Below are 56,922 nucleotides of genomic sequence, written 5' to 3'. Positions count from 1 at the left end.
CTCATGAGACGGTCTCCCCCTGTGGGACAACAGAATACAGGTGCTCGATCAGGGCGATGAGTACCTGTTTGCTCGATTCACGCGAGCGGGCGTCACACATCAGCAGCGGGACCGCCGGGTCAAGATCGAGCGCGTCGCGCACCGCCTCGGGGGCATGTGATTCACCGAAGTCGTTGCAGGCGACCACGAATGGTGTGCCCTGGTGTTCGAGGCGGTCGATGGCGTACCAGGAGTCGGCGATGCGGCGCTGATCGACGAGCACGATCGCACCGAGCGCACCGGCGAACAACCGGTCCCAGAGGAACCAGAACCGTTGCTGCCCAGGGGCGCCGAACAGATACAGGACGTGCTCGTCGTCGATGCTGATGCGGCCGAAGTCGAAGGCGACGGTGGTGGTCGACTTGCCAGGCACGCCGCTCGCGTCGTCGACGCCGACACCCACATCGGTCATCGTCGCCTCGGTGTCGAGGGGGCGGATCTCGCTCACCGAACGGACCAATGTCGTTTTGCCGACACCGAATCCGCCGATGATGACGATTTTCAACCCGTGCCGCGCCGTGCTGTGCAGCGGCGCCCGTGACCGCTCGGGTACGTCTTCAGAGCCTGCGAAGTCCAACGAGCACCTTCTCGAGGGTGGAAAGATCCAGATTCATCGCCGCCGACAGCGGTGGCCTGATGGTGATCTTGCCCGCGGCGAGCAGATCCGACAGCACAACCGTCGCTACACCCACCGGCAGCCGCAGTTCGGCCGCGATCTCCACCACGGCGGTCGGCGCCCGGCACAGCTCGAGGATCGCGACCTGTTCAGAGGTCATGCCCGCGTTCGGCGCCGACTCGCTGACCACGAGGGTGACCAGGTCGAAGTCGTCGTCGGCGGGCATCCGGCCGCCGGTGAGGGTGTAGAACCGGTCGGGATCGTCGTCGCGGCCGAGCATTACGGCGTCCCCCGGCGCGGCTGGGCGGCGAGGTGTTCGCCGAGCTGCTCGACCAGTTCGTGCATGGTGTGCCCGACCAGGCCCGCGTCGGCGTCCTCGGCGGCGATCACCGCTAAGTGCGCGCCGAGCCCGGCCTCGACCACGAACAGGATGCCGCCGTAGAACTCGGTCATCGACTGGCGGACTCCGCCTCGCCCGTCACCGAATTCGACGGAGGCCCCGTGCGCGAGGCTTTGGAAACCGGCGGCGATCGCGGCGAGCTGGTCGGCGCGGTCGGTGTCGAGTTCCGGGGTGTGGCAGATCTTGAGTCCGTCACCCGAGAGCAGCAGGGCGTGGCGGGTGCGTGGGGTGCGGGCGAGCAGTTTCTCGAGCAACCAGCCGAGATTGGTCGCGGCGGTGGTGGTCATCGGTCCTCCTGGGGGTCTGGTGCAGAGGCGGCGCTGCCTGTGCGCGGCTCGGTGCGGGCAGAACGTTGGAAGGCGCCGAGTGCCGAGGGTTTCGCCGGCGTCACCTGGGTGGGCGCGGGCGTGGTGAGGCCTTCGGGATGGACCTGCGCGAGCGTGCTGCCGCGACGGCGCTTGGGCAACGCGGGGGTGGTCGCCGCGGGCAAGTGGGCGGCCTCACCGGCGGGTGGTGACACCTGGCGGGCGATGGCGTCGGCCCAGCCGAGGTCGCCGTTCTCGGTGTGCGGTGCCGGGCGCGGGGTCGGTGCGTCGAACTGGCCGAGGTTGGTGAGCTGGATGCCGCCGGTGTCGGCACGCTGCGCGGTGGGCGCGGCGTGGCGGCCCGTGTCGCGGCCCCGGCGTTCGGCGCGGGCGGTGAGTTCGCGCGGGACGACGACGACCACCGCCGTGCCACCGATGGCCGAGGGCCGGTACGACACGGTGAGATCGTGTTTGCGCGCGAGGTTTCCGACCACGGCGAGCCCGAGCCGGGTGCCCGAGAGGGAGGCCAGGTCGGCGCCCTTGCCCTTGTGGTCGCGTCCGCTCACGGCGGCCTCGGCGCGGCGCAGCGCCGATTCGCTCATCACCAGACCGCTGTCCTCGATGGTGATGACAACGCCCGCGGGCACTTCCGCCGCGTAGACATGCACCTCGGTGGTCGGCGGGGAGAAGTTGCAGGCGTTGTCGAGCAGTTCGGCCAGCGCGTGCATCACGCCTTCGGCGGCGTGTCCGGCGATACCGACCTCGGCCACCGCGCGCAGTCGCACACGCTGGTATCCGGCCACTCGGCCCATCGCGCCACGCAGGATCGATTCCATCGCAATGGGTTTGGCCCAGCGTCGGCCGGTGCGGGCGCCGCTGAGGACCGCGATGCTGTCGGCGAGGCGGCCGGTCTGGGCGGTGCGGTGGTCGATGTGGAGCAGGTCGGTGAGCACGCGTGGGTCGGCGTGACGGTGCTCCATCTCGCGCAGTTCGGCGAGCATGCTGGTGGTCATGGCCTGGATACGGCTGGCGGCACCGGCGAACGCCGCGAGCGCGGCGGCACCGCGACGCGAGTTCTCCTGCGCTTCCCAGGCGTAGGCGGAGCTGTGTTCCTCGGCCTTCGCGATGCGCTGCGTCGCCTCGGCGACGGTGGCCGCCAACTGCTGTTCGGCGCGCTGAGCGGCGGCGGCGGAGAGGTCGGCTTTCGCGGTTTGGCGCAGCGCGACGAAAACCGCCGGACAGGCGATCAGCGCCGTGACCAACGCCCCGACCAGCACGGGAATGCCGATGAGAGGGGGCGCGAAAACCACGGTAAGCGCGGCGATCACCACGATGACCACTGCGGCGCTCAGCACCACATACCCCGCCGGTCCCGCTGTCGTGCGGTCCCCCGTCGCGTGCGTCACCGGCCCGACTTCCGCAGTAACCACAGGCCCCCAACCACCAATCCTCGAGCCAAACATGCAGCAAGGCAGCCCGTTTCGATAACGGGGCGAGCATATCGAGCCCTCGTCCCAACTGCCACTCGAGCAGTCAGGGTTCACCGGTTGTTGACCCGGTGGTCTCTTCCCGCGCTGGTGACAGCCTCGCCGCCGTCGAGCATCACAGCACGCCCGCGCCTGCTATGGCCGCCGCCATAGCACCGTAGCCGAGGTCGTTGGGGTGCAGATGATCTCCGCTGTCGAACTGTTGCGCCAGTCTGCTCCGGTCGTCCGGCGCGGCCAGCGCACGGTCCAGATCCACCACCGCGTCGAAGGCGTTGCCGGTGCGTATCCAGGTGTTCACCTGAGCTCGCAGGTCGTCCTTGCCCGGCGAGTAGTACACCGAACCACCGAACGGCAGCAGCGTCGCGCCGATGACGCGCACGCCCGCCGCGTGGGCCGCGCCGATCAGCTCGCGATAGCCCGCGATGAGCTGGTCGGCCGAAACATCCGGGGACAAGACACCATCGGGGCCGGTGGTCCCGGCCAAGCCGATGTCGTTGATGCCGATGAGCACGATCACGGTGTCGACGCCGGGCTGTTCGAGGACGTCGCGGCGGAAGCGGAGGCGGGCACTGTCCCCGAGCACGGTCGAGTCGGTGAGCAGCCGGTTGCCGCTGATACCCGCGTTGACGACCGCGTGCGGTCCGGTGCCCGGGTGGCGGGCGAGCTGGTCCGGGTAGCGCTGGTCGGTGTCGACAGTCGAGCGGTAGCCGTCGGTGATGGAATCGCCGAAGGCGACGGTGACCTCCCGTTCCGCGCCGATCGCGTCGATGCCCGTCAGGTAGTACCAGGATCGGGAGGTCTCGGTGAAGGGCGTCGCGGTCGGTTCGGCCGCGTGGTCGCCCGCGGCACGGAAGCTGGTCGTGGCAGCTTGCGCGTGCTGGGTCGCCGGGCCGGTCGGACGGGCGAAGTAGAGCGTGACGGTGACCGCCTCCCCGGCGGCGACCGGGAGGGGGATCGGGTCGCTCGCCGCCTCGGTGCCCGGGTCGAGATCGAAGGTGGTCGAGCTGTCCATTGTCAGCGGGCGCACCGACTCCGGTACCACCGCGGCACCGCCTGCGCCGCGAGCCACCGTGGCACCCGCGACGGCCAACGGTTCGGTGCCGTAGCGATTCGACAGCCGGACCCGGACCTGCGGGCCGCCGTCCGTCACGCGGACGACCTGGCGGACGGTCACGTCGGCGAAGCCGTCGGCCGACCAGTTCTGGGTCGCCGGATGCTGGGCGGCTGCCGCCCACACGCTCGACCACTCGGGTGCCGGCTCACGCGTGCCACAGGCGACCAGCACCAGGGCGGTCACCGACGCGAGGAAGGCCACCGCCCGGCGTGTGGGATTGTTCATCCGAGCGACCAGGTCATGCCGAATTCGCCCAGTGCGTCGAGGAATTCGACCGGGCCGAACAGTTCGGCCGGTGACTGCGCGCCCGGTTTCGCGCCCGCGCCGATGCGGGTCGCTACCGCCACCGCGAGCTGGGCACTGTTGCGGTACGTATCGGGCCCACTTCCGATACCGCGCAGTGTTTTTCCGTCGCGGTGGATGTCGACCACCATCGAGTAGGGAGCCGGGGCGGAGGGTGTTTCGGGCGCGCGTTCCAGGTCGGCCTCGGTGACGGTGCCGACCATCGCGAAGATCTCCTTCGCCAGTACACCTTCCACCGAAGCGGCCGCGGTATGGCATGGGATCGTCACCACGGCCGGCTGCGGGAACTTCACCACCGCGACAGGGTCGGTGGCGCCGGGCAGGAGCAGCGTGTCCCGGCGCGGCTGGGGACCGGTGCGGAATTCACCGTCGGACCAGGAAAGACCACCACTGGTGAAGGCGTCCAGATTGCGCAGCACCGTGCGCATACTGCCACGTGAACCCTCACCACCGGGCGCGACGACATGGCTGAGCACGATCTCGTCGGCACCGCCGAGCCGTCGCGCGCCGAGGTTGGCGAGCAGGTCACCGAACACGCCCGCCTCCGTGACGGCCGTGACCAGGGTGACGCCCGCGGCCTCGGCGAGCGGCCCGTACTCGTCGAACACCTTGCGGGCGAACAGTTGTTCGCCCGCGACATCCACATAGCTCGCGCCAGCGGCGACGGCGGCGCGCAGTACGCCCTCGCCGGTTCCGGTGTAGTCGGGCAGGGTGCTGATGACCAGGTCGACCCCGGTGAAGGCGGCGAGCAGCGCGGAGTGATCGTCGGCCGCGGCGACCCGGACAGGTACGCCGAAGTCCTTCAGCCGCTGGGCGTTACGTCCCACGACGACGGTGTCGATTCCACGGCGAGCCAATTCCGCCACCGCGAAACGGCCGACGTGTCCACTTGCCCCGTACACGGCGATCTTCATGTCCTGCTCCTTGTTCATTCGGTTGATGAACTCAGCGTATGAGCAGATGTCAGGACGTGAAATCATCCAGCGTCCGCAGATGATATCCAATCGTCTTCGACGGTATTGTCATCGGTTATGGATCTGCTCAGCGATGTGCTGGCCACCGCGCGCACCGGTGACCCGGCGTCAGGGATGTTCGTGCGGCACGCGCCGTGGGGCCGCAGGTATCCGCTGATGGAAGGTGCCGGTTTCCATGTCGTCCTGCAGGGTTCGTGCTGGCTCACCAGGGCGGGGGCCGAACCCATCGCGCTCGGTACGGGGGACGCGGTGCTGATGCCGCGGGGGGTCGCGCACGGTCTGGTCGATCAGCTCACCAGCACGTTCACCGAGACCGCGGGACCCGACGACGTCCGCGTGGTCGACGGCCCCGGCGCCGCTTCCACCCTGCTGTGTGGGTCGTATCACCTCGCCGCCGATCGCACCCATCCATTGCTGGCGGAACTGCCCGAGGTGGTGCACATTCCGGCCCGGCTCGGCACGCACGCGTCGTTGCGCGCCGCCGTCGACCTGCTCGCCGCCGAACTCACCGACGCCCGCCCCGGTGCCGACGCGGCCGTCCCACCGCTGCTCGACCTGCTCCTGCTCTATCTGTTGCGCGCCTGGCTCGCCGAGAGCGCCACCCACGACACCGCACGGTGGTCGGTGGCGTTCACCGACCCCGAACTGTCGCGTGCGCTACGGGCCGTGCACGACGACCCCGGTCACAACTGGACCGTCGAATCGCTCGGCGCCCGTGCGGGTTTGAGCCGGGCCGCGTTCGCCAAACGATTCACCACCCTGCTCGGCGAACCGCCACTGGCCTATCTCACCCGCTGGCGGATGCTCACCGCCGCCCGGCTCCTGCGCGAGACCGATCACCCGTTGGCCACCATCGCCGGGCGCACCGGCTACAGCTCCGAGTACGCCTTCGGCAAAGCCTTCAAACGTGAATACGGTGTGGCCCCCGGCCGGTACCGCGCAGGGTGATCAGTCGAGCACCGCGGTCGCCTCGACCTCGACGAGCAGGTCGGGTTCGCCCAGTGCGGCCACGCCGATCAGGGTGATCGGTTTGACCGGGTCGACCCCCATTTTCGCGGCCGCGCGACTCACTCCTTCGCCCAGCAGCGGATATTTGTCGGCACTCCAGTCGACGACGTAGATCGTCAGCTTCGCGACGTCGTCGAAGGATCCGCCGATCGCGGTCATCGCGGTGCCGACATTCAGGTAGGCCTGTTCCACCTGGGCGGCGAAATCGCCCGCGCCGACCGGGTTTCCGGCGGCGTCGCGGGCCACTTGCCCGGCCAGGAAGACCAGGCGTGAGCCGGTCGCGATCGACACCTGTCGGTACACATCAGGCTTGGGCAGCCCGTCCGGATTGATCAGTTCCACGGTCATGTTCGCTCCCATCGTCGGTGCCATAACCATAACGCTGTTATGTAATGTGGCGCCATGGGTAGAACGCGAAATCCGGCGGTGCGGTCGATGCTGATCGAGCGGGCGGCGCAGATGGTCGCGGCTCGTGAACCGGTGACGCTGCGCGGGCTCGTCGCCGGGACCGAGGTGTCGACGATGGCCGTGTACACCTATTTCGACGGGATCGACGGGTTGTGGCGGGCGGTGCGGCAGGAGGGGTTCACCCGGTTGGCCGCGCGCCTCGCCCACGTCCCCGACACCGGCGATCCCGTGCGCGACCTGGCCGCGCTCGGCAGCGCCTACCTCGCCAACGCACTGGCCGAACCCGATCTGTACCGGGTGATGTTCGACGCCGGTTTCGAACTCGAGGACGCGCCGGCCGCCGATGCGACCTTGGAGCGGCTGGTGACGGCCGTGGCGAGTGCCCGCGACCTCGGCCGCTTCCGGGCCGAGGTCGACGCCCTCGAACTGGCGACGCAGAGCTGGGTGATCGGGCACGGGCTGGCCGCGCTGGTGGCGACCGGCCCGTTGCCCGCCGAGGCGCTCGACCACGGCATCCCGATGCTCACCGCCTTGTTCGTCGGAGCAGGCGACGAACCGCAGCTGTGCGCCCGTTCCGTTCGGGCGGGGTGGCGGATCAATTGAGCTGGGCGACAGCCGCTTTCGTCGCCTCGGCCAGGAGTTCGTTGGACGGTTCGGCGTCCTGCTCGGATTTCGTCGACAGGACCGCGAGTACCAGGGGCGGGCGGTTCGGGGGCCAGGCGATGGCCACGTCGAGGGCCGAACCGTAGGCGGGGCTGCCCGTTTTGTCGCCGACAGTCCAGTCGGCGGGCAGACCGGCCTTGATGCGTTTGCCGCCGGTGGTGTTGGCCTTGAGCCAGTCGGCGAGCTGGGTGCGCTCGGGCTCGGCAAGGACATCGCCGAGGACGAGGGCGCGGTAGTCGGCGGCCAGGGCGGCGGGGGTGGTGGTGTCGCGTTCGTCGCCGGGGATGGCGGTGTTGAGTTCGGTTTCCCAGCGGTCCAGGCGGGTCACGTTGTCACCGAGGGTGCGCAGGAACGCCGTGAAACCCGCCGGGCCGCCGAGCAAGCGGAGCACCAGGTTGCCCGCCGTGTTGTCGGAGAGCGTGATGGTGGCATGGCAGAGGGCCGCCACGGTCATGCCGGTGTCGACGTGCTTCTCGGTTTCGGGTGAGTACTCCACCAGGTCGGCGGCGGTGTAGTGGATGACCTGATCGAAGTAGCCGGTCGAGAGTGGATGCGCCTGCAGGAGGGCGCCACAGGCCAGGCCCTTGAAGGTGGAGGCGATGGGGAAACGTTCGTCGGCCCGGTAGGCGACGGTGGCGCCGGTTCCGGTGTCGGTGACCGAGAGACCCAGTCGCGCACTGTATTTCGATTCCAATGCGGCGTACTGGGTGGTGTCGGTGGACGCGGTGCCCGGCGCGGCCGAGGTTTCGCTCGGGGCCGCGGGTTCGGAGGAGCACGCGGTGAAGGTCAGCGTGGCGACCGCGAGTGCGGCGGCCGCGAGGCGTCTGCGGATCGGGTGCTCGGTAGCGGAGGAAATCACCGTTGCACCACACCATCGCGGGCGGGGCGCGGCCAATACCGGATGCCGTCGGCGGCGAGTCGTGATCGATATCGCCGCAGTTCACGTGCGGTATCCGAGGCGATGCGCTGGGCACTTCGTCCGGTTCGGGCGAGTCGTTGCGTGACCGCTGGTTCAATGGCCCCATGGACCTGCTGCGCCACCTCCGGTTCTTCGTCGCCGTCGCGGACGAGGGCCATTTCGGGCGGGCGGCAGCGGCACTCGACATGACCCAACCACCGCTGTCCCAGGGTTTGCGGCGCCTGGAACAGCACCTCGACATCGAGCTCGTCCACCGGACCACCCAGGGCGCCGTGCTCACCCCGGCGGGCAGGCAGTTGCTGCCGCGCGCCCGGCTGCTCGTCGACGACGCCGATCGCCTGCTCGCCGAATCGCGGCGCATCGCCCAGCTCAGCGGCACCACCCGGTTCGCGGCGACCACCGCGCTGCCGGACCGGGTGGTCACCGCCTGCGTCACCGCGTTGCGGCCCGCGGACGGGACGGTGTCGACCACGATCGGCAGCACCGTCGACCTCGTCGCCGACGTGCGCTCGGGCATCTGCGATGTCGCGGTGATCGAACACCCGGCCCTGGTCGACGGCGTCGAAGCGGGGCCCGTCGTGAAACTCCCCCGCTGGCTGGTCGTTCCCGCCGGTCACCGCACCACCACCACCGAACGCCCCACGTTCCCCATGCTCACCGGCCTGCACTTCGCCCATCCACCGCGTCCGGCCAACCCACCCGCGTACGACGCGCTCCTGGATCTCCTGCGTGAACGCGGCCTCGACACTCCGTCGCTGCCCGCTCCCGACGACCGCGCTGTGCTGGCAGCGGTAGCCGCCGGAACCAGCTTCGGTCTCACCACCACCCCACCCACTCCCACGCCGGGCGTCGCATGGTTGACATTGGCGCCGCATTCGGTTGCGTTGCGGGTCAGGGTGATTCGGCGTACTGATACGCGCGGGCAGGCGGACGTGCTGGATCGCGTGCTGTACCGGGAGCGGTTGCGGTGACGGTGCGAATCACCCGTCTGTGCGTGATGAGGTGTATGCGAGCAGGTGTTTTGTGTGCTGATCGATATGGCACGACCGGCGCACAGGCCGAGTTCACACCGGTCGAGAGGCGGAACGCGCAGATCGAGTCACCGTCGCCTCGGTCGCGAGGGGTGCGTGCGGAGCACGGCGCCGGGACGACCACGGCCGGGCGAGGCCACCGAAGCGCGGACGATCCTCGCGGCGGAAGACCGGTGCACAGAGTGCGTCGCGTGACTGTTCGGAGCGCGCGGTGAGCCGGTCGTTCGACATGCTGCGTGCGGAGCCGGGGCTCGTGGCTGCCGATCGGGCTGCCCCGACGGCCGAGGACAGGATCCGGGCGGTGTTCGCGGATGCCGGGTGCAGTGGGTGGCTGCATGCGCGGCGGTGTGACGGTTCGGCGGCGGAGATCTCGGTAGGTGGGCGGGATCGGGTGGTGATGGCGTCGGTGTACAAGTTGCTGTTGTGCGTGGCGTTCTATCGCGAAGTGGACCACGGGCGCATCGATCCGGCGGGCAGGCTCACCATCGATCCCGCCGACTGCACCCCGGGCCCGACCGGTATTGCCGCACTGCGCGATCCGATCACGCTGAGCCGTCGCGATCTGGTCGCCTCGATGATGACGGTGTCCGACAACGCGGCCGCCGACGTTCTTCTCGGTGAACTCGGGCTGGCCGCCGTCACCGACATGGCCGTCGAACTCGGCCTCACCGAAACCCGCGTCGTCGGCGGCACCGCCGATCAGCACCGAAGTCTGGTGCGCGACACCGACACCCACAGCACCGCTGAGGCGTTCGCGGCGCTGGCGGACAACGACGAGGCGTGGACGGTGTCGGCCTACGATCCCGCCTACGCCAGCGCGACCACTCCCGAGGAGATGACGCGTCTGCTGTGGCGTCTCTGGTCGGGCGGCGTGTTGTCGACGGAGAGCACGGAATTCGTACGCGCGGTCATGCGCAACCAGATCTGGCCGCACCGTGTCGCTGCCGGTTTCCCACATCGCGGTGTCGTGGTCGCGGGCAAGACCGGCACCGTCGGCATCATCCGCAACGAGGTCGCGGTCGTCGAATTCCCCGGCGAAATTCCGGTCGCCGTCGCGGTCTTCACCCGCGCCGCTCGCGCCGACCCCGCCCTCCCCGTCGTCGATGCCGCCATCGGCGAGGCCGCTCGCATCGCCGTCACCGAACTCCGCCGCCCCACCCCCTGACCCCCTCCTGGACAAACGATCACCACGCTCTGGTGGCGTTCGGCTCTCGCGTGATGCCGCCATCAGAGCGTGGTGATCTCGAAGTGACTGGGTGCGAGCCGGTTCGACGGCCTAGCATCGTCATTCGTGGGTGGAGATTCCGGCTTCGGCCGAGCGAAAATTGGTGGGATCGTGGCGGGGGCGCTCGGTTTGTTGCTGGCGGTTCTCGTCCCGCTGCTTCCCGTGCAGCAACAGCGCGCGAGCCTGGATTGGCCGCAGGACAAGTCGCTACAGGTCAGCGCACCGCTCGTGGACTACGTGCCGCTGAGCCTCGATTTACGCATCCCCTGCACCGCCCTACAAGGTCTCACCGGCGGAACCGTCCTGTCCACCGTCCCACCCCAAGCTCCCCGAGCAGGCTCCAAGGGCCTGGTCGCCCGCATCGAGGACCGCCCCGACCAGGGCCGCACGCTGTCGATGGTGTTGCGTGACCGCCTGTTGCTGAGCGTCCCCCTCACCAGCCTCCCGACCGATCCCGCAGCGCCTGGGGTTGGGGGAGCACCCTTGCCTTCGACGCCTGCCGCACCCTTGGGGGCGCCATCGGGAGCACCGTCAGGAGCGCCATCGGCAGCACCAGCGGGAGCGCCATCGGCAGCACCGCCGGCAGCACCGTCAGGAGCGCCATCGGGAGCACCCTCGGCAGCACCGTTGGGAGCGCCATCGGCAGCACCAGCGGGAGCACCTCCGGCAGCACCGTCAGGAGCACCCTCGGCAGCACCAGCGGGAGCACCTCCGGCAGCACCGTCAGGAGCACCCTCGCCAGCACCAGCGGGAGCACCCGCGAGCAGCACACCATCGGCAGTGCCTGAGAGTGGTGCGCCAGGCGCGGCAAACGGCGGCTGTGCGCTTGTCGTCTTCTCCGATGCGGGGCGCACCAGTGCCGAGATCGTCGGAGTGGCGGCGCGCGACGGCGCGGTGACGCGGACGGCTGTGCAGGGGGATGTGCGGCCGCAGGTTGTCGGTGTGTTCACCGAACTCGATCGGGGGCGGCTCGGTGATGCGCGGTTGCATGCCGAGATCGATGCGCGGTTCTCGTCGAGCCCGAGTGGGTGGAAGCTGGCGGCGATCATCGGTGCGGTGCTGTGCACGCTGGTGTCGCTGATCTGCTTGCACCGCAGTGACGTTCGGGACGGCAGGCGCACCCGCCGGCTACTTCCGATGGGCTGGTGGCGGTTCCGCGCTGTCGACGCGACCGTGGCGGGCGTGCTGGTCGTGTGGCATGTGATCGGGGCGAACAGTTCCGACGACGGGTACATCCTCACGATGGCCCGGTCCGCGCGCGAGGCCGGGTATACGGCCAACTACTACCGGTGGTTCCAGGTGGCGGAGGCGCCGTTCGGCTGGCCGTATGAGGTGCTCGCGTGGATGAGCAGGGTCAGCGAGGCAGGCGTGTGGATGCGGTTGCCCGCATTGCTCGCCGGACTCGTCTGCTGGTTGGTACTCAGCCGGGAAGTTTTGCCCCGCTTGGGCATTACCGCGAACCGCTGGGCGGTGTGGACCGGTGCACTGGTGTTCCTCTCGATCTGGCTGCCGTACAACAACGGTCTGCGTCCGGAACCCTTGATCGCCGTCGGGGTGCTGGTCACCTGGTGCTCGATGGAGCGGGCGGTGGCGACCCGGCGTCTGCTGCCTGCCGCCATCGCCGTGCTCGTCGCGGCCTTCTCGTTGGCCGCCGGTCCCACCGGATTGATCTGCACGGCAGCGCTTCTGGCCGCTTCACGTCCGGTTCTACGCACCATCGTCGCCCGCTCCGGCTCCACTCCGAGCGGATACGCGACCCTGCTCGCACCGATCGCCGCCGCCGGAACACTCGTTCTGGTTGTGGTCTTCGCCGACCAGACCTTGGCGACCGTTCTCGAAGCCACCCGCGTCCGCCAGCTCGTCGGCCCCGACATGTCCTGGTTCGAGGAACGCACCCGCTGGGACACCCTGCTGTCGGTGAACCCCGACGGTTCCCTCGCCCGCCGCTTCGGCATCCTCGCCATGCTGCTGTGCCTGATCATCGGTGTCCTCACCACCTTGCGCCACGGGCGCGTCCCCCGCACCGCCCGCGGACCGGTAACCCGCCTGCTCACAGTGGTTTTCATGGCACTACTGCTGATGATGTTCACCCCCACCAAGTGGACCCACCACTTCGGCGTGTACGCGGGCCTGGCCGCCGCCCTCGCCGCCGTCACCGCAGTCGCCCTGAGCCGCAAGATCATTCACGCCGCCTACATCCGCACCCTCTTCACCGCAGCGGTCCTGTTCCTCCTCGCGGTAAGCCTCACCGGCTCCAACGGCTGGTGGTACGTCTCCGGCTACGGCGTCCCCTGGCCCGACCGCGCCCCCACCCTCGGCAGCGTAAGCCTGTCCACCCTCGCCCTAACCGCCACCGCCGCAACCCTCCTCCTCGCGCTTTACCAGTACTACCGCGAACCCCGCCCGCGCGAGGGCGGCACCCAGACACCCGCTGGCGACCACCACAGCCAACCGCGCACCTCGGAGTGCGAGACCCGGCGAGACTCCGCCGAGCATGACAGCGCCCTTGCCGATTCCCAGCGCGACGACCATTCGCTGTCACCCGGGCATGACGGCCAGCAGACGGTGGACTATCCGCGCATATCCGAGCGCGACAACCCAGTGGTCAACAAGCATGGCGCACCACTTCTCGACGACGAGAACGACGGTGAGCCTCGAACAACGGAGACCGATAGAAGGTTGCCGTTTGCTGGGAAGTGGGCTGCGGCTGGTCGTTTCAAGGTCGCTCCGGTTGCGCCGCTGACTCTCGTAGCGGCAGCGCTGGTGCTGTTCGAGGTGGGTTCGCTTGCCTCGGCGGCGATCTCGCAATACCCCGCCTACTCGGTCGGCCTGTCCAACCTGCGTGCCCTCACCGGCAACCCCTGCGCCATGGCCGACGACGTCCTGGTCGAAACCAACACCGCCGACTCCCTGCTCACCCCGTACACCGGCACCATCGCCGACAGCCTCGCCGCCGAGAACACCGGCTTCACCCCGAACGGCGTGGGCAGCCTCGCCCCGGACCCCGGCCCCGGCCAGTCGTCCGCACCACCCTCCGGCTCCGGTCCCGGCGGCGGAGCGCCAGGTAGCGGCCCCGGCGGCGCACCGAGCGGTCCGAATGGCGGGGCAGCAGGTTCCCCACAAGGTGGACCCAGCGGTGGAGGACCTGGCGCCCCCATCGGCTCGGCACCTAGTGGCAGCGCAGGGGGCCCCGGCGCCGGCCAGAGTGGCGCCGCACCCGGCGGTCCAACTGGTGCCGCCCCCAGCGGCCAGAATGGTGCGGCGACCGGTCCAGCGCCAGGTGGTTCGGCAACCGGTGCCGGCGCAGGGCCCAGCAGCGGCGGCCCGAGTGGCAGCACGCCCGCCGGGCCGAATGGAGCCACGGCCGGTCCTCCGCAAGGAAGCCCCAGCGGAGGAGGACCCGGTGGCGGCCCCAGCGGCCCAGCACCTGGAAGTCCAGCACCCAGCAGCGCGCCTGGTGGCGGCCCAGGGCCCAGCAGCTCTGGCCCGACCGGCGCCGCACCCGGCGGACAGAATGGCGCCATCCCCGGTGGGCAGCCGAGTGGCAACGAAACACCGCGCGGGGCGAACGGCAGCCCGGCGGGCCCTCCCGGCGGGCCGAGCGATGGGCCAAGCGCTGCCGCAGGACCTGGCAATGGCGCACCAGCCGGTGTCAACGGGAGTACCGTGGCGCTTCCGTTCGGGCTTGCTCCGGAGCGGACGCCGGTGCTCGGAAGTTACGCCGTGGGTGAGCCTCGCGCCGGCAAGTTGGTCACCCAGTGGTTCCGGATGGATCTGGCAGCGGTGCAGCGTGATCCGGCTTATCGGGTGCTGATCCTCACCGTTGCCGGACGCATCGAAGGAGTGGGGCCTGATGGGGCGCCGATGCCAGGACAGCGGCTCCGCGTGGAGTTCGGTCGGGAGGCCGGGGGAACGTTCTCGCTGTTGGGCGAGGCAACCCCGCCGAGTGTGGGCGGCGCACCGGGGTGGCGGAATCTTCCAGTCTCTCTGGATGGAATTCCATTGGGCACCAACGCTGTTCGCCTCGTCACGGAGGGGGACCCCGATCCGATGCAGTGGGTGGCACTCACCCCACCACGCCTGCCGAAACTGACAACGCTGAACACGATGGTCGGCGAAGAGAACCCGGTACTCGCGGATTGGCATGTGGGACTGGCCTTCCCCTGCCAGCGCCCCTTCGATCATCGAGCAGGCGTGGCGGAGATGCCGATCTGGCGCATCCTCCCCGACAAACTCAACGCCCAGGTCTCCGAAACCTGGCAGGGCGACACCGGCGGCGGCCCCCTCGGCTGGACCGGCGTGCTCATGAAATCGCAAACCATCCCGTCCTACCTGGCCGACGACTGGACCCGCGACTGGGGCGAACTCCAACGCCTCACCCGCCTGATCACCGCACCCCCCGCCGAGATCACCATCGACACCGAACCCACCTGGGGCTGGTCGACCGCCGCACCGATCAGAACCAACTGACCGCAAACGCAACCAGCCGAAACGACAACCGCCGCTGTCCAGAAGGGCAGCGGCGGTCGGGTTGTGGGAGAAACTACTTCGGCGGTGCACCACCGGCCGGCGGCTCCGCGCCGGGAGCACCCGGGGGCGCGGCAGCGGCGGGTGGCTTGGCGCCGGCGGGCAGGGGCTTGCCGATGTGGGGTGCCATGTCCGGCATCAAACGGATCGCCACCTGCTCCCAGGTGCCCCAGTTGTGGATACCGATGTCGGGGAAGTCGTAGCTCACGTTGGTGTAACCCAGTGCGGTGAGGCGCTTTTCGAAGGAACGGGTGTTGGCGAGGGCGATCGCTTCCAGCGGCATGCCCTGGGTGATCGCGTCGATGGACGACAGATCCTGATCGGCGGGCTTGGCGCTACCGGCGGAGATGTAGAGGCGGGTGTTGTTCGCGATCAGCTTCTCGGCGAAGCCGTAGGGGTCCATCCGCCGCCACTTCTCGCTCCCCGCGGGCGCCATCGCCTCGATGTTGTACCCGCCGCTGGCGATCATGGCCGCACCGAGCGCCTCCCGCATACCGGGCATCGACATGTGCAGGTACCCCGACAGCGAGCCCGCATAGCTGAACTGCTGCGGGTAGTAGGCCGCCATCAACAGCGCCGCACTGCCACCACTGGACAGCCCGAGCACACCGTTGCGCGTGGAACTGAACCCCAACCGCGACTTCAAAGCCTCGGGCAGCGTCTTGGTGATGAAGGTTTCCCACTGGTAGGCGGTGGTTTTGCCCTGGGTGTCCTCCCAGCCGCCGATGGCCGAGCCGGAGTCGGCGCTCGGCAGCATCGACCCGTCGGGGTTCACCCCGTTGAAGCTGCTCGGCTGCTCCCAGTCGGCGTAGAAGCTGGACTGCCCGCCGACCGGCATCACCACATTGATGTTGAACTTCGCCATCTGCGCCGGGATGGAGGTGTGCTTCTCCCAGCCGTTGAGGTCGTTCTCGGCGCGTTCACCGTCGAGCAGGTACACCACCCGGTCGGTGTTGCCGTCGGCCGCGCGCACGATGCGCGTGTTGATGGTGCCCATCGACGACTCGACCGCGAAGTCGATCGCATTCGGATCGGCGTCGGCACCCGCCGGAACCGCCGTCCCGAACGGCAGCAACACTGCCGCCGTGACCCCGATCAGGGTCCGCCGGACCCGCCCGGATCGGCGCGCAGGCGCCCCTCCCCCGTTTACGCCACGCATGATCGACCTTTCGCTGACGCGGCCACGCCGCTCCCCACACGACCCGCCCCCACGGCGATGTCCTGCCGCGCAGCATAGCGCGCCCGGCTGCCACCGGCACATACCGAATTACGGTGCGACGCAGCCACCTTCACCGGCCTGGGCTTTCGGCCCGGCACCGGCGGCGTTGCGGGCGCTAGGCTGGTGGAGAAATTCGTGCCGCGACCCCGGCGGCCCCTGCAGAACGGGACCCCGTGAAGCTCGCTGTACGGCTGATGTTCGTGCTGATCCCAGCCTTGCTGCTGGCCCTGCCCTGGTGGACCCTTGTCTGGGCACCCACCGGCGGTACCGGAACGCTGTTCTGGATCGGGACCGCCGTCGTCGCGGCCCTGTTCGCCTGCCTGCCGGTGGCGATGTTCCTCGGGCACGGCCCGGCCCAATCCGACCCGGCGGTGATCGTCGGCGACGCCCTGCTCGGGGTGTCCTGGGTGTTCTTCGCCTGGTCGGTCATCGGCGTGTTCGTCCGCGGCGCGCTGACGGTGATCGGTGTCGACGACCCCGCCCGCCCGGTCGCCGCCGGGGTGGCGATCACCGCGCTCGCCCTCACCGGCTGGGGTGTGTACGAGGCGCGCCGGGTGCCGCGCGTGCGCACGGTCGACGTGGCCATCCGCGGCCTCGCCCCCGGCCTCGACGGCCTGCGGATGGTTGTCGTCACCGACACCCACTACGCCGCGCTGAACCGCGTGCGCTGGTCGGAGAAGGTGGTCGACGTGGTGAACAGCCTCGAACCCGACATCGCCTGCCACGCCGGTGATCTCGCAGACGGCTCGGTCGAGAAACGCCAGACCCAGGTCGACCCGCTCGGCAAGGTCGTCGCACCACTCGGCCGCTTCTACATCACCGGCAATCACGAGTACTTCGGCGACGCGCAGGGTTGGATCGACTACATGGCCGCCCTCGGCTGGCAGCCACTGCACAACGAACACCGCACCCTCACCCGCGACGGCGACCGCCTGGTCATCGCCGGAATCGACGACCCGACCGGGCGCGGACTCCCCGGTCACGGCCCCGATCTCCCCGCCGCCCTGACCGGCGCCGACCCCGGCCTGCCGGTGGTGCTGCTGGCCCACCAGCCCAAGCAGATCGCCGACGCCGTCGCGGCCGGGGTGGCACTGCAGATCTCCGGTCACACCCACGGCGGCCAGATCTGGCCGTTCCACTACCTGGTGCGACTGGACCAGCCGGTCGTGGCCGGACTGAGCAGGTACGCGAACAACACCCAGCTCTACACCAGCCGTGGCACCGGGTTCTGGGGCCCGCCGCTGCGGGTGTTCGCACCCAGCGAGATCACCGTCCTGGTGCTCCACCCGGAGCCCGTCTGAACCGTCAGCGGTGCGGCTGGGTGACCTCGCTCGGCAAGGGACCGCTCATCGCCACACCCGACCCGGTCCAGCTGTAGGTGATCGCCGCCGGGCCACCCTGCGGCGCCGCGAACGGTTCGTCACCGACGAGCCACTTGTAATTCACGGTCACCGAGTCGCCACTCGCCCCGGCGACATAGGTGAACGCGTAGGCCTCGGAAGTCGCTGTGCCCAGGTACTTTCCGTCGTGGAAGAACATGATGTGAATCGGTGCACCCGCCGAATTCCCACCGACGGCGCGCACCCACAGCAGTTCACCACAGCTGCCCGGCCGGTCCTCCGAGGCCTGCGAGGCGGCCCAGCCGTCACCGAGCCCGGCGAGCGCGTTGCGCACACCGCTGGAGCCCGGGTCGATGCACCGATCCGGTCCGCTGATGTCGTCGGCGGCCGGCGGCTCCGGATCCGACGGCACCGGTGAGTCGATCACCGGCGGCACCTCAGCCGACGGCCTCGCCGGCGACGGTGTGCCTGGCGACGGCGAAATGGTCTGCTCCACAGGAGGTTCCACCGGAACCGAAGAAGTGGCGGTGACCGAGGTCGTCGGGCGGGCAGTGCCCCCGTCGTCCCCGGTGCAGCCCGCGACCATCCCCGCCGCCACCGCGATCAGCGCACTCATCCGAACTGCGTTCTTCATGATTTCCTCGATTCCGAGTCCCCCGCACGCTGTCGGCGCGGACAACGACTCCATCGAGACTCTCGGCGGGCCCGTTAGGCGAAAAGTGCGAATCCCAGCCCTAGGGTGCGAAATCCACACCCTCCGCCCCACCGGCTGTGACGTGCCTTTTCGACATCCGCGCCGCGCAGTTCCCGGCGAGTGGTACCGAATGAAAGCATCGGCGCGCGATCGGTGGCACTGTTACCGTGAAACGGGGGCATTCGTACCGAAAAGGCTTGCCCCGCAAGCAGTGTGATGTGCGAGCGATGAGGAGACCTTGATGGACGACGTGGCACTGGTACTTGACCCCGCAGGCGCGGATATCCAGGGAGAATCCGCGCGGATTCGGGCACGGGGGCCGGTGACGCTCGTCGAGCTGCCGGGCGCGGTGCGGGCGTGGTCGGTCACCGACGCCGCCACGCTGAAGAAGCTGCTGGCCGACCCGCGGGTGTCCAAGTCCGCCACCAAGCACTGGCCCGCGTTCGCCGCGGGTGAGGTGCCGCCGGACTGGCCGCTGTTCCTCTGGGTGGCCGTGAACAACATGTTCACCGCCTACGGCGCCGACCACACGCGCCTGCGCAAGCTGGTCGCACCCGCCTTCACCCACCGGCGCACGGTGGCGATGCGCCCGATGATCGAGAAGATCACCGCGGGCCTGCTCGACGAACTCGCCGCCGTCCCGGCAGGCGAAGTGATCGACCTGCGCGAACGCTTCGCCTACCCGCTGCCCATCCAGGTGATCTCCGAGCTGATGGGTGTGCCGGATTCACTGCACGCGGGGCTGCGCAAGTGCGTCGACGGCATCTTCGACACCTCGCTGAGCCCGGAGGAGTCGCAGGCCAACTACATGAACATGTACGGCATCCTCGGCGAGTTGGTCGCCTACCGCCGCACCAACCCCGGCGACGACATGACCAGCCTGCTCATCACCCACCGCGACGAGGACGACGGCACCCAGCTCACCGAGCAGGAACTCGTCGACACCTTGCTGCTGGTGATCAGCGCGGGCCACGAAACCACCGTCAACCTGCTCGATCAAGCGGTGCACTCCCTGCTCACCCATCCCGATCAGCTGGCGGCGGTCGGCGACGGCAAGGCCACCTGGGCCGATGTGGTGGAGGAATCGCTGCGCTTCGAGGCGCCGGTCGCGCATCTGCCGCTGCGGTTCGCCGTCGAGGAGATCCAGCTCGAGGGCGTCACCATCGCGGCGGGCGACCCGATCCTCGCCTCCTACGCCGGGGCGAGCCGTGACCCGAACCTGCACGGCGACACCGCCGACGACTTCGATGTCACCCGGGTGAACAAGGAACACCTGGCCTTCGGCTACGGCGTGCACCGCTGCCTCGGCGCGCCGCTGGCCCGACTCGAAGCCGAGATCGCCCTACCCGCCCTGTTCGCACGCTTTCCGGGAATCCGATTGGCCGGTGCCACAGAGGAATTCGGTTCGGTGGCCAGTTTCATCTCCAACGGCCACGCGACACTGCCGGTGCGCCTGAGCTGAGGTTCCCCGCCTCCCATACCTAGATCTGTTAGGGTCATACCTAACGGTTCTAGGTATGGGAGTGCTGTGCGCATCGACAAAGACCTGGTAGCGGCTTCGGCGACGCCGCTCGTGCTCGGGATCCTCGCCGACGGCGAGTCCTACGGCTACGCCATTCTCGAGCAGGTGAACACGCTGTCCAACGGCCGCATGCAGTGGACCGACGGCATGCTCTATCCCCTGCTGCACCGGCTCGAACGGCTCGGCTACGTGTCCTCGGCCTGGCGCGTGTCCGACAGCGGCCGCCGCCGCAAGCACTACCTCATCACCGACGCGGGCCGCGCCGCCCTCGCCGAACGCCGGGCGCAGTGGACCGTCGTGGCCGAAGCACTCGACCAGGTCTGGCGCGGCCTCAATCAGCCGCCGGCCGCAGCACAGGGGTGGGCGTGATGGATGCCGAACTCGACGCCGCGGTCGACCTGTGGCGCGGTTATGTCCAACGGCACCGGGTGATCTCGGTGGCCGATGTGGACGAGATGGAAGACCATCTGCGCGAACAGGTCTCGACATTGCAGGACGCCGGTCTCAGCAGCGAGGAAGCGTTTCTCGTCGCGGTCAAGCGGATGGGCAATGTGGACTCGATCTCGCGCGAGTTCGCCCGTGAGCATTCCGACCGGTTGTGGAAACAGCTGGTGCTGATGCCCGAAGACGGTGGGCGCCAGAGCAATCGGGAGCTGATGATGGTGATCGCCATCGCGCTCGCCGCGGGCCTGGCGGTGAAGACCGGGATCACGTTCCTGCACGAGGAGACGCTCGGGCTCAATGTCAGCCTTCTCGTCCTGCCTTTCCTCACCGGGTATTTCGCCTGGAAGCGGCAGGTGAGCGCGGCTGTCGCCCTTGCCTTGACCGTGCCGTTCGTGCTGGCCGCGCTCGTATTGAATCTGTACCCGTTCGAGGACAGCGGTTCGACGGTGGTGCTGGCGGGCATCCACGCCCCGATCGCGCTGTGGCTGGTGGTCGGTCTGGCGTATGCCGGCGGTGACTGGCGCTCGGACCGTCCGCGCATGGATTTCATCCGGTTCACCGGCGAATGGTTCGTCTATCTCACGTTGCTCGCCCTCGGTGGTGGCGTGCTGATGGGTCTCACGGCCGCCGCGTTCGATGCCCTCGATTTCGATATCGAGCCGGTCATCACCCGCTGGATCATGCCGTTCGGCGCGGCCGGTGCGGTGATCGTCGCGGCGTGGCTGGTCGAGGCCAAACAGAACGTGATCGAGAACATCGCCCCCGTGCTCACCAGGGTGTTCACGCCGCTCACCATCCTGATGCTGCTCGCCCTGCTCGGCGCGTTCGCCACCACCCGCAGCTTCACCGGCATCGACCGGGACCTGCTGATCCAGATGGACCTCATCCTGGTCCTGGTGCTCGGCCTGCTGCTCTACACGATCTCGGCCCGCGACCCGCTGGCTCCACCGGCCTTCTTCGACCGGGTCCAGCTGGTCCTGGTACTGAGTGCCCTGATCGTCGACCTGATGATGCTGACGGTCATGGCCACCCGGATCGCCGAATTCGGTTCCAGCCCCAATAAAATCGTCGCGCTCGGCATGAATGTGGTGCTGCTGGTGAACCTGGCCTGGTCGGCCCACCTGAGTCTGCGATTCCTGCGCGGCCGAACCCCTTTCACCGCACTGGAACACTGGCAGACCCGTTACCTCCCGGTCTACGGCGCCTGGGCGGCGGTGGTCGTGGTCGTGATCGGGCCGCTGTTCGCCTTCGCCTGAAGGTTTTCGCAAGAAATTCGCTGGACCGGCCGTGACAGGATCGGTCTGTGCTGTTGACGATCTCCACGACCCACTCCCCGGCGACCGATCTCGGGTACCTGCTGGTCAAACACCCCGACCGGGTGCAGTCGTTCGCGACGACCGGCGGCACGGCGCATGTGTTCTACCCCCACGCCGACGCCGAACGGTGCACGGTGGCGCTGCTGCTCGAGATCGACCCCGTGGAACTGGCCAGGCCGGCGAAGGGCCAGCACAGCTCGGCGCTGGGGCGCTACGTCAACGACCGGCCGTATGTGGCATCGAGCCTGCTGTCGGTGGCGCTGGGCAAGGTGTTCCGGTCGGCGCTCAACGGCACCAGCCGGGACCGCGCCGAGCTGGCGGGCACGGCCATCCCGCTGGAGATCGAGGTGCCCGCGGTGCCGTGCCGGGGTGGGAGCGAGATCGTCGAGCAACTGTTCGCGCCGCTGGGCTGGCAGGTATCGACCACCACCGAACCGCTCGACCCGCAGTTCCCGGAGTGGGGTGACTCGCCCTACACCCGGTTGCGGCTCACCGGGACCGTGCGCCTGGCCGAGGCGCTGAACCACCTGTACGTGCTGCTGCCGGTGCTCGACGACGCCAAGCACTACTGGGTCGACGCCGACGAGGTCGACAAACTGTTGCGCGCCGGTTCCGGATGGCTCGGCGCCCACCCCGACCGCGAACTGATCGCCCGGCGTTACCTGGCCGGTCGCCACTCGCTGACCCAGTCCGCGCTCGGACGCCTGCGCGCCGCCGACGACCAGCTCGAGCCCGAAACCATCGAGGACCCGGTCGAACTCGTGGAGGCCACCGAGCGCAGGACACCGCTGGTGAAGTCGCGCCGTGACGCGGTGCTCGCCGCACTCGCCGAAACCGGCGCCACCCGCGTCCTCGACCTCGGTTGCGGGCCGGGCACTCTGCTGCTCGCACTGCACGCCGACCAGCGATTCACCGAGATCGTCGGCGCCGACGTGTCCAGCGGTGCGCTCGCCATCGCGGAGCGGCGCTTGAAGTTCCACCGCATGCCCGACCGGCAGCGGGCCAGGATCACCCTCGTCCAGTCGGCGCTGACCTACCACGACGACCGGCTGCGCGGCTTCGACGCGGCCGTGCTGATGGAGGTGATCGAACACGTCGACGAGAGCCGGTTGCCCGCCCTCGAACGCGCCGTCTTCGGGCACGCCGCGCCCAGCGCGATCATCGTGACCACGCCGAACGTCGAATACAACGTGCACTACGAAACTCTCGACGGTCACCGTCACGACGATCACCGATTCGAATGGACCCGTGCGCAATTCGCCGACTGGGCCGACCGCGTGGCCGAAACCTTCGGCTACACCGTCGATATTCGTCCCGTCGGCGAGCACGACCCGCGCTCCGGCTCCCCCACCCAGCTCGCTCTCTTCCGTAAGGCCGCCTGATGAACATCGACCTTCCCGAGCTGTCGCTCGTCGCCCTCGTCGGCATCTCCGGTTCCGGCAAGTCCACCTTCGCCCGCGAACACTTCAAGCCGACCGAGGTGCTGTCCTCGGACTTCTTCCGAGGCCTGGTCGCCGACGACGAAAACGACCAGACCGCAACGAAAGACGCCTTCGACGCGCTGGGGCACGTCGCGGGGATCCGTTTGCGTGCCGGTCGACGCGTGGTCGTCGACGCCACCAACGTGCAGAAGCATGCCCGCGCCGAGTTGGTCGCGCTGGCACGGTCTTTCGATGTCCTCCCGGTCGCGATCGTGCTCGACACACCGGAAGCCGTTGCGTGGGAACGGACTCGGACCCGCACGGACCGCACCTTCGAACGGCATGTCCTGCGGCGGCAGAGCCAGGAGCTGCGGCGATCGCTGCGGCAGCTCGGACGCGAGGGGTTCCGCAAGGTCTATGTGGTGAGCGACCCGGCCGATGTCACGATCTCCTACGAGCGGGCCTGGAACGACCGGCGCGAACTCACCGGACCGTTCGACATCATCGGCGACGTGCACGGGTGCCGCGCCGAATTGGAGTCCCTGCTCACCGAACTCGGCTGGGTACTGGTTCGCGACGAGGCCGGCCGCCCGGTCGATGCGACTCACCCGGACGGGCGCCAAGCCGTGTTCGTCGGCGATCTCGTGGATCGTGGACCGGATTCGCCGGGCGTGCTGCGGCTGGTGATGGGCATGACCGACAACGGACACGCACTGTGCGTGCCCGGCAATCACGAGCAGAAGCTGCTGCGCAAATTGCGCGGCAAGCAGGTGACGGTGTCGCACGGACTGGCCGAGACGCTCGAGCAGTTGGCGGCGGAGCCACCGGAGTTCGTCGACGAGGCGGCGCGGTGGATCGACAAGCTCGTCAGCCACCTGCGGCTCGACGGCGGGCGGCTCGTCGTCGCGCACGCGGGACTCAAGGAGGAATACCACGGACGCGCCTCCGGGCGGGTACGCGATTTCTGCCTATACGGCGAATCCACCGGGGAGACAGACGAATACGGTCTTCCAGTGCGTTATCCGTGGGCGCGCGACTATCGCGGCTCGGCGATGGTCGTGTACGGGCACGTGCCGACACCGAAGGTGGAGTGGGTCAACAACACCGTCTGCCTCGACACCGGTGCCGTCTTCGGTGGTGAGTTGACCGCGCTGCGCTACCCGGAGAAGACGTTCGTCGCGGTGCCCGCCGAGCGGATGTACTACGAACCGGTGAAACCGCTCGTCGCCGAACCGGTTCGCGACAACGAGACGCTGAATCTCGCCGATGTCACCGGGCGCAGGCACGTGCGTACCGACGACGGCACCGTCATCGTCGACGCCGAGAGTTCGGCGGCCGCGCTCGAGGTGATGAGCCGGTTCGCCATCGATCCGCGTCTGCTGCTGTGGTTGCCGCCGACCATGTCGCCGCCGTCCACGTCGTCGGTGGAGGGGTATCTCGAATACCCGACCGAGGCGTTCGCCGACTACCGGGCGGCGGGCGTGGACACGGTGGTGTGCGAGGAGAAGCACATGGGTTCGCGTGCCGTCGTGCTCGTCTGCCGCGACCAGGCCGCTGCCACAACACGTTTCGGCGTCTCCGACGGCAGCTCCGGTGCGGTCTACACCCGCACCGGCCGATCCTTCTTCAGCGACGCCGCCCTCACCGAAACACTACTCGCCCGGGTACGGGCCGCCGCCGGGACACTGTTCGACGAACTCGGCACCGACTGGCTGCTGCTCGACTGCGAACTGCTGCCGTGGTCGGCCAAGGCGGGCGGGTTGATCCGCACCCAGTACGCCGCGGCCGGTGCGGCCGCACGCTCCGCCCTCCCCCCGGCGCTGGCCGCATTGGACGCGGGCGTCGACCGCGGTCTCGACCTCACCGCCCTGCGTGATCGCACGGCCGACCGCGCCGCGAACGCCGACGACTTCATCACTGCCTACCGTCGATACTGCTGGCCCACAAACGATCTCGACGGCGTGGCACTGGCACCGTTCGCGCTGCTCGCCGCCGAAGGCACCACCTTCGCCGACCGCGACCACGGTTGGCACCTCGACATCTGCGACCGCCTGGTCGCCGCCGACCCCACCACGTTCCGGTCCACCGACCGCCGCGTGGTCGACCTGTCCGACCCGTCCGCCGAAGCCGAGGCCACCACCTGGTGGCTCGACCTCACAGGCGCGGGTGGCGAGGGAATGGTCATCAAGCCCTACGCGGGCCTGTCCACCCGCACCAAGGGCAAACTCGTCCAGCCGGGCATCAAATGCCGAGGCCGCGAATACCTCCGCATCATCTACGGCCCGGACTACACAGCCCCCGAACACCTCACCCGCCTACGAGACCGCAACCTCAACCGCAAACGCGGCCTGGCCCTCCGCGAACACAGCCTCGGACTCACCGCCCTGAACGCCCTCACCTCCGGCGAGCCGCTGTGGCGGGTCCACGAACTTGTGTTCGCGGTCCTCGCCATGGAGTCGACACCCACCGACCCCCGCCTGTAGACCCGCCGCTCGCGCCCAGCCGGCGCGGGCGGTGTCTCATCCGAGGACGGGGATGGGTTGGGCAGCAGTTCTGTGGCAGGGTCGCAGGAGCATCCGCGGAACCGCCGTGGGTGCGGCAGAACTGTTGAGAGATCAGAGAATTGACTGAGTTGGATCTGTTCCCGTTGCCCTTTCGCGCTGCCCATGTGGCGTGTGTCGCGCCTGTTCGGACGGTGCGGGAGCTCGAGATGATGGGGTTGAGTGCGAGTATCCGGGCCAAGCCGGAGTGGTATCGCAAGCGCGAGGATGCCGAGATCGTGGCGCGGTGGTCGCGGGAGGCGGCCGAGCAGGGGATGACGCAGGCTCAGATCCGTTATGTGCTCGACGAATTGGGGTATTACGCCGAGCTTCGTGATGCGGAGCGCGGGATCGAGGTGTCGGCTGTCGACGGGGTGTGGCAGTCGGACTCGGTGGTCGACGAGGATCTGCGCAAGCGGTTGGCCGAGGCGGTGCGCGTACTGGAGGAAATGCCTGCGGCGGAACTGGATTGGCATCCGGGATCCGACGGGCAGGTGCTCGATCTGGTGCATCCCTCGATGTACTGCCTGGTGCGTGGCGTGAGCCTGCCCGAGGACGCACCATGGCCCGCTCCGGAGAAGAACGCCGAGTCGGCCTCGCATTCGAAGAAGTTCCAGTGGTTGCCCACCGATGTCGAGGTCGGCGCCGAGGGTTCCGTGGCGTTCCTTTCCTACGTCAACAATGTCGACCCGGACCGTCATCAGGAGCTCGCCACCGTCCTGCCCGAGCTCTTCGGCCGGACGCTCCCGCTGCTGGAGAACGTGCTCACGGATCTGCGCGCCCCGAAACGAGTACGCATCGTCGCCGACCCGTTCGGCTGGTACGAGGACACCGAACCGCAACCCCCGGAGGACGACGACGAGGCGGCCGAGGAAGCCTACGAGGAAGCCATGGAGAAGTGGTGGGAGGAACGACGCCCCGCCATCCCCGACGCACCCGAGTTCCAGCCGCCCGAGCGGAACGACACCCACACCGTCACGCTCAGCGGCCGCCGGCTACAGGTGATCGTCAAACTCGCCAATATCCACCTCACCCCGGACAAGCCCGAATATCCCGGTGGTTCATGGCATGTCGAGGCCATGCTGAACGAACGCATCGTCGCCACCGCCATCTACTACTGGGACAGCGACAACATCACCGAAAGCCTGCTCGGCTTCCGCACCGCCATCGACGAGCCGTACTACGAGCAGAACGACCGCACCGGGGTTCGCGAAGTCTACGGCCTGGACGACGAGGACGCGCTCAACCAGGAACTGGGCTCGGTCCGTACCGTGACCGGCCGCTGCGTGGCCTTTCCGAACATCTACCAGCATCGCGTCGCCCCGTTCCGGCTCGACGATCCGACCCGAAACGGTCACCGAAAGATCGTGGCGTTCTTCCTGGTGGACCCGTCGGTCACCATCACCTCGACCGCCGACGTCCCGCCGCAGCAGCCGTGGTCACCCACCTCGACGATGACCAGGGCCCAGGCCGAGGAATTCCGTGAACAACTGATGCACGAACGCAAGTTCTTCGTCGACGAACACAACGAGGAATACTTCGAGCGGGAGTTCTACCTCTGCGAGCACTGACCTACTTCGCGTGGCGGCCGACCTCGTCGAGGTGGGTCAGGGCTTGCCGGTAGGACTCGAAAAGACTTGTCTCGCAGTACGGCACGCCGATCTCGTCGCAGAAGCTCGCGACGATCGGCTGTGCGTGCCGCAGGTTGGCGCGCGGCATCGACGGGAACAGGTGATGTTCGATCTGGTAGTTCAGGCCGCCCATCGCCAGGTCGACGAGGAAGCTGCCGCGCACATTGCGTGAGGTGAGGACCTGACGACGCAGGAAGTCGGTGTTGTCGCCCTCGGGCAGAACCTCCATGCCCTTGTGGTTGGGCGCGAACGTCGAACCCATGTACAGCCCGAACAGGCCCTGCTGCACGGCGATGAACACCAGCGCTTTACCCGGCGACAGCACCAGGAACGCCGCCGACAGCAGACCGACGAAGTGGGCGGCGAGCAGCGCACCCTCCCAGACGCGGTTCGCGATCGGCCACCGGAACACCGCGACAATGCTCTTCCAGTGCAGGCTGCCGCCTTCGAGCAGCAGCAACGGGAAGAACAGCCACCCCTGGTAGCGGAAGATGAAACGGCGCCAACCCTTGCCGGTCCGCGCCCGCTCGCCGGAGAACGCAAGCACCCCCATCGCGTCCGGGTCCATGCCCTCGGTATTGGGGTGGGCGTGATGGCGGGCGTGATTGCTGGTCCACCAGCCGATGCTCAACCCGATCGCGAGATTGCCCGCGATCAAGCCGTACAGGTAGTTGGCCTTGCGGCCCGCGAAGATCTGCTTGTGCCCGGCGTCGTGGCCGAGGAAGGCGATCTGTGAGAAGACCAGCGCGAGGAATGCCGCGACGAGCAGCGTCCACCACGAGTCCCCGATGACGAAAAACGCCACCCAACCAGCGACGAAAGCCGCCGCGGTGAGCGCACTCTTCCACCCGTAATACCGCAACCGCCGGTCCAAGAGGTTCGCCTCCCGGACACGACGCAACAGGACCGAGAACTCACTGCCACGCACGGGGACGACATCAGACGCTATAACCACCGCACAAGCATGGCGCATGGAGGCCACGGCCGGGTGAACGGGTTGCAGATCGATGGCGACCGAATTCCTCCGCGCATGCTGATGCGTCAGACGGACTCGTCGACGAGGTGGGCGTTCCACACGGCCGCGGCCTGCTCGTGAGAGTCGACACCGATGAAGAAGGCGTCGGCGATGGCGTCGTAGTCGGGTGCGTCGATTCCGCTGGTTTCGACGAACTTCAGGCGGTACACGGCGAAACCCTGCTCGGAGGTATGCGGTCGATACGGGACGGCCATCTCGATCGAGCGCCGCCGCGGTCCGTAGTCGATCGCCTCGATGACAAGCGCATCCGTCCGCCCGCTCGGCAAACGCAGGAAAGCGTCGACGACGAGCGCGGCGTGCGCCCACTCGGGCCGACCGGTTTTCCGCAACTGCTCGGCCCCCATCTACGCAGCATCGGCAACATCGTCGGCCTGGAAACGCACCAGCCCCTCGGCGCCGTCCGCACCGGCGTAACCGATCAGCGGAACCAACAACGCAGAGTCACAACGGTACGCCCTGACCGTGACATCACACTGGCGCGCGCCCAGGCGCGAACGGCACCGCAGACAACGCCGCACGACGGCCGACTATCGCCAGACCACAACCAATAAGATCTCCTCCCCGCTACCCATGACCGCCAGACGTGGCTCCGGTAGGTTCCGAGTGTCGACGATCAAACCTGAAGAAGGACGAGAAATCTTGATGCAGAAGAAAATTGGATGGAAGGCTGCCGCCGCTGGATTAGTCACGGGGGCGATGGTGATGTCCGGTGCGGGGGCGGCGACAGCGGCTCCCAGCAGCTGGGAGGTGACGATCTGTCGCGGGGTCAGCCCGAATATCGTCGACCAGCCCTACAGCGGTCAGGTCATCGGGGCGCAGCCGTACGGCGCCCCGGGCGTTCCGTACTTCACTATCCACGCGGGCGGCAGCCTGTGGGGTGGCTACACCACGACGGTCACCCTGAACTGGACGAACCTCACCACCGGTGCTTCCGGTTCGGAAACCCAAAGCGGCAACGTGGGATTCATCATCGGCAACGGCAGCACCCTCTACTTCCGTCCCCCCACCGGCACCGGCATCGTCCGCACCGACTTCACCGTGCACAACAGCGGCTTCGTCCCCCAGGTGGTCACCTGCTCGGGAACCTCGGAAATCGTCTAGGACTGGGCGGAACATCCCCGCCTCACCGTTCGGTACCAAGAACTTCCCTGCTCAACGCCCATCCAGAGTGGGCCTTCAGTAGCAACAGCAAACCCCCAGGTCCGGAGACCTGGGGTTTTACCTACGGTTGAGGACTGTGCCTGCGAGTTCGCACTGCACGGCAGCAGACGAGATCTTCGCGCGCCACCGCGACTACAGGCGTCCGCGGACTCGGTTTTCGACGCCGCAGACGTGGTCCGGGCGGCCAGATTGCATCATTGCTCATTTCGGCGGTCGGGTGCTGGGTCGGACTACAACACACAGCACGGCGTTGTGTCGGATGCGACCAAACATTTTGTGCCGCAGTAAAATTCGATGCAATTGCGGTCGCCGACGGCCGTCGCGGCCAATACAAGGGCGAACACAGCGAACGCGAAAGGCTGACCGTGCTTTTCTCGACGATCGCCATTCGTGGTTGACACCGGCGCTGAGCCCAGGGCCGATGGTGTTTCACGGCGCGGCGGAATCCCCCGGGACAGCGACGACATGGGCGATATGACCTAGCTTTGCGGGGTTGAACACCCAGTAGAGCCGGTCGATCGTCTCGTCGTCGGCCGCACCGACCGCGAGCCACGCGATGGCGACTCCGTCGCGGCTGATCACCACCGACGCGCGACCGTTGGCGTCGACCCAGTCGATGTCGACCCCCGTCCAGAAGTGTGAGGCGAACGCGGCCACGTACTTCGCCACGCGCGTGCGTCCGAATACCGGAATGCGCGAAGCATTGCGCACCGCGCCGCCGCCGTCGGAGTAGCTGGCGACATCCGTGGCGAAAAGCGCCTCGAGCTCATCGAATTCACCGGCGCGCGCGGCATTCAGGAAGGCAGCGAGCAGACGTCGCTGATGCACGGTGTCGACTGATACCTGCCGGTCGGACTCGATGGCCTGGCGTGCCCGGCTCACCAGCTTCCGGGCGGCCGGTTCCTTGATTTCGAGGACTTCGGCGATCCGGCCGTAGGGGTAGTCGAAAGCTTCCCGCAGGACGAACGCCGCCCGCTCGGTCGGCGTCATCTTCTCCAGGACCACCAGTACCGCGGTCTCCAATGCCGCGGCACGCTCCGCACCGAGCGAGGGATCAGCACCGGTGTCCACGGGCTCGGGCAGCCATGGGCCGATGTAGGTTTCCCGGCGGACCCGCGCCGTCTGCGTGGCATTGATCGCCTGCCGGGTGGTGATGGTGACGAGGAAGGCCTCCACATCACGCACCGAATCGCGGTCGGCGTAGGACTGCCATTTCACCCAGACGTCCTGGACGATGTCTTCGGCGTCGGCAACGGTGCCGAGCATTCGGTAGGCGATGCCGAACAGCCTGCCCTTGTGCGCCGAGAAATTGTCGACGGCTTTATCCAGGTCGGTACTCGCGGGTCTGCTCATCGCGCGGCCGTTCCGGCGCCACCGGCACTCGCGTGATTCATGTACCCCGCCTCGATTCGGCCACCATCTGCCACGACATTACTCGCGCCGGCCGGACGCGGTGGCGTGACATACAGCAGCCGAGCAGCACCGAACAGTGGGTGTCGAGTGCGCCCACACGACGCCTCATTCGACCAATTTGCCTTCCGTCGACACATCTCGCATGAGCCGCGCGATATCGCCGGGGACCGCGGGAATCTCTTCACGTTCGAGCTTGCCGGGACCCGACCACACCAGGTTCACCCGCAGCTCCGGATCCAGGTCGGGGTAATCGGACCGGTTGTGGCAGCCACGGGTTTCGCGGCGCTCCAGCGCGGCTTCCAGGGTGGCGCGCGCCGCGAGCACCGAGGACTTCAGATCGAAGGCGTGCGCCAGGTCCTGGAACCCGGCGGCGTCGGGGTGCACGCCGATATTCGTCATCCGCTCCTCGACTTCGTCGAGCTCGGCCAGGCCCGCCCGAATTCCGGGCTCGTCGCGCACCACGCCGGCGTGCTCGGTCATGGTGTCGCGCACGGCGCGTTGCAGGGCCCGCACGTTCTCCTGCCCGTCGACCGCCAGCAGCTCATCGATCTCGGCGCGGGCCTCGACGAGCGCGCCCCGGGAGCGACGCTGTGCTTCATGCTCGGCCGAGTACCGCGCTGCCGCCTCGCCGACGATCCGGCCGTAGACGAGCAGTTCGATCAGTGAGTTGCCGCCGAGCCGGTTGGCACCGTGCAGACCGCTCGACGCCTCGCCGATCGCGTAGAGGCCGTCGACGCCGGTGCCGTGATCTTCGGAGCGAACCCATACTCCGCCCATGGAGTAGTGCGCCGTGGGCGCGATTTCGATCGGATCGCGCGTGATGTCGAGCATCTGCAGTTCCAACATCGTCTGGTAGACGCGCGGCAGGCGCCGCATGATCGTTTCGCGAGGCAGGTGCGAAACATCTAGCCAGACAGCACCGTTCGGGGTTCCTCGCCCCTCCTTGATCTCGGTATAGGCGGCCAGCGCGACCCGGTCGCGGGTCGAGAGCTCCATGCGTTCCGCGTCGTAGCGCCGCATGAAGCGCTCTCCCGCGGCGTTGCGGAGAATGCCACCTTCTCCCCGTGCAGCTTCCGATACCAGTGTCCCAGCGGCATTCTCGGGTTCGATGAGACCGGACGGGTGGAACTGCACGAGCTCCGGGTCCCGAATCCGGCCGCCCGCGAGGACGGCGAGCCGGAACGAATCACCGGTGTTCTCGTCACGTCGGGAAGAAGTGCGACGCCAGATGCGGGTGTGCCCACCGGCGGCGAGGATCACCGCGTCGGCTCGGAACACATAGCGCTCGCCGCTGTCGAGATCGAAACCGTAGGCGCCGAAAACCACGTTGTCACGCACCAGGATTCGGGTCACATAGCAGGTATCGATGATCTGGATGCCGAGCTGCGCGGCCCGGTTCACCAGGGTTCGCTGGATCTCGAGGCCGGTGTAGTCACCGGCGAACGCGGTGCGTCGGTAGGTGTGCGCGCCGAAGAATCGCAGCGAGATCCGTCCGTCGGATTCGCGAGCGAAGGGCATGCCCCAGCGCTCGAGATCCTCGATTCCGCGCGCGGCGTTCTCGGCCACGATCCGAGCGGTATCAGGCCGCGCCAGCAGGTAGCTTTCGGTGATCGTGTCGGCCGCGTGCTGCTGCCAGCTGTCTTCGACGTCCATGGTCGACAGCGCGGCGTTGATACCGCCTGCGGCGAGGGTGGTGTGCGCGTCCGCCTTCGGCCGCTTTCCCACCACCAGGACGTCGATGCCGCGCTCGGCCAGTTCGATCGCCGCACGCAGGCCGGATCCGCCGGTGCCGACGACGAGCACCGACGTCGCGATCTGACGCTCCTCGGGTGTGAGCATTCGCTTCGTTCCCTTCCGAAGGGGACAGTTCGCGCGGGCGGGCCGATCGCCGCCCGCGCGAACAGTTCAGTTGCTGGTGAGCCACTCCGACAGCCGCGTCTGCGCCAGTTGCGCGTCGCTGCCGGGCAGCAGCTCGCGCTGCGGCACCGCCCCGAAATACCGGGCCTCGGGATCGGTGACCACCGTGCGCGCATCCGAGCGCGCGCTCAGCACGGTGCGGATCCATTCGTCGAGGGCCATGACCTCCGGGCCGCCGACCTCGATGGTGCCGTTCTTCGGCTCGCCCGCCGCGGTACGACCGACAGCCGCAGCCACATCGTCCGCGGCCATCGGCTGCATACTGGAAGCCGGCAGCCGCACCTGACCGTCGCTGGTCGCGGAATCCGCTATCCCACCGGCGAATTCGAAGAACTGCGTGGCGCGCACGATGGAATACGGCAGGCCCGATCCCTCGATCAGCTCCTCCTGCGCCACCTTCGCCCGCAGGTACCCGGAATCCGGCAGCCGTTCCGAACCCACCACCGACAGTGCGACATAATGCCCGACACCGGCCGCAGCGGCGGCCTCGAGCAGGTTCGTCGTGGAGGTCCGGAAGAACTCCAGCACGTCGTCGTCGGCGAACGACGGCGAATTGGAAACATCGATCACCACGTTCGCGTCCTGCAGTACTTCTTTGACGCCCTCACCGGTGAGCGAGTTCACGCCGGTGTTGGGTGCGGCCGGAACCGCCTGGTGGCCGTGCTCACCGAGTCGTGCGACGAGCTTGGAGCCGATCAGGCCGGTACCGCCGATGACGACGATCTTCATGCTCATTCCTTTCGTTCGGACATTGCCGCGGGGCCGGCGAGACTCCGCTACATCAAGGACAGGGCAGGCGGTGATTTTGTGACGGCGCGCGTGCCGAGGCCCTGTGACTATGCTCGGTCCTGCGGCGCGACGTATTCGAAGGTCGGCCCCGCGGTGGTGCGGCCGTCGCCGCTCGGCATCTTCATGAGAGCTTGGGCCTGGGACTTCAACGCGTACATCGTCCCCACCGCGTCCCGCATCTGCGACGGGCTGCCGTTGAAGGTGTCCTCGAGCAGATACAGCAGCAGGCAGTAGGTGTTGTTGAACTCCTCCTGCGCGAGGCGGACCGCGCTGCCCTCTGGATAGTCGGCGGTGCGGGGGTTGGGGCGCATCGGCAGCACTTTGTCGGGGTCGAACACGATCGGCTCACCGGTGGGCCCGGACTGCGGGGTGTCACCGAGTTGGAATCGCCTACCTTCCTTCAATTCCAGGAAGCGATAGAAGTGGGCGACCTCATCTCGATCGGGATGGAAGACGTCCTTCTCGCCGTCCCACACCTCGGTCCGCGCCGCGCCTTCGCCCTGCTCGACGATCTCGGCCAGCGCCGTCAGCGCCGACTTCAGGTCGTGCACGGGAACGACCTGTCCGCCACCGCTGTTGAAGTGCATCTCGTGGAGCTGGCGACCGGGGTCTCCGCAGAACACGACCTCCTCGCCGAGGGTGTCTACCAGCGTGACGAGACCGAGTTCGACGGCCGCGTAGAACTGCCCGATCGTGTGATAACCGTCGGATTCGGGTAGTGCGTCCGCCGAGGCGGGCTGTTCGATGTTCAAGAACAGTTCGAGGGCTTCGGAACCGAACGGCGCGAGCTGTATCTGTACGGATCGATCGCCGTGCGGCAGCGGATGCGGGTACGCGGGCAGCAATTCGGGCGCGTCGAGCTTGGGCTCACCGCCCACCGCATTGAGCAGATTCGCCGCCAGCGCCAGGTGCAGCATCTCCTCTACGAAGACGCTGCTGATGACCTGTGCCGCTTCGGCATTGGTGCCCGGCTCCAGCGAATACAACGCGCACATGTACGGCGGGATGGTCGCGTGCTCGAGCTCGATCGCCCACTGCAGATGGCGACGCAGATCGTCCATTGTCTCGATGGCGTGCCCCGTGCTGATGTCCATGACCGAACCTCGTCTCGACAGGTGTTCCTGTGGTGTCGACAACAAGGACAGTGCGCCCGGGGAAACTGTGACAAGAACGTATGACGCGCCGTCGACGGGCTCGGATCAAACGGACTCGTCGAGAAGGTGGGCGTTCCACACGGCCGCGGCCTGCTCATGGGAGTCGACGCCGGAGAAGAAAGCCTCCGCGATCGCGTCGTAGTCGGGATCGTCGAAACCACTGGTGCCGAGGAATTTCGCGCGGTACACGGCGAAACCTTCGGCAGTCGTGTGCGGGCGATAAGGAATGGCCATCTTTATCGACCGCCGCTGCGGGGCGTAGTCGGTCGCCTCGATGACGAGTGCATCCTGCCGCCCGGCCGGCGAGCGTAAGAAAGCGTCGACGACGAGCGCGGCATGTACCCAGCCCGGCCGCCCCGTCCGCAGTCGTTCGGCCCCCAGCCGCGCCCCGTCCGCGACATCGTCTACAAGAAACCGCTCCAACCCCTGCGACCCGTCGGCATCGACGTATCCGATCAGCGGAATCAGTAAATCCGAGTCGCTCACACTCCACACTGCGTGCGCCCCAGCAAATCCCGCATTCTTCGCGATGTCGTACACATCGAGGAGCCTAGCGGTGGGCCACAATCTCGGCTGTCGATCGTTGCCACGGCCGCACCTACCCACTCGCGCGGAACGACAAAAGGCCCGGCTGAAAAGCCGGACCTTTTGTTTCGGGTGGAGCTAAGGGGACTCGAACCCCTGACCCCCACACTGCCAGTGTGGTGCGCTACCAGCTGCGCCATAGCCCCGTGTTCTGTTGTTTCAGCTGCTCTCGCTGCTGCCTGAATGAAGTTACACCATGGTTCTCCGGGAGAACAAATCGGCTGGTAGATGGCGAAAACGGGGCGATTCAGGAGTGGGTTCGGGGCTCAGGGAGGTGGGCGGGCGGCGCGGAGGGGGTCTAGGATGTGCGCAACCTCACGTGGGTCAGGGGGCGAGGGTGGTGACCCAGTTCTCGTCGCGCCAGTCGACCGTGGTTGTTCCGTCGTAGATGGTGGGGGTGGCGGATTTGTTGCCGGTGCGGGCGTCGAGGTCGGCGAGGGCCGATTTCGCGGCGGCCGCGGCGGCGTCGCGCTGGGTGGCGTGGGTGATGCAGGCGGCGACGGATTCGGGGGCACCGGATTCGGTGGCCAGGGTGGCCAGGGCGGGGTTGCTCAGGTCCTCGGCGCCTTCTTCGGGCTGGCGGTCCACGAACAGGGCTTTGTGGAACTTGCCGTAGGTGGGGCCCGAACCTGTCTGGGCGACACAGAGATTGGCCGCGATGGCGCGGGTGGAGTAGTCCTTGCTCTTGGACTGGTCGTCGAGGAACGCGACGAGGTGGTAGTTCACGGCGAGCTTGCCCTCGTCGATCTTCTGGGCGAGTTCCTGGCCGTAGCTGGTCTCCATCACCCCGCAGGCGGGGCACAGCGGGTCTTCGAAGATGTCGATGGTTTTCGCGGCGTCGGGACGGCCGAGCCGGATCACCCCTTCGGGTGTGGTGGTGACCTGCACCGCCGCCTCGCGCACAGCGCCGTAACCGTCGTTGCGGACGGCTGGTGGTTCGGCGCTCCACTTGTAGACGGCGAACACGATCAGCCCGATCACGACGAGGGCCACCGCGCCGAGCGCGTAGGTGGTGTTGCTCGAGACGGGACGTGGATTGTGCGAAGAACCGGCTGTGCTCACCCGTCCACTCTGCCTCGAGCCGATATCGGCGCGCCGCCCGGGCACGCCGATATCAGCTCTACCAGCTTATTTCTCCGTGTCGACCGGACGACGGTTCGCGGGAACCATGCCGTCACGCACGACGGGTGACCCGTCGGGGCCGTCGCAGGTACATTGCGGGTCGAGGCCGTCGCCCGCGTGGTCGGGGTGCTGCGGGTCCTCGGGATGCACGATCCGCGACGGCTCGGGAGTGAACACCCACACCGTCGCCGACACCGCGAGCACCGCCCCGGTCACCGCCATGCCGACCCCGAACGACGTGCGATCGGCGACCTCACCGATGACGATCGGTCCGACGACCGCGCCCAGGTCGGCCGCCATCTGGAACGCCGCGAGAACCGGCCCACCGCGCGCCCGGCTGCCGAGCACATCGGCGAGCGCCGCCTGCTGGACCGGGCTGAACATGCCGGAACCGATGCCCGCGACGAACGAGGCGAGCAGGAACCACGGCAGCGACGGCGCGAAACCGAGCGCGCCGGTGCCGACCGCACAGATCGCCGAGCCGAGGATCAGGAACGGTTTGCGACCGAGCCGGTCGGATAATCGACCCGAGGCGAACAGCACCGCCCCGTTGCCCGCCGCGAACACGGTGAGCGCGACACCGGCCATGCCGGGTTCCTGCCGCAGGGTCTCCACCACCAGCAGCGGGACGAACGCCATCCGCACACCGAACACCGCGACACCGCCGGCGAAACTCGACAGCAGCACCGCGCGATACGCGGGCTCCGACCAGCCCTGCCGGAAGGTCAGTTCCGGCGTGGTCGTCGCACTGTCGTCCTTCAGGACCGGTGACTCGCGCAAACCGGCGAACACGATCACGCACACGACGAGCAGGGCGAGCGCGTAGATGACGAACGGGGCCCGCAATCCTAGCCCGGCCAGCGCACCACCGACCAGCGGACCGACCAGCGAACCGATCAGGAAACTCGTCGAATACACACCGGACACCCGGCCGCGCGCGGCAGGCGGCGACACCCGGATGATCAACGCCATCGACGACACCGTGAACATCGTCGACCCGATCCCGCCGAGCGAGCGCAACACCAGCAGTTGCCAATACGTCTGCGCCAGCGCGCACGCACCGGTCGACACCGCGACGATGAGGATGCCCGCCAGATACACCCGTCGCTCGCCGAGCTTCTGCACCAGGCGCCCACTGGCGGGGGCGAACAGCAAGCGCATCAACGCGAAGGCACTCACGATCGCCGACGCGGCCGCGATACCGACCCCGAATTCGCGGGCGTACTGCGGCAGCACCGGCGCCACCAGCCCGAAGCCGAGCGCGATCACGAACGCCGCCGCGATCAGTACCCAGATTTCGGCGGGTAGCCGAACCTTTGTCGCGGTACTCACTCGATCAGCGCCTGATTCACCATCTCCTCGGCGGCGGCCTGCACCTGGGTCAGATGCTCGGACCCGAGGAAGGATTCGGCGTAGATCTTGTACTTGTCCTCGGTGCCCGACGGGCGGGCGGCGAACCAGGCGTTCTCGGTGGTCACCTTCAGCCCGCCGAGCGGGGCTCCGTTACCGCGCGCGGTGGTGAGGATGCCGGTGATCTCCTCGCCGGCGATCTCGGTGCCGGTGATGGATTCGGCGCTGAGCCGCGCGAGCTTGGCCTTCTGCTCGCTGGTGGCGACGGCGTCGATGCGCGCGTAGGCGGGGCTGCCGTGCTGACGTTCGAGCTCGCCGTAGCGAGCCGAGGGGGTCTGACCGGTGACGGCCGCGATCTCGGCGGCCAGCAGCGCCAGCAGAATGCCGTCCTTGTCGGTGGTCCACACGGTGCCGTCCATCCGCAGGAACGACGCGCCCGCGCTCTCCTCACCACCGAAAGCCAAACTGCCACTGAACAATCCGGGCACGAACCACTTGAACCCCACCGGCACCTCGTACACATCGCGGCCGAGCACACCGACCACCCGGTCCACCATCGAGGACGTGACAACCGTCTTGCCGACCTTGGTGAGCGCGTCCCACCACATCCGGTTGGCGATGAGGTATTCGATCGCGACCGCGAGAAAGTGGTTGGGGTTCATCAGCCCGCCGTCGGGGGTGACGATGCCGTGGCGGTCGGCGTCGGCGTCGTTGCCGGTGGAGATGTCGTAGTCGTCCTTGATGCCGACCAGTCCGGCCATGGCGTGGCGCGAGGACGGATCCATCCTGATCTTGCCGTCGCTGTCGAGGGTCATGAAACGCCAGGTGGGGTCGACGAACGGGTTCACAACCTCGAGTTCGAGATCGAAGCGCTGCCCGATCTCCTCCCAGTAGTCCACGCTCGCCCCGCCCATCGGGTCGGCGCCCATGCGGATGCCCGCGCCGCGAATCGCGTCCAGGTTCAGTGCGTTCGGCAGGTCGGCGACGTAGTGGTCGAGGTAGTCGTAGCGCTGCACATGGGTCTTCATCGCCTGTTCCAGCGACACCCGCTTCACTTCGGCCAGGCCGCCGCGCAGCAGTTCGTTGGCGCGCGCGGCGATGGCGTCGGTGGCCTTGGTGTCGGCGGGGCCGCCGTGCGGCGGGTTGTATTTGAAGCCGCCGTCGCGCGGCGGATTGTGCGAGGGGGTCACCACGATGCCATCGGCCTGGTGCTTGGTTCCGCCCTGATTGTGACGCAGCACAGCATGACTCAGCGCCGGCGTCGGGGTGTAGCGGCCACGCGCGTCGATCACGGCGGTGACGTCGTTGCCCGCGAGGACCTCGAGCGCGGTGGTCCAGGCCGGTTCGGACAGGGCGTGGGTGTCGCGCGCCAGGTACACGGGACCGGTGATGTCGCGGGTGGCGCGGTACTCGACGATCGCCTGGGTGATGGCCATGATGTGCGCCTCGTTGAACGCGCTGTCCTCGCTGGACCCGCGATGCCCCGAGGTGCCGAAGACCACCTGCTGGCTCGGTTCGGCCGGATCGGGCACGCGGCTGTAGTACGCGGTGACCAGGTGAGCGATATCCACCAGGTCGGTCGGGCGGGCGGGCCGTCCGGCGCGATCGTGGGCCATGGTGGGTGTTCCCTTCCGTGTCGGCTGGGCGCGGCTGGTCATGAGGATCATGCGCACAACCAGTTGGTCAGGGACGCGGCGGCATACACCGAGGCCAAGCTCGCCGCGACACTGATCGCGACGTTGCCCAGGGCATACACGTAGGCGCCCTCGGTCACCAGACGTATGGTCTCGTAACCGAATGTGCTGAACGTGGTCAGCGCACCACAGAAACCGATTCCCGCGAACGCCAGCAGAGTACTGCCCGCGCTCGCGCCGATCAGGCCCCCGAGCAACGCCGAACCGACAATGTTAACCGTCAACGTCCCCCACGGCAGCCCGGCCGGGAACCGCGCCGAGACCGCCCGATCGACGAGGTAACGCGCGGGGGCACCGAGCATTCCACCCGCGAACACGAGTGCCGCGGTCATCGCCCGCCTCCCGCCGTGGGAGCCCACATCGCGACCATCGGATGGCCCCCTTCCGTCGTCGGATTCACGTGTTCTGCCCCACGCTGCCTGCCGCCCAGCGGGTCCCGATCATGGCGAGCGCCATCGCGCCGAGGCCCGCGAGGACCGAGAGACCGAGATAGGCCACGGCCGTGCCCGGCGAACCGGTGTCGATCAGTGTACGAAGCTCGAGGCCGAAGGTGGAGAAAGTAGTGAACCCGCCGAGCACGCCGATCCCGAGGAACGGGCGAACCAGCGTCGGCGCCGACCAGATCTCGGTGACCACGACCATCAGCACCCCGAGGGCGAAGCAGCCGACCACATTGACGGTGAGGGTCGACCACGGAATTGGCCCAGGACGCACCGGCCACCACTGGCCCACACCGTATCTGGCCGTGGCCCCGAGACCACCGCCCACCGAGATCGCCGCGAGGACGGCCGGGTCGAGCGCCGGGGGCCGCGATGCCATGCACTGCCCTCCCCTGCTAGTCCGACGGTGGTCGTTGCTCATGGTATCGAGTACCCCCGACAAACTAGCGCGCGGTGCGCGTCCGGCAAACCCCCAGCAGCCACCTCGCGCGAACGCCGATGGCCCGGACCGAGTCTCGGTCCGGGCCATCGGTTTACGACAGGTGGATCAGTGCGCGAGCACCATCTCGCCCTCGGCGGGGGCGGGCACCTTGTTCGGCATGAGCACACCGATCACGATCGCGCCGAGCACGAAAGTGGCCGCCGCCCACCAGAAGCTGGTGGTGTAGCTCTCGATCGCGCCCTGGGCCATGGTCAGTGGACCGGGCTCGTGCGCGGACACGTAGTCGGTCATCGCCGAGGCCGCGATGGTGCTGAGCAGCGCGGTGCCGATGGAACCGCCGACCTGCTGGCTGGTGTTCACCATCGCCGAGGCGACACCGGCGTCGTCGTGCTGCACGCCTGCCGTCGAGCCCTGGAACGCCACCGACATGGCGCCACCGAGGCCAAGGCCGAGCAGGACGAGCGCGGGCAGGATGTGGGTGACATAGCTGCTGTCGAGACCGATGAAGGTGAGCCACACCATGCCCGCCGCGGCGACCAGGAAGCCGCCGCTGATGACGACCTTCGGCCCGACCTTGGGCAGCAGGAACGAGGGCGCGGTGGTGGACGAGGCAACCATGCCGAACACCATCGGCATGAACGCCACACCGGTCATGATCGGCGAGTACTGCAGCGACAGCTGCATGTAGAACGTCAGGAACAGGAAGATCGCGAACATGCCGATGCCCATGATGAACACGGTCAGGTAGGAACCGGCACGGGTGCGGTCGGTGACGATGCGCAGCGGCAGCAGCGGGTGCGCGACGCGGGTCTCGATCCAGACGAACACCGCGAGCAGCACGGCGCCGCCGATCAGGAACGCCAGCGTGGTCGGGTCGCTCCAGCCGTGGGATTCGGCGTGCGAGAAACCGTAGACGATGCCGAACAGCGCCGCGGTGACGGTGATGGTGCCGGGCCAGTCGAGCTTGGGCCGCGAGCTGGCGTTCACATGCTTGGCCAGCAACAGCACCGCACCCACCAGCGCGACGGCGGCGAAGATCAGGTTCACATACATCGCCCAGCGCCACGACGCCCACTCGGTGAGCGCGCCGCCGAGCAGCAGGCCGATCGCGCCGCCGGCACCGGCGACGGCACCGAAGATGCCGAACGCCTTCGCGCGTTCACCGGGTTCGGTGAAGGTGACGGTCAGCAGCGAGAGGGCGGCGGGCGCGAGCAGTGCGCCGAACACGCCCTGGCCGACGCGGGCGGCGACCAGCATCTCGAAGCTGTTGGCGGCGCCGCCGATGGCGGAGGCGACCGCGAAGCCGACGAGACCGACGATGAAGGTGTTGCGGCGGCCGAACAGGTCGCTGAGGCGGCCGCCGAGCAGCAGCAGGCTGCCGAAGGCCAGCGCGTAGCCGGTGATGACCCATTGGCGGTCGGCGTCGCCGAAGCCGAGGTCGGCCTGGGCGGCAGGCAGCGCGATGTTCACGATCGTCGCATCGAGCACGACCATCAGCTGCGCGATACCGAGGACCGCGAGCACCCACCAGCGCAACGCGTGTGAGCCTCGCCGGTTCCCGGTGTCCGCACCGGACGCGGGACTCGTCCCCTTGTCGAGTGTGGTGGTCATGACTCCCCTTGCAGGTCTAGGTCGGTAGTTTCGGTGGCATAATCGGAGATATACCCTCCGCTTCAGTCGAAGCTACCAGAGTAACGGAGAAACCACCTCCACTTAATCCGGCAATGAGTAGGATGCACCTGTGAATCACGCCACGACGACTGCCGCAGCGCCCCGCAGGCTGCGCGCCGATGCCGCCCGCAATCAGCAGCGCATCGTGGTCGCAGCCAGGGAACTCTTCGCCGAACACGGCCTGGAAATCACCCTCGACGACGTGGCCGAGCGCGCGGGCGTCGGCGTCGGCACGGTCTACCGGCGCTTCGCCAACAAGCGGGCACTCATCGTCGAGGTATTCGAGCAGAACATGGTCGACTTCGCCGACGCGGCCGACGCCGCGACCCGCAACCCGGACCCGTGGCTGGCACTCGTCGAGTTCTTCGAACACGCCTGCAAGCACCTGGCGACCAACCGCGGCTTCGGCGAGGTGGTGCTCGAACTCGAAGAGGACCCGACCCGGTTCGCCGAGATGCGCGAGCGGATCCGCCCGTCGGTGGCGGCCATCGTCGACCGGGCGCGCGACGCGGGCGCGGTGCATCCCGACATCACCACCACCGACTTCTTCGCGCTGATCCACATGGTCAACTCGTTCATGGAGTTCGCCGCGCCGGTCAATCCCGACGTGTGGCAGCGGTACATGGCCGTGGCGCTGAACGGCGTGCGCACCGACGCCGTGCCGCGCAGGCCGCTGCTCGCCCCGCCGCTCACCGACGCCGAGGTGGAGCAGGCCAAATCGGCCGCCTGCCTGGGTCGTCGCCGCTGATTTTCGTTCCCTCAGTAGCGCGGGTCACACTTGGTCCTCTACAGTTGGACACATGACCAAGAACACCTGGGTGAACTGGGCTGGCGAGCAGCGCTGCGCACCCGCCGTCGTCGCGACGCCGCGTGACGTCGATGAACTCGCCGGGATCGTCACCGAATCCGCGGCGTGGGGCCGGACGGTGCGTGTCGCCGGTTCGGGCCACTCGTTCACCGACGCCGTGCTCACCGACGGCACCCTCGTCGACCTCGGCGCCATGAACAAGGTGCTCGACGTCGACACCTCGACCGGCCGCGCGCGCGTGCAGGCCGGGCTGACGCTCAACGCGGCGAGCCCGCTGTTGCACGAGCACGGACTGGCCTTCCCCAACCTGGGCGACATCGACACCCAGACCGTCGCGGGCGCCACCGCCACCGCGACCCACGGCACCGGCGCGCGGCTACGCAACATCTCGGCGGCGCTGCACTCGGTGCAGGTGCTGTGCGCCGACGGCAACGTGGTCGAGCTGAACGAGGAGACCGATCCCGAGGGGTGGCGCGCGGCGCGGGTGAGCATCGGCGCGCTCGGCATCGTCACCGAGGCGACCCTGCAGCTCGAGCCGTCGTTCGTGCTCGAAGGCGTGGAACGGCCGCTGCCGCTGGCCGACGTCCTCGCCGATCTCGACGAATTCGTCGACGGGAACGACCATTTCGAGTTCTTCGCCTTCGCGCACAGCTCCGTGGTGATGACCAAGGCGCTCAACCGCACCGACAAACCCGAGCAGCCGCGCGGCGCGCTGAGCGAGTGGGTCAACGACATCCTGCTGTCCAACTATCTCTACGACGGCCTGTGCCGGGTGGGTCGCCGCGTTCCCGCGACCGTTCCGCTGATCCATCGCGTCGCCACCGTCGCGGGCAGCAACAACCGTCAGCGCGACCGCTCCTACCGTGTGTTCGCCACACCGCGCCTGGTGCGGTTCAACGAGATGGAATACGCGGTCCCGCGCGCGCACGCGGCCGAAGCCGTTCGCGAGATGATCACGCTGGCAAAGAAATTCGGTACTCCCATGCCGATCGAGGTGCGCTGGGTGGCACCCGACGACGCCTTCCTCTCCCCCGCGAGCGGGCGCGACACCTGCTACATCGCGGTGCATCAGTACCAGGGCATGGAATGGGAACCGTACCTGCGCGCCTGCGAAGCGGTCTTCGACCGGTTCGACGGTCGTCCGCACTGGGGCAAACACCATTTCCAGACCGCCGAGACGCTGCGCGGACGCTATCCCGACTGGGATCGGTTCGCGGCCGTGCGCAAACGCCTCGACCCCACCGGGGTGTTCGCCAACGACTATGTGAACCGAGTGCTCGGTTCGCTCGACTGAGGCGGACACCGCAGGACAACACCGTAGCCGCGCCCACACACGCGCGGGTTGATGCGATGATGGCGGTGATATCCGAAGCGCCACAAGCACTTCGCCCCTGCACCGAAAGGGCGACCATGGCCCACACACCCTGCGTGTTGTTCGTCTGCGTCCACAATGCGGGCCGATCACAGATGGCGGCGGGCTTCCTGCGCGCCATGGCAGGCGATCGCATCGAGGTCCGCACCGCGGGCAGCCAGCCCGCCGACGAACTGAATCCCGTCGCGGTGGCGGCGATGGCCGAGATCGGGATCGACATCTCCGGTGAACGGCCCAAGCCGCTCACCGACGATGTCGTCGGGCTGTCCGACGTGGTGGTGACCATGGGTTGCGGCGAGGTGTGCCCGTATTTCCCCGGCATCAGCTATCGCGACTGGGTGCTGTCGGATCCGGCCGGGCAACCGATCGAGGTCGTGCGCGGGGTCCGCGATCATCTGCAGATCCTGATCGGCAACCTCATCGCCGAACTGGTGCCCGTGCCCGCGCGTTGATGTCCGATTCGTTCAAGACGACCGGCCTTCGCGCCGAATACGCTGCCGGACATGACTCCTCAGCTCGACGCCATCTCGATCATCGTGTCCGACATGGCCGCCTCGGTGGCCTTCTACCGTGCGCTCGGCCTGAACTTCCCCGAGGGGTGTGAGACCGAGGGGCACGCCGAGGCTCCCCTGTCCGGTGGGATGCGGCTGCTGCTGGACACCGAGGCGACGGTCGCCTCGTTCACCCCCGGTTGGCAACCACCCAGCGGCCCCGGCCGGAGCAGCCTCGCGTTCCGCTGCGCCGATCCGGCCGAGGTCGACTCGCTGTACAAGGAGCTGGTCGGCGCCGGATACCACGGTGAACTCGCGCCGTGGGACGCCTTCTGGGGCCAGCGCTACGCCGTGCTCGCCGACCCCGACGGGCACGGTGTCGACCTCTACGCGCCGTTGCCCAGCGGATAGGTCGACCAGCCGTGCGGGTCGCGCAGGCGCCGCCGATACCGGCCGAGCACCTCGCGGACCTCGTCGCTGACCGGCGGTTCGCCGTCCAGCTTGGTCCACAGGTGAGCGTCGTGCTCGGTGAGTTGCACGGGTCCGGTGGTGGCGACGTCGACGACGAAGGTGAACTGTCTGGTGCGCGCGCCGTTGCCGGACAGATAGTCGAAGTCGCCCAGGTAGTCGGTGATGCCGGTGACCTCGAGACCCGTCTCCTCGGCAACCTCACGGGCGAGGGCGTCGTCGAGCGCCTCGCCGTGCTCGACGACACCGCTCGGCAACTCCCACCGTCCGCTGAGGAAGTCGGATCGTCGTCGGCGCAGGATGAGTACCCGGTCGTGGCGCACGACGACGGCACCGACGACAAGTCGGCGTACTTCGTCTCGTTCGGCCTCGATACGCAGCGTGGTGAACACGGATTCGTCGATCATCGGGTCACATCCTCTCGTCGTGGTTCGGACTGGGCCTGGCACATGCGACGGGGCGTGCACAGTGAGCATAACTTCGTATCGCAGCTGAGCCGAATGAGACTTTCCGGGCACGCTCAGCCGGGTTGCAGGCTGCGCACCGTACATCCGCCCAGGTCACGGACCTCCCGGGAAAGATGTGCCTGGTCGGCGTAGCCGTGCAGGGCCGCTGTCTCGGCGGCCGGAGTCCCCGCGCGGATGGTTTCCAGTGCGCGTTGAAATCGAAGAATCCTCGCCAACATCTTGGGGCCGTAACCGAATGCCACGAGCGAGCGGCGGTGCAGCATGCGTGCCGACAGTCCCGCGCGGGCAGCGGTGTGGGCGACCGATTCGCCCGCGGCCATAGCCTCGGCGATTCCGGTGAGCAGCGGGTCCGGTGAGGGCGCTGCGGCCGCGAGGTCGACGGCAACGGATTCGAGAGCCACAACGCGGTCGGGCGCGTTGTCGACCCGATCGAGCAGTGCGCGGGCGGTGGCGGCGGGCACGATCGTGTCGAGTTCGACGCGCTGGTCGAGCAGTTCTACGGCGGGCACGCCGAGCACAGCCGGTGCGGCACCCGGGGCGAACCGGACGCCGACGAATTCGGCGGCACCGGCACGCACCCGTGCGGCACGGCTGTCCGGGCCCGCCACCATCAGGGTGCCCTCGGTCCAGATCAAGTCCATGCAGCCGTCGGGGAACACGCTGGCCTGGTCCGCGCCGCCGCCGGTGCGTTGCCAGACCACCGCGCGATCGACCCGTGACCGACGTTCCCGGTAGCCCATCCCCCGACGGTAGTACCGCGCACCGACACACTCGGTTCCGCCGGAGGCCGCCCGTCCGTAAGATCTGGCAACACAACGTTCGGCTCGGCGGAGGGGTGGCTGGATGCAATCGGCAGGCTCAGTGCACGGGCGACCGCGCGTGGCGGGGTTTCCCGGCGCGGATATCGACCCCGAACCCGACGTGTGGTCGGGCGCGGCGCTCGACGACGACCGGATCCGCGCGCTGGCCGTCGGCGCCTACTACGGGCGAAGCTGGGGCGCCTACTGCGACAGTGTCGCCTTCCTACCGGAGGAGCCCGGCAGTTCCGCCACGCGCCGTGAGACCGCGATCGAGGGCCTGCACGAATCGTGGGGCGTCGACCACGCCGAGGACGCGCGCGACACCATCCGCCGGCTGCTGGCGGGCATGCACGCGCCGCTGTTCGAACTCGTCCACCCGCTCGCCGTCGCCGCGGCCACCGACACCGGGCGGGTCGACCGGTCGGGGCTGGCCGACGAGCACCGCGAATTCCTGCACACGCTCTCGGGTTTCCGTGGCTACCGGGGTCCGGCCGGTATCGACCGGGACTACGACGCCTGGTTGCAGGCCATCAAACTCGGCATCACCGACAACCTGCCCGCACCGCTGCAGAACGACGCCACCGCCTGGGATCTGGCGCGGCTGGTGTTCATCGCCCGTGCCTCGTGTACCGCCGGCTATCTCACCGAGGACGAGGCCTTCGAACACATGCTCACCGGGCTCGACCGGGCACGTCAGCATTATCGCAACTGGCGTCAGTTCGGCGACGGCTTCCTCACCGGAGCCATCTTCTGGGCCGCCACCCAGGATCTTTCGGCCGCGAAAAGCCAAGTGGCGGAACGGCGCCGGATGATCGCGGGTCTGCACCTCCGTCCGTCGAGTCCCTGGCGGCGGGTGGCGCTGCACGCGGGGGCGCCGGTGTTCAGCCCGGCATGGTCAGCATGATGCCGACCGCCTGACGCCGGAACGGTTCGTCGGCGACCATCCCGAGTTTGCGCCGCTCCACCAGCAGTTGCCACTCGCCGAACAGGTCGGCCGACGACGGCAGCGACGGCGCGATCGATCCGTCGACGTGCTCGATCTCGCAGGCCAAGCGGATCGCCTCGGCCATCCGCTCGAAGTCGGTCGCGGTCCAGTCGTGGAAGTCCAGATCGGTGCCCGCACCCGAAATCCGCAGCGTCACCATGTTTTCCGCGCCCGACCGCACCGAGGCGCCGGTGAGTACGGACACCGGGAACTCGTACATCGCCCACGCGGAAACGAACAGCAACCGCAGGGTGGTGATCACGAGCAGGCCCGGCGCGCCCTCGTGCCCGGCCTGCGCCAGCTCGAGGACGTACTCGTCCGGGCGGGCGGCGGCGTGCAGGGTATCGATCTCGCGGGCGCAGTTGCCCGCGTGCCGCATGCGGGCCGCCGCCGCACCGACATCGGGTCGTCGCGGGCCGTTCGGGCCGAGAAGCGGGCGCGGCGGAACAAGACTCGGACGTGGCGGGAACACCCGGCGCAGACCGACGAGATCGCGTTCGACCGCGCGAACCAGCACCTGGGCCTGCTCACGCAACCCCGTCTCCAGGAACACCGGAACCGGATGCCGTTGCGTCGCTTCACCACCGACCACGAACTCCGCCGACCGGAAGAACAGCAGCAACGCCATCTGCCCGTCCTCGGTGGTCGCCAGGGCGATCCGCGCGAGTTCGGCCACACCGACGTCGAGGGCGATCTCGTTGTCGGCCCGCAGCGGCGTCGTCACCAAGCGCCCGTCCGCGTACCGCACCGCGACCCGCGCACCCCATACCTCGATCACGCCCGCGTCCCTCCTGCCCGGCCCCCGCCTGGCTGGATCGTACCGAGCTGGTAACAACGCCCTCACACAGATGGCAGGCTTACCCCATGTCCGAAGACGAAAACCCGACCGAGTCACCCACCGAGGCGACCAAACGCAAGTTCCGCGAAGCCCTGGAACGCAAGAACGGCAACGCCTCCGTGGCCGGCGCCGCCCAGAACGAAGCCAAGCTGCGCGGCACCTCCGCGGCTGCCGGTGGAAAGCGCACGTTCCGCCGCCGCGCGGGCGGCTGATCCCATGAAAAAGCCCCTCACCTGCGCGTCAGGTGAGGGGCCTCGAGTGGAGCTGCCGGGAATCGAACCCGGGTCCTCCGCCGCGTCTTCAGGGCTTCTCCGTGTGCAGTTCGCTATGTCTCTACTCGGATCTCCGGGTCTCGCGAACAAGCTCGGATGACGATCCCAGTCGCTGTTCGATGTCCCGCCCAGATCCGCGACCGACCTGGACGGTGATTCCCTCTAGCTGATGCCAGTACCCGGGTCGAGGGACGAACCCGGACTGACAGACACGCTTCGCTACTTAGGCAGCGAGAGCGTAGTCGCGCTGATTGGAATCGGCGCTTAATTGGTTGCAACGACGCTTACGGTGGTCTCTTGCCTGCACCGACACGCTTCCCCTGAATCAACGTACGCAGTCGAAACCGTTCAGCCCCGTACGTGCCCGCACCTTGCGGGCTAGTCATATTAACACCCGTGCTTCCGGGTTTCTTCCCCTTATTTCTGCCAGCGCGGGGTGGCGTCGTGGTGACCTGGTAGCGAACCGGCCAATTGGTCCGGCACAGTCGGTGGGGGCGAGTATCGTTCTCGATCGGTCGAACCGGGAGAAGCGAGATCGCCTGGGCGGCTGGACCAAGGAGTTGATTGATGGCATTCCCCCGTCGGCGTGGGCTGCGCCGGGTCGCGGTGATTCCGGCTGTTGCCGGACTGGTGCTCGCCGCGGCGTGTTCGGCCGGTGAGTCGGAACAGGCTCCCGGCGTGAGCAGTCAACCCTGTCCGGGTTCCGCGCACCCCGATCGCGGCTGCCTGTACCTCGGAGTGCTCTCGGACCTGGCCGACGGCCCGTTCTCGGCGCTCGGTTCGTCGATGAACGAGGGTCAGCTCGCGTTCTGGAACCAGGTCAACGAGTCGGGTGGGATCGGTGGCTACGACGTCGACATCACCACCCACAGCCGCAACACCTCCCTCGACCCGGGCAGGCATCGTGCCGGCTACGCCGAGATCGAACCGAATGTGCTCGCCCTCGCGATGAGTTTCGGCACTTCGCAGACCATCGCGATGCTCAACCAGATGGACGCCGACAACATGGTGAGCACCGCCGCCACCCAGTGGTCGGGCTGGAACTACCGCAGCGCCGACCGCAACCTGGTGCTCAGCGCGGGCTACTCCTACTGCACCGAAGCGGTGATGGGCCTGGACTGGTTCGCCGAGAACCACTACGCGCCGACGAATATCGCGGTGGTGTCCTACCGGGGCAATTACGGCGGCGACTACGCCAGCGGCGCGCTGAAGTGGGCGCTCGCGAACGGCGCGACCATCGCCGACCGCATCGACACCGGACCCAACGGTGAGGTGGGCAATCAGGACGGACCGGTGCAGGAGGTGCTCGCCGCCAACCCCGATCTGGTGATGCTGGCCACCGGCCCCGCCGAAACGGCCGAAATCGTGGGCAAGCTGGTGCGCGCGGGATTCACCGGCAGGTTCCTCGGTTCGCTGCCCACCTGGAACGCCGCACTGCACCAGACCGCCGCCGCCCCGGCGCTCGCCGCCCGCTACAACTACATGACTCCCGTCGACAGCTGGGCGGGCGACAGCGTCGGCGCGCAGAAGGCACGTGAGGCGACCGATCACGAACCGTCCAACTTCGGATATTCGCTGGGTTGGGCCATCTCCTACCCGCTCAGGGCGTTGCTCACCGAGGCGGCGGAGCGCGGCGAGCTCACCCGGGAGGGGCTGCGGCGGGCCGCCGAGGGGCTCAAACCCGACGGGGAAGGCATCGTCGCCATCCATCCGGTCGGTGCGGACGCGCCCGACCTGAGCAAGGAGTGGACCGTGGTGTTCCAGCCCGACGACAGCGCGCCGATGGGTGCGCGGCCGATCGCGGTCGGCTACCAGGGTTCGACGCTGCCCAGGCTCGGGCTGCACGAGCCCTGCACCCGGTTGTAGGTCTCAGCCCGCGGCGATCATCGCGACCGCCGCGAGCGCGAGTACCAGCCCGAATTTCTGGGTGCGGCTGATTCGTTCGCCGAGCAGCACCATCGCCAGCAGCACGGTCGCCGCCGGGTACAGCGAACCGATCACGCTGACCACCGACAGCATCGCCCCGTGGAAGGCGTAGAGCAGGGCGGCGTTGGCGATCACGTCGAGCACGCCGATCCACAACGCCAACCGCAGCGGTTCACCGTGCAGGCCAGCGAACTGACCGGCGGCCAGAGCGCAGATCCACACCACCGCCGTCGCGGCGCCGCGCTGGCCGAGCAGCGGCCACAGCCCGGCGGACGGGTCGGTTTCGTGCAGGAAGAAGAAGGCGAACCCGAACGCGGCGCCGGAACCGACGGTCAGCAGGGCGACGCGACGGGAGAAGCGCAGTTGCCGTCCGCCGATGATCTCCTCGGTGGTCTCGTCGGGTGCCTCACGGCTCACCAGCACCACCGCGACGAGCGCGAGCGCGATACCGGCGATCGCGGCCGGGCCCGGGCGCTCACCGAGGAAGAAGCCGGCGATCACCGGAATACCGGCCACCAATACCGCCGTGACCGGGGAGACCACCGCCATCGGCCCGTCGGCGAGCGCGGCGTAGAACCACCACACCGCGAGCCCGCTCGCCACACCGGCGGCCAGCCCCCACAGCATCGACGCGGTGTCGGGATGACCGCCGACCAGCGGTGCGATCAGCAGGACCAGCAGCACCGACCACGGATACGAGACGACGACGACCCGCAGAGCGGTGACTCTGCGGGCCGCGATGCCGCCGAAGAAGTCGCTGACTCCGTAACCCGCCGCCGCGATCAGGGCGAGGACGACGGAGATCAACGCATGCCTTTGACCCGCCGACCGATCTCGCGGGTGACCTCACGCTCGGCCTGGCGGCGAGCCAGATCCTGGCGCTTGTCGTAGTCCTGCTTACCCTTGGCCAGAGCCAGCTCCACCTTCACCTTGCCGTCGGAGAAGTACATCGACAGGGGCACCAGCGTCTGGTTGCCCTCGCGGGACTTGCCGACCAGGTGCTCGATCTCACGCTTGTGCAGCAGCAGCTTGCGGGTGCGCCGGGGCGCGTGGTTGGTCCAGGTGCCGTGGCTGAACTCGGGGATGTGCAGGCCACGAAGCCACACCTCGCCGTGGTCGACCGTCGCGAAGGCGTCGACGAGCGAGGCCTTGCCCTCGCGCAGGCTCTTCACCTCGGTGCCGACCAGCGCGATCCCCGCCTCGTAGGTGTCGAGGATCGTGTAGTTGTGTCGGGCCTTGCGGTTGGTCGCGATGACCTTCCGGCCTTTCTCCTTCATAACGGTCAACTGTAAGTGACGGCGCCAGCGGTTTATTCCATGGCCGGATCAGGCGCGGGCGGCGGCCCTTGCCAGTGCGCGGTCGCGTTGTTCCTCGAAGCGGGCGGCCTTGACCTCGAGATCGGTGAGATAGGCGTGCAGTTCGTCGCGGGCGCGTTCGCCCTCGGGGCCGAAGTCGGAGCGTTCGAAGATCCGCCAGGTGCGCAGGACCGGCTTCAGTACGGTGTCGAGGTGCTGGCGCAGGTCGTAGACGCCGTGCTTGGCGAGCAGGACCGCGTTGCGGCGGAAGTTGGGCTGGTTCAGGCCGGGCATCTGGAAGCGCAGGATGACATCGGTGATCGCGGCCATGGCGGCGTCGGGGGTGAGGTCGAGGGCGGCGCCGCACAGTTTGCGGTAGAAGATCATGTGCAGGTTCTCGTCGGCGGCGATGCGCGCGAGCATCCGGTCGGCGATCGGGTCGCCGCACAGGGTGCCGGTATTGCGGTGGCTGATGCGGGTGGCCAGTTCCTGGAAGGTGACGTAGGCGACGCCGCGCAGGAACTGGGAACCCTTCTCCGGCTTGGCGATACCGGCGGTCATGTGCGCCATCCGTGCCTGTTCCAGGGCGACCGGGTCGACCGCGCGGGTCACCACGAGGTAGTCGCGCATGACGATGCCGTGCCGGTTCTCCTCGGCTGTCCAGCGCCCGACCCAGGTGCCCCAGGCATTGTCGAGGCCGAAGGTGTCGGCCAGTTCACGGTGATAGGAGGGCAGGTTGTCCTCGGTGAGCAGATTGGTGATCATGGCCGCCCGCGCCACTTCGCTGAGCTTGGATTGCCCCGGTTCCCAATCGATTCCACCCATGGCGGCGAAGTTGCGACCCTCGTCCCACGGCACGTAGTCGTGCGGATTCCAGTCCTTGGCCTTGGCCAGGTGGTCGTTGAGGTTGTCCTCGGCCGTCGATTCGAGCTCGGCGAGGATGTCGCGGTCGGACAGGTGGAGCTGCATCTGGTGTCACCTCGAAGTTGCGGGAGAGGACTCGGAGTCCGTGCCCCTACGATCGGCCCAGGTCGTGACGGGCGTCGGCACAGTCGCGGAATACTGTGTGCGATCACAGTGGGCCGCACCGTCGGCTAGTCCGCGGGCAGCATGGGGCCGAACTGGTCGATGCTCAGCGGTAGGTGGGGCCAGGGGGCGGTGTCGGGCGTCAGTTCGCCGACCACGGTGACCCCGGCCGCGTCGAAGGCGGCTCGCGCCCGGGTGACGTGGTCGGCGGAGGTGACGAGGACGGCCGAGGTCAGGTTGTGCTCGCTCATCAGGGCGGCGGTGTGGTCGGCATTGCCGATGGTGGAGTCGGCGTGTGGCTCGCGCAGGATGCGGGCGGGGTCGATACCCGTGTCCTCGAGCCAGCTCGCCATGGCGTCGGCCTCGCTGCGACCCGCCTGCGGGTTGCCGCCGGTGACGATGATCGGCGACCACGGCGCGAACACCGCCTGCACGTAGCCGGTCCGCAACCGGCGCAGCAGTTCGTCGCGCATGGTGCCCTCCGGAGTGAGTCCGTACCCGAGGATGACCACCGCTGTGTCGCCGCCGTAGGTACCCGGCACGGTGGGCGCGACGATCCGGCGCAGATCCTGGATCACAGTGACCACCGCCGGTTCCGCCGACACCGATTGTGCTGCGGCACAGACGAATCCGGTTGCGGTGAGGGCCGTGCACACCCCTCGGATCGCCCACTTGGTCCAGACCATGGCCGTCGCCTCCTTGCGCGGACCGATCACCGTTCGATCGGTCGAGGAGGCCAACGGTGCGCCGTGGCAGGCGGCGCAGGAAGGGCTATGACGTGCGGCTACCGGAATTCACAAGGGCGTGGTGGGCGATGCTGGTCCGCGCCATCACAAACATTACGGTCTCCGCCGGGTCAGCCACCCGGACGCAACAGCAGATAGAGGGCGAGCGCGGACGCGAAGACGAGGACGAGTGCCACCGTCGACCAGCGCGGCCTGCCCCGGTGCACCGGGCGGTGGTGGCCGCCGAGCAAGGACGGTGCGACCGCCGGGTCGATATGCCGATGCGGCATCGGCGCGGGGGCATCCGCGCCACCCGAGCTCGACCCACCCGACGTCTCCGACTCGGAGCCTTCACCATTGGCCATGAATCGACACTAACGCGGCACCCCCTGATCCGTCGCGAGTTCCCTTCCCGCTAGTCGCCCGCCAGCGTGGCCAGCACCCCCTCCCCGTACCGGGCCAGTTTGTTCTCGCCGACCCCGGCGACGGTGCCGAGAGCGGCGAGGTCGCCCGGTTTGCGGGCCGCGATCTCGCGCAAAGTCGCGTCGTGGAACACCACGTAGGCGGGCACACCCTGCTCCTTGGCGGTGGCCGCGCGCCAAGCCCGAAGGCGTTCGAACAGTGGCACATCGGCGGCGGGCAGGTCGGCCGCGGCCTTCGCCGCCTTGGGGGCGCGCGCGGGCCGGGTGGGGCGTTCGGGTTCGCGACGCAACGCCACCTTGCGGCCCTCGAAGAGCACCTCGTTGCCCGCGTCGGTGAGGGCAAGGACGCCGTATTCGCCCTGTACCGCGAGGAAACCGCCGGCCAGCAGTTGACGGACCACCCCGCGCCATTCGGTGTCACGCAGGTCGGTGCCGATACCGAACACGGTGAGTTCGTTGTGGCGGTGCTGGGTGATCTTCGGGTTGGTCTTGCCGAGCAGGATGTCGACGAGGTGACCGGCGCCGAAGGCTTGTCCGCGTTCGCGTTTGAGCCGCAGCACCGTGGAGAGCAGTTTCTGCGCGGGGACGGTGCCGTCCCAGGTTTCGGGTGGGTTCAGGCATACATCGCAGTTGCCGCAGCCCTGTCCGGTGGGCTGTTGACCGAAATAGTTCAGCAGTTGCGCGCGTCGGCAATTGACGGTCTCGCACAGGGCGAGCATGGCGTCCAGGTGCAGTTGCAGTTGCCTGCGGTGGGCGGCGTCGCCTTCGCTCGAGTCGATCATCTTGCGCTGCTGCACCACATCGGCCAGCCCGTAGACCATCCACGCCGTCGACGGCAGACCGTCGCGGCCCGCGCGTCCCGTCTCCTGGTAGTAGCCCTCCACCGACTTCGGCAGGTCGAGGTGGGCGACGAACCGCACGTCGGGTTTGTCGATACCCATGCCGAAGGCGATGGTCGCCACCACCACCAGCCCGTCCTCGCGCAAAAACCGAGCCTGGTTCTCCGCGCGCACCCGGTTGTCCAGACCCGCGTGGTACGGCACCGCCCGCACACCGTTCTCGTTGAGCATGGCGGCGGTCTTCTCCACCGAATTGCGCGAGAGGCAGTAGACGATGCCCGCGTCGCCGGGATGCTCGGTACGGATGAACTCGAGCAGCTGCCGGTCGGGGCGGTTCTTGCCCTCGATCCGGTACTGGATGTTGGGCCGGTCGAAGCTGGCGACGAACTGCTTCGCCTCACCCAGATCGAGTCGTTCGACGATCTCGGCGGCGGTCTTCGCCGTGGCGGTGGCGGTGAGCGCGATGCGCGGAACGTCGGGCCAGCGTTCGTGCAGTAGCGACAGCGCGAGATAGTCCGGCCGGAAATCGTGGCCCCACTGCGACACGCAGTGCGCCTCGTCGATGGCGAACAGGGCGACCGTGCCGCGATCGAGCAGCCGCAGCGTGGATTCCAGGCGCAGGCGTTCCGGCGCCAGATACAGCAGGTCCAGCTCGCCCGTCACGAACTGCGCCTCCACCGTGCGGCGCTGATCGGGCGACTGGGTGGAGTTGAGGAACCCGGCCCGCACCCCGAGGGCACTCAGCGCGTCGACCTGGTCCTGCATGAGGGCGATCAGCGGTGAGACGACGACGCCGACACCCGGGCGGACCAGCGAGGGCACCTGGTAGCACAGGGATTTGCCGCCGCCGGTCGGCATCAGGACGAGTGCGTCACCGCCACCGATGACCTGTTCGACGATGGCGGCCTGGTCGCCACGGAAGCTGTCGTAGCCGAAGACCCGGCGTAAGACCTCGTCTGCCGTCTCACCGCGTGCGGGGGCCGCCGCCCGGCCCGGGGTGGCGGGGGCGAGGTCGTCGAAGTGGAAGCCGCCGGTGTCGTCGAAATCGTGTTCGGAGACGTAACCGCCGCCCGACGAGTAGGGGTCGTCGGGCGGGAAGTCTTCCGGGGGGAAGTCGTCGGGGGCTGTGGCGCCGGAATTGCTCACCGGGCCATCCTACGAGCGAGCGCCGGGACCGCGGCCCCTCCGCCGACCCCGATCACGGTCGTGACCGGGATCTGCTCACATGTGGATAACTCGCCTCTCACGCCCGCAAACGGGCAAGGACCTCGGAGTGCAGGGGACCATTGGTCGCCACCGCGTCGCCGCCGTGCGGGCCCGGGCGCCCGTCCAGGGAGGTGAACGTGCCGCCCGCCTCGCGAACCAGGATGTCGAGGGCAGCCAGGTCCCACAACGAGACCTCCGGTTCGGCAGCGATATCCACAGCCCCCTCGGCCACCAGGCAATAGTTGAAGAAGTCGCCGTACCCCCGGACCCGCCACACCTCGTCGGTGAGGTCGACGAACTTCTCCCGCAGCCCCCGCTCGTGCCAGCCCGACAGCGAGGAGAACGCCAAGCTCGCCGAATCCAGCTCGCCCACCGCCGACACCGTGATGGGTTTCGGAGCACCAGGATGAACCTGAGCCCACGCCCCCGACCCCGCCGCCGCCCACCAGCGCCGACCGAGCGCCGGGGCGCTGACCACCCCGACCACCGGAACACCGTCCTCGAGCAGGGCGATCAGGCTGGCCCACACAGGAACACCACGAACGAAGTTCTTGGTCCCGTCGATCGGGTCGACCACCCACTGCCTGCCGGTGAACTCGGCATCACCGCCGAACTCCTCACCGAGAACAGCATCGTCCGGGCGTTCGGCACTCAGCACCCGACGGATCACCCGCTCCACCGCGAGGTCGGCATCCGAGACGGGAGTGAGGTCCGGTTTCGAGTCGACTTTCAGGTCCACAGCGCCGAAGCGCTCCTTGGAGATGGCGTCGGCCTCATCAGCCAATCGAAGAGCAAGGTCCAGGTCAGCGGAGTAGGCAGCCACGAGGGGAGTTTATGGCGAGCCACACCAGCAACTCGAATGGGATTCCCCCAGTCCGCCACCAACGGCACTCCCAGCCCACGTGGCACCACCCGACTCCGCGACCAACCGCACTCCCAACCCACGCGGCACCACCCGACTCCACCACCAACCGCACTCCCAACCCACGCGGCACCACCCGACTCCACCACCAACCGCACTCCCAACCCACGCGGCACCACCCGAGTCCACCACCAACCGCG

55 protein-coding genes, 1 tRNA gene, 1 other RNA gene and 1 pseudogene (1 of these 58 only partly in view) are annotated in these 56,922 nt (G+C 68.2%); 21 read left to right on the top strand and 37 right to left on the bottom strand.

Going from position 1 to position 56,922, the window contains the following annotated elements:
• From AB0I19_RS27610 to AB0I19_RS27580, 7 genes are all read right to left on the bottom strand, one after another.
• Positions 1 to 5, bottom strand: the 5' portion of a protein-coding gene (locus AB0I19_RS27610; protein ID WP_357152614.1) for a cytochrome P450. Its footprint begins 1,249 nt before the window's first position; the window shows 5 of its 1,254 coding nt (coding positions 1–5); it begins with the start codon at positions 3 to 5; its stop codon lies beyond the left edge, outside the window.
• Positions 2 to 544, bottom strand: coding sequence for an ATP/GTP-binding protein (locus AB0I19_RS27605; protein ID WP_357152612.1), 543 nt, complete (start codon positions 542 to 544; stop codon positions 2 to 4). The genes AB0I19_RS27610 and AB0I19_RS27605 overlap by 4 nt, the downstream gene beginning before the upstream one ends.
• Positions 545 to 596: 52 nt before the next feature.
• The gene (locus AB0I19_RS27600; RefSeq protein ID WP_067491839.1) at positions 597 to 935 is read right to left on the bottom strand and encodes a DUF742 domain-containing protein; all 339 of its coding nucleotides are present in this window, start codon (positions 933 to 935) and stop codon (positions 597 to 599) included.
• Positions 935 to 1,342, bottom strand: coding sequence for a roadblock/LC7 domain-containing protein (locus AB0I19_RS27595; RefSeq protein ID WP_067491837.1), 408 nt, complete (start codon positions 1,340 to 1,342; stop codon positions 935 to 937). The genes AB0I19_RS27600 and AB0I19_RS27595 overlap by 1 nt, the downstream gene beginning before the upstream one ends.
• Entirely contained in the window at positions 1,339 to 2,790 is a 1,452-nt protein-coding gene (locus AB0I19_RS27590; protein ID WP_357152609.1) for an ATP-binding protein, read from the bottom strand. The genes AB0I19_RS27595 and AB0I19_RS27590 overlap by 4 nt, the downstream gene beginning before the upstream one ends.
• Before the next feature lie 172 nt (positions 2,791 to 2,962).
• Positions 2,963 to 4,186, bottom strand: a complete 1,224-nt coding sequence (locus tag AB0I19_RS27585; RefSeq protein WP_357152607.1) for an SGNH/GDSL hydrolase family protein — start codon at positions 4,184 to 4,186, stop codon at positions 2,963 to 2,965.
• A complete protein-coding gene (locus AB0I19_RS27580) occupies positions 4,183 to 5,178 on the bottom strand; it encodes a saccharopine dehydrogenase NADP-binding domain-containing protein (RefSeq protein WP_357152604.1) in 996 nt (331 codons plus the stop codon). Before AB0I19_RS27580 ends, AB0I19_RS27585 begins: the two co-directional genes overlap by 4 nt.
• Positions 5,179 to 5,295: 117 nt before the next feature.
• On the opposite strand from AB0I19_RS27580, the gene AB0I19_RS27575 reads away from it, so the two are divergent.
• On the top strand, positions 5,296 to 6,186 hold the full coding sequence (locus AB0I19_RS27575) for an AraC family transcriptional regulator (RefSeq protein WP_067637116.1): 891 nt from the start codon (positions 5,296 to 5,298) through the stop codon (positions 6,184 to 6,186).
• On the opposite strand, the gene AB0I19_RS27570 is transcribed toward AB0I19_RS27575, so the two are convergent.
• Positions 6,187 to 6,594, bottom strand: coding sequence for a RidA family protein (locus AB0I19_RS27570; RefSeq protein ID WP_357152602.1), 408 nt, complete (start codon positions 6,592 to 6,594; stop codon positions 6,187 to 6,189).
• A gap of 54 nt (positions 6,595 to 6,648) precedes the next feature.
• Between AB0I19_RS27570 and AB0I19_RS27565 the strand changes: the two genes are divergently transcribed.
• A complete protein-coding gene (locus tag AB0I19_RS27565) occupies positions 6,649 to 7,257 on the top strand; it encodes a TetR-like C-terminal domain-containing protein (protein WP_357152600.1) in 609 nt (202 codons plus the stop codon).
• Here AB0I19_RS27565 and bla read toward each other — a convergent pair.
• A complete protein-coding gene (bla, locus tag AB0I19_RS27560) occupies positions 7,250 to 8,176 on the bottom strand; it encodes a class A beta-lactamase (RefSeq protein WP_357152598.1) in 927 nt (308 codons plus the stop codon). The two genes, AB0I19_RS27565 and bla, sit on opposite strands and share 8 nt — an antisense overlap.
• 164 nt (positions 8,177 to 8,340) lie before the next feature.
• Between bla and AB0I19_RS27555 the strand changes: the two genes are divergently transcribed.
• The 3 genes and pseudogenes from AB0I19_RS27555 to AB0I19_RS27545 form a co-directional block, all read left to right on the top strand.
• Entirely contained in the window at positions 8,341 to 9,207 is an 867-nt protein-coding gene (locus AB0I19_RS27555; protein ID WP_357152595.1) for a LysR family transcriptional regulator, read from the top strand.
• Between the two features lie 289 nt (positions 9,208 to 9,496).
• Positions 9,497 to 10,432 (top strand): serine hydrolase, encoded by a 936-nt coding sequence (locus AB0I19_RS27550; RefSeq protein ID WP_357152648.1) that lies wholly within the window; start codon positions 9,497 to 9,499, stop codon positions 10,430 to 10,432.
• 126 nt (positions 10,433 to 10,558) lie between these two features.
• Positions 10,559 to 10,876 (top strand): annotated as a pseudogene (locus tag AB0I19_RS27545) (hypothetical protein); the annotation flags it as partial.
• Positions 10,877 to 10,925: 49 nt separating this feature from the next.
• On the opposite strand, the gene AB0I19_RS27540 reads toward AB0I19_RS27545, so the two are convergent.
• Complete coding sequence (locus AB0I19_RS27540) at positions 10,926 to 11,267, bottom strand: hypothetical protein (protein WP_357152653.1); 342 nt, start codon at positions 11,265 to 11,267, stop codon at positions 10,926 to 10,928.
• A 5-nt stretch (positions 11,268 to 11,272) separates the two neighbouring features.
• Here AB0I19_RS27540 and AB0I19_RS27535 point away from each other — a divergent pair, with 5 nt between their 5' ends.
• Positions 11,273 to 14,962, top strand: a complete 3,690-nt coding sequence (locus tag AB0I19_RS27535; protein ID WP_357152645.1) for an arabinosyltransferase domain-containing protein — start codon at positions 11,273 to 11,275, stop codon at positions 14,960 to 14,962.
• Positions 14,963 to 15,035: 73 nt separating this feature from the next.
• Here AB0I19_RS27535 and AB0I19_RS27530 read toward each other — a convergent pair whose 3' ends face one another.
• On the bottom strand, positions 15,036 to 16,178 hold the full coding sequence (locus AB0I19_RS27530) for an alpha/beta hydrolase family protein (protein ID WP_357152592.1): 1,143 nt from the start codon (positions 16,176 to 16,178) through the stop codon (positions 15,036 to 15,038).
• A gap of 233 nt (positions 16,179 to 16,411) precedes the next feature.
• Here AB0I19_RS27530 and AB0I19_RS27525 point away from each other — a divergent pair, with 233 nt between their 5' ends.
• Entirely contained in the window at positions 16,412 to 17,539 is a 1,128-nt protein-coding gene (locus AB0I19_RS27525) for a metallophosphoesterase (protein WP_357152589.1), read from the top strand.
• 4 nt (positions 17,540 to 17,543) lie between these two features.
• Here AB0I19_RS27525 and AB0I19_RS27520 read toward each other — a convergent pair whose 3' ends face one another.
• Positions 17,544 to 18,212, bottom strand: a complete 669-nt coding sequence (locus AB0I19_RS27520; RefSeq protein ID WP_357152586.1) for an LppP/LprE family lipoprotein — start codon at positions 18,210 to 18,212, stop codon at positions 17,544 to 17,546.
• 301 nt (positions 18,213 to 18,513) lie between these two features.
• Between AB0I19_RS27520 and AB0I19_RS27515 the strand changes: the two genes are divergently transcribed.
• The 6 genes from AB0I19_RS27515 to AB0I19_RS27490 all read left to right on the top strand — a co-directional run bounded on the left by AB0I19_RS27515 (position 18,514) and on the right by AB0I19_RS27490 (position 27,086).
• The gene (locus AB0I19_RS27515) at positions 18,514 to 19,734 is read left to right on the top strand and encodes a cytochrome P450 (protein ID WP_357152583.1); all 1,221 of its coding nucleotides are present in this window, start codon (positions 18,514 to 18,516) and stop codon (positions 19,732 to 19,734) included.
• Positions 19,735 to 19,800: 66 nt separating this feature from the next.
• Positions 19,801 to 20,163, top strand: a complete 363-nt coding sequence (locus tag AB0I19_RS27510; RefSeq protein ID WP_357152580.1) for a PadR family transcriptional regulator — start codon at positions 19,801 to 19,803, stop codon at positions 20,161 to 20,163.
• Positions 20,163 to 21,494, top strand: coding sequence for a permease prefix domain 1-containing protein (locus AB0I19_RS27505; protein ID WP_357152577.1), 1,332 nt, complete (start codon positions 20,163 to 20,165; stop codon positions 21,492 to 21,494). The genes AB0I19_RS27510 and AB0I19_RS27505 overlap by 1 nt, the downstream gene beginning before the upstream one ends.
• A gap of 47 nt (positions 21,495 to 21,541) precedes the next feature.
• Positions 21,542 to 22,936, top strand: coding sequence for a 3' terminal RNA ribose 2'-O-methyltransferase Hen1 (locus AB0I19_RS27500; protein WP_357152574.1), 1,395 nt, complete (start codon positions 21,542 to 21,544; stop codon positions 22,934 to 22,936).
• Positions 22,933 to 25,458, top strand: coding sequence for a polynucleotide kinase-phosphatase (locus AB0I19_RS27495; RefSeq protein ID WP_357152643.1), 2,526 nt, complete (start codon positions 22,933 to 22,935; stop codon positions 25,456 to 25,458). Before AB0I19_RS27500 ends, AB0I19_RS27495 begins: the two co-directional genes overlap by 4 nt.
• A 140-nt stretch (positions 25,459 to 25,598) precedes the next feature.
• A complete protein-coding gene (locus AB0I19_RS27490) occupies positions 25,599 to 27,086 on the top strand; it encodes a DUF4246 domain-containing protein (protein WP_357152571.1) in 1,488 nt (495 codons plus the stop codon).
• A gap of 1 nt (position 27,087) precedes the next feature.
• On the opposite strand, the gene AB0I19_RS27485 is transcribed toward AB0I19_RS27490, so the two are convergent.
• Both AB0I19_RS27485 and AB0I19_RS27480 read right to left on the bottom strand, forming a co-directional pair.
• Entirely contained in the window at positions 27,088 to 28,101 is a 1,014-nt protein-coding gene (locus AB0I19_RS27485; RefSeq protein ID WP_357152568.1) for an acyl-CoA desaturase, read from the bottom strand.
• 86 nt (positions 28,102 to 28,187) lie between these two features.
• Positions 28,188 to 28,526 carry a hypothetical protein gene (locus AB0I19_RS27480; protein ID WP_357152565.1) on the bottom strand — a complete coding sequence of 113 codons (339 nt, stop codon included), beginning with the start codon at positions 28,524 to 28,526 and terminating at the stop codon, positions 28,188 to 28,190.
• A 298-nt stretch (positions 28,527 to 28,824) separates the two neighbouring features.
• Between AB0I19_RS27480 and AB0I19_RS27475 the strand changes: the two genes are divergently transcribed.
• Entirely contained in the window at positions 28,825 to 29,283 is a 459-nt protein-coding gene (locus tag AB0I19_RS27475) for a hypothetical protein (protein WP_357152563.1), read from the top strand.
• Between the two features lie 489 nt (positions 29,284 to 29,772).
• Here the strand turns inward: AB0I19_RS27475 and AB0I19_RS27470 are convergent, their stop codons facing one another.
• From AB0I19_RS27470 to AB0I19_RS27415, 12 genes are all read right to left on the bottom strand, one after another.
• Positions 29,773 to 30,696, bottom strand: coding sequence for an RNA polymerase sigma-70 factor (locus AB0I19_RS27470; protein ID WP_357152560.1), 924 nt, complete (start codon positions 30,694 to 30,696; stop codon positions 29,773 to 29,775).
• A 165-nt stretch (positions 30,697 to 30,861) separates the two neighbouring features.
• Positions 30,862 to 32,595: an FAD-dependent oxidoreductase gene (locus AB0I19_RS27465; RefSeq protein ID WP_357152557.1), complete on the bottom strand. Its 1,734-nt coding sequence runs from the start codon at positions 32,593 to 32,595 to the stop codon at positions 30,862 to 30,864.
• Between the two features lie 66 nt (positions 32,596 to 32,661).
• Positions 32,662 to 33,402, bottom strand: coding sequence for an SDR family oxidoreductase (locus AB0I19_RS27460; RefSeq protein ID WP_357152554.1), 741 nt, complete (start codon positions 33,400 to 33,402; stop codon positions 32,662 to 32,664).
• A 107-nt stretch (positions 33,403 to 33,509) separates the two neighbouring features.
• The gene (locus AB0I19_RS27455; RefSeq protein WP_357152551.1) at positions 33,510 to 34,556 is read right to left on the bottom strand and encodes a ferritin-like protein; all 1,047 of its coding nucleotides are present in this window, start codon (positions 34,554 to 34,556) and stop codon (positions 33,510 to 33,512) included.
• A 105-nt stretch (positions 34,557 to 34,661) separates the two neighbouring features.
• Complete coding sequence (locus AB0I19_RS27450) at positions 34,662 to 35,156, bottom strand: hypothetical protein (RefSeq protein ID WP_357152548.1); 495 nt, start codon at positions 35,154 to 35,156, stop codon at positions 34,662 to 34,664.
• 118 nt (positions 35,157 to 35,274) lie between these two features.
• Positions 35,275 to 35,347: transfer RNA gene (locus tag AB0I19_RS27445), tRNA-Ala, on the bottom strand.
• Positions 35,348 to 35,525: 178 nt separating this feature from the next.
• Positions 35,526 to 36,263 (bottom strand): thioredoxin domain-containing protein, encoded by a 738-nt coding sequence (locus AB0I19_RS27440; protein WP_357152545.1) that lies wholly within the window; start codon positions 36,261 to 36,263, stop codon positions 35,526 to 35,528.
• A 66-nt stretch (positions 36,264 to 36,329) separates the two neighbouring features.
• Positions 36,330 to 37,655 carry an MFS transporter gene (locus AB0I19_RS27435; RefSeq protein WP_357152542.1) on the bottom strand — a complete coding sequence of 442 codons (1,326 nt, stop codon included), beginning with the start codon at positions 37,653 to 37,655 and terminating at the stop codon, positions 36,330 to 36,332.
• A complete protein-coding gene (gene pgm, locus AB0I19_RS27430; protein WP_357152539.1) occupies positions 37,652 to 39,289 on the bottom strand; it encodes a phosphoglucomutase (alpha-D-glucose-1,6-bisphosphate-dependent) in 1,638 nt (545 codons plus the stop codon). Before pgm ends, AB0I19_RS27435 begins: the two co-directional genes overlap by 4 nt.
• A 47-nt stretch (positions 39,290 to 39,336) precedes the next feature.
• Positions 39,337 to 39,699: a CrcB family protein gene (locus AB0I19_RS27425; protein WP_067491792.1), complete on the bottom strand. Its 363-nt coding sequence runs from the start codon at positions 39,697 to 39,699 to the stop codon at positions 39,337 to 39,339.
• Between the two features lie 64 nt (positions 39,700 to 39,763).
• Positions 39,764 to 40,186 (bottom strand): fluoride efflux transporter CrcB, encoded by a 423-nt coding sequence (gene crcB / locus AB0I19_RS27420; RefSeq protein WP_357152536.1) that lies wholly within the window; start codon positions 40,184 to 40,186, stop codon positions 39,764 to 39,766.
• Positions 40,187 to 40,354: 168 nt separating this feature from the next.
• Complete coding sequence (locus AB0I19_RS27415; protein ID WP_356986576.1) at positions 40,355 to 41,860, bottom strand: MFS transporter; 1,506 nt, start codon at positions 41,858 to 41,860, stop codon at positions 40,355 to 40,357.
• A gap of 130 nt (positions 41,861 to 41,990) precedes the next feature.
• Between AB0I19_RS27415 and AB0I19_RS27410 the strand changes: the two genes are divergently transcribed.
• The 4 genes from AB0I19_RS27410 to AB0I19_RS27395 all read left to right on the top strand — a co-directional run bounded on the left by AB0I19_RS27410 (position 41,991) and on the right by AB0I19_RS27395 (position 45,002).
• On the top strand, positions 41,991 to 42,668 hold the full coding sequence (locus AB0I19_RS27410) for a TetR/AcrR family transcriptional regulator (RefSeq protein ID WP_067491786.1): 678 nt from the start codon (positions 41,991 to 41,993) through the stop codon (positions 42,666 to 42,668).
• A gap of 52 nt (positions 42,669 to 42,720) precedes the next feature.
• A complete protein-coding gene (locus AB0I19_RS27405) occupies positions 42,721 to 44,022 on the top strand; it encodes a D-arabinono-1,4-lactone oxidase (protein ID WP_357152533.1) in 1,302 nt (433 codons plus the stop codon).
• 116 nt (positions 44,023 to 44,138) lie between these two features.
• Entirely contained in the window at positions 44,139 to 44,552 is a 414-nt protein-coding gene (locus tag AB0I19_RS27400) for an arsenate reductase ArsC (protein ID WP_357152530.1), read from the top strand.
• A gap of 51 nt (positions 44,553 to 44,603) precedes the next feature.
• The gene (locus AB0I19_RS27395) at positions 44,604 to 45,002 is read left to right on the top strand and encodes a VOC family protein (RefSeq protein ID WP_067637168.1); all 399 of its coding nucleotides are present in this window, start codon (positions 44,604 to 44,606) and stop codon (positions 45,000 to 45,002) included.
• Here the strand turns inward: AB0I19_RS27395 and AB0I19_RS27390 are convergent.
• Both AB0I19_RS27390 and AB0I19_RS27385 read right to left on the bottom strand, forming a co-directional pair.
• Positions 44,978 to 45,466 (bottom strand): NUDIX domain-containing protein, encoded by a 489-nt coding sequence (locus AB0I19_RS27390; RefSeq protein WP_357152527.1) that lies wholly within the window; start codon positions 45,464 to 45,466, stop codon positions 44,978 to 44,980. The genes AB0I19_RS27395 and AB0I19_RS27390 overlap by 25 nt on opposite strands.
• A gap of 113 nt (positions 45,467 to 45,579) precedes the next feature.
• Entirely contained in the window at positions 45,580 to 46,266 is a 687-nt protein-coding gene (locus AB0I19_RS27385; RefSeq protein ID WP_357152525.1) for a helix-turn-helix domain-containing protein, read from the bottom strand.
• Positions 46,267 to 46,405: 139 nt separating this feature from the next.
• Between AB0I19_RS27385 and AB0I19_RS27380 the strand changes: the two genes are divergently transcribed.
• Entirely contained in the window at positions 46,406 to 47,230 is an 825-nt protein-coding gene (locus tag AB0I19_RS27380; RefSeq protein ID WP_067637175.1) for a DUF1266 domain-containing protein, read from the top strand.
• On the opposite strand, the gene AB0I19_RS27375 is transcribed toward AB0I19_RS27380, so the two are convergent.
• A complete protein-coding gene (locus tag AB0I19_RS27375; protein WP_067491773.1) occupies positions 47,208 to 48,089 on the bottom strand; it encodes a hypothetical protein in 882 nt (293 codons plus the stop codon). The genes AB0I19_RS27380 and AB0I19_RS27375 overlap by 23 nt on opposite strands.
• Before the next feature lie 86 nt (positions 48,090 to 48,175).
• Between AB0I19_RS27375 and AB0I19_RS27370 the strand changes: the two genes are divergently transcribed.
• A complete protein-coding gene (locus AB0I19_RS27370) occupies positions 48,176 to 48,361 on the top strand; it encodes a DUF5302 domain-containing protein (protein ID WP_067491771.1) in 186 nt (61 codons plus the stop codon).
• 44 nt (positions 48,362 to 48,405) lie between these two features.
• Here the strand turns inward: AB0I19_RS27370 and ssrA are convergent.
• Positions 48,406 to 48,777, bottom strand: a transfer-messenger RNA (tmRNA) gene (gene ssrA, locus AB0I19_RS27365).
• 211 nt (positions 48,778 to 48,988) lie between these two features.
• Between ssrA and AB0I19_RS27360 the strand changes: the two genes are divergently transcribed.
• A complete protein-coding gene (locus AB0I19_RS27360) occupies positions 48,989 to 50,287 on the top strand; it encodes an ABC transporter substrate-binding protein (protein WP_357152520.1) in 1,299 nt (432 codons plus the stop codon).
• 3 nt (positions 50,288 to 50,290) lie between these two features.
• On the opposite strand, the gene AB0I19_RS27355 is transcribed toward AB0I19_RS27360, so the two are convergent.
• The 7 genes from AB0I19_RS27355 to hisN all read right to left on the bottom strand — a co-directional run bounded on the left by AB0I19_RS27355 (position 50,291) and on the right by hisN (position 56,683).
• Complete coding sequence (locus AB0I19_RS27355; RefSeq protein ID WP_357152518.1) at positions 50,291 to 51,154, bottom strand: EamA family transporter; 864 nt, start codon at positions 51,152 to 51,154, stop codon at positions 50,291 to 50,293.
• Complete coding sequence (gene smpB, locus AB0I19_RS27350; RefSeq protein ID WP_357152515.1) at positions 51,151 to 51,624, bottom strand: SsrA-binding protein SmpB; 474 nt, start codon at positions 51,622 to 51,624, stop codon at positions 51,151 to 51,153. Before smpB ends, AB0I19_RS27355 begins: the two co-directional genes overlap by 4 nt.
• Before the next feature lie 48 nt (positions 51,625 to 51,672).
• Positions 51,673 to 52,611 (bottom strand): acyl-ACP desaturase, encoded by a 939-nt coding sequence (locus AB0I19_RS27345; protein ID WP_067491765.1) that lies wholly within the window; start codon positions 52,609 to 52,611, stop codon positions 51,673 to 51,675.
• A gap of 125 nt (positions 52,612 to 52,736) precedes the next feature.
• Positions 52,737 to 53,354, bottom strand: coding sequence for a YdcF family protein (locus AB0I19_RS27340; protein ID WP_357152512.1), 618 nt, complete (start codon positions 53,352 to 53,354; stop codon positions 52,737 to 52,739).
• Between the two features lie 170 nt (positions 53,355 to 53,524).
• Complete coding sequence (locus AB0I19_RS27335; RefSeq protein WP_357152510.1) at positions 53,525 to 53,758, bottom strand: hypothetical protein; 234 nt, start codon at positions 53,756 to 53,758, stop codon at positions 53,525 to 53,527.
• A gap of 50 nt (positions 53,759 to 53,808) precedes the next feature.
• Positions 53,809 to 55,800, bottom strand: coding sequence for a DNA helicase RecQ (recQ, locus tag AB0I19_RS27330; protein ID WP_067491759.1), 1,992 nt, complete (start codon positions 55,798 to 55,800; stop codon positions 53,809 to 53,811).
• 97 nt (positions 55,801 to 55,897) lie between these two features.
• Positions 55,898 to 56,683 (bottom strand): histidinol-phosphatase, encoded by a 786-nt coding sequence (gene hisN, locus AB0I19_RS27325; RefSeq protein WP_357152508.1) that lies wholly within the window; start codon positions 56,681 to 56,683, stop codon positions 55,898 to 55,900.
• Positions 56,684 to 56,922: the final 239 nt, after the last annotated feature.

The sequence above is a fragment of the Nocardia sp. NPDC050413 genome (assembly GCF_040655475.1).
Taxonomy (GTDB): Bacteria; Actinomycetota; Actinomycetes; order Mycobacteriales; family Mycobacteriaceae; genus Nocardia; species Nocardia coubleae.
Note: the sequence above shows the minus strand (reverse complement) of the source record. Positions and strands in the feature narration are given on the sequence as shown.

Bases quoted from the DNA above. Each gene is read 5' to 3' on its own strand.
- AB0I19_RS27515 (WP_357152583.1), top strand. From the start codon at position 18,514: ATGGACGACGTGGCACTGGTACTTGACCCCGCAGGCGCGGATATCCAG.
- AB0I19_RS27505 (WP_357152577.1), top strand. From the start codon at position 20,163: ATGGATGCCGAACTCGACGCCGCGGTCGACCTGTGGCGCGGTTATGTC.
- AB0I19_RS27360 (WP_357152520.1), top strand. From the start codon at position 48,989: ATGGCATTCCCCCGTCGGCGTGGGCTGCGCCGGGTCGCGGTGATTCCG.
- AB0I19_RS27550 (WP_357152648.1), top strand. From the start codon at position 9,497: ATGCTGCGTGCGGAGCCGGGGCTCGTGGCTGCCGATCGGGCTGCCCCG.
- AB0I19_RS27395 (WP_067637168.1), top strand. From the start codon at position 44,604: ATGACTCCTCAGCTCGACGCCATCTCGATCATCGTGTCCGACATGGCC.
- AB0I19_RS27385 (WP_357152525.1), bottom strand. From the start codon at position 46,266: ATGGGCTACCGGGAACGTCGGTCACGGGTCGATCGCGCGGTGGTCTGG.
- AB0I19_RS27570 (WP_357152602.1), bottom strand. From the start codon at position 6,594: ATGACCGTGGAACTGATCAATCCGGACGGGCTGCCCAAGCCTGATGTG.
- AB0I19_RS27555 (WP_357152595.1), top strand. From the start codon at position 8,341: ATGGACCTGCTGCGCCACCTCCGGTTCTTCGTCGCCGTCGCGGACGAG.
- pgm (WP_357152539.1), bottom strand. From the start codon at position 39,289: ATGGCCCACGATCGCGCCGGACGGCCCGCCCGCCCGACCGACCTGGTG.
- AB0I19_RS27370 (WP_067491771.1), top strand. From the start codon at position 48,176: ATGTCCGAAGACGAAAACCCGACCGAGTCACCCACCGAGGCGACCAAA.
- AB0I19_RS27600 (WP_067491839.1), bottom strand. From the start codon at position 935: ATGCTCGGCCGCGACGACGATCCCGACCGGTTCTACACCCTCACCGGC.
- AB0I19_RS27540 (WP_357152653.1), bottom strand. From the start codon at position 11,267: ATGGTGTGCTGCTCGCGGGTGCTCCCGCTGGTGCTGGCGAGGGTGCTC.
- AB0I19_RS27400 (WP_357152530.1), top strand. From the start codon at position 44,139: ATGGCCCACACACCCTGCGTGTTGTTCGTCTGCGTCCACAATGCGGGC.
- AB0I19_RS27415 (WP_356986576.1), bottom strand. From the start codon at position 41,860: ATGACCACCACACTCGACAAGGGGACGAGTCCCGCGTCCGGTGCGGAC.
- AB0I19_RS27460 (WP_357152554.1), bottom strand. From the start codon at position 33,402: ATGAAGATCGTCGTCATCGGCGGTACCGGCCTGATCGGCTCCAAGCTC.
- AB0I19_RS27465 (WP_357152557.1), bottom strand. From the start codon at position 32,595: ATGCTCACACCCGAGGAGCGTCAGATCGCGACGTCGGTGCTCGTCGTC.
- AB0I19_RS27575 (WP_067637116.1), top strand. From the start codon at position 5,296: ATGGATCTGCTCAGCGATGTGCTGGCCACCGCGCGCACCGGTGACCCG.
- AB0I19_RS27335 (WP_357152510.1), bottom strand. From the start codon at position 53,758: ATGGCCAATGGTGAAGGCTCCGAGTCGGAGACGTCGGGTGGGTCGAGC.
- AB0I19_RS27340 (WP_357152512.1), bottom strand. From the start codon at position 53,354: ATGGTCTGGACCAAGTGGGCGATCCGAGGGGTGTGCACGGCCCTCACC.
- AB0I19_RS27480 (WP_357152565.1), bottom strand. From the start codon at position 28,526: ATGGGGGCCGAGCAGTTGCGGAAAACCGGTCGGCCCGAGTGGGCGCAC.
- smpB (WP_357152515.1), bottom strand. From the start codon at position 51,624: ATGAAGGAGAAAGGCCGGAAGGTCATCGCGACCAACCGCAAGGCCCGA.
- AB0I19_RS27530 (WP_357152592.1), bottom strand. From the start codon at position 16,178: ATGCGTGGCGTAAACGGGGGAGGGGCGCCTGCGCGCCGATCCGGGCGG.
- AB0I19_RS27520 (WP_357152586.1), bottom strand. From the start codon at position 18,212: ATGAAGAACGCAGTTCGGATGAGTGCGCTGATCGCGGTGGCGGCGGGG.
- AB0I19_RS27425 (WP_067491792.1), bottom strand. From the start codon at position 39,699: ATGACCGCGGCACTCGTGTTCGCGGGTGGAATGCTCGGTGCCCCCGCG.
- AB0I19_RS27580 (WP_357152604.1), bottom strand. From the start codon at position 5,178: ATGAAGATCGCCGTGTACGGGGCAAGTGGACACGTCGGCCGTTTCGCG.
- crcB (WP_357152536.1), bottom strand. From the start codon at position 40,186: ATGGCATCGCGGCCCCCGGCGCTCGACCCGGCCGTCCTCGCGGCGATC.
- AB0I19_RS27565 (WP_357152600.1), top strand. From the start codon at position 6,649: ATGGGTAGAACGCGAAATCCGGCGGTGCGGTCGATGCTGATCGAGCGG.
- AB0I19_RS27345 (WP_067491765.1), bottom strand. From the start codon at position 52,611: ATGCAGCTCCACCTGTCCGACCGCGACATCCTCGCCGAGCTCGAATCG.
- AB0I19_RS27405 (WP_357152533.1), top strand. From the start codon at position 42,721: ATGACCAAGAACACCTGGGTGAACTGGGCTGGCGAGCAGCGCTGCGCA.
- AB0I19_RS27475 (WP_357152563.1), top strand. From the start codon at position 28,825: ATGCAGAAGAAAATTGGATGGAAGGCTGCCGCCGCTGGATTAGTCACG.
- AB0I19_RS27455 (WP_357152551.1), bottom strand. From the start codon at position 34,556: ATGGACATCAGCACGGGGCACGCCATCGAGACAATGGACGATCTGCGT.
- AB0I19_RS27585 (WP_357152607.1), bottom strand. From the start codon at position 4,186: ATGAACAATCCCACACGCCGGGCGGTGGCCTTCCTCGCGTCGGTGACC.
- AB0I19_RS27390 (WP_357152527.1), bottom strand. From the start codon at position 45,466: ATGATCGACGAATCCGTGTTCACCACGCTGCGTATCGAGGCCGAACGA.
- AB0I19_RS27470 (WP_357152560.1), bottom strand. From the start codon at position 30,696: ATGAGCAGACCCGCGAGTACCGACCTGGATAAAGCCGTCGACAATTTC.
- AB0I19_RS27595 (WP_067491837.1), bottom strand. From the start codon at position 1,342: ATGACCACCACCGCCGCGACCAATCTCGGCTGGTTGCTCGAGAAACTG.